Origin of the sequence: Rhodococcus sp. I2R (assembly GCF_020889545.1) — a bacterium.
Taxonomy (GTDB): domain Bacteria; phylum Actinomycetota; class Actinomycetes; order Mycobacteriales; family Mycobacteriaceae; genus Rhodococcoides.
The window spans coordinates 56,499-114,169 of the sequence record NZ_JAHUTG010000001.1 but is presented as its reverse complement, the minus strand read 5'-3'; the positions used below and the strand labels follow the sequence as shown (position 1 = coordinate 114,169).

At 64.8% G+C, this 57,671-nt stretch carries 43 protein-coding genes (2 of these 43 cut by a window edge); 25 read left to right on the top strand and 18 right to left on the bottom strand.

What is annotated here, in order from left to right; translation table 11 throughout:
* Together KVY23_RS00485 and KVY23_RS00480 are read left to right on the top strand one after the other, a co-directional pair.
* Positions 1-25, top strand: partial view of a hypothetical protein gene (locus KVY23_RS00485; RefSeq protein WP_230554842.1) — the final stretch only. Its footprint begins 710 nt before the window's first position; 25 of the gene's 735 nt are visible here — the last part of the coding sequence; the start codon falls outside the window, past its left edge; its stop codon occupies positions 23-25.
* Positions 26-145: 120 nt separating this feature from the next.
* Positions 146-319, top strand: coding sequence for a hypothetical protein (locus KVY23_RS00480; RefSeq protein ID WP_187346792.1), 174 nt, complete (start codon positions 146-148; stop codon positions 317-319).
* A gap of 41 nt (positions 320-360) precedes the next feature.
* Here the strand turns inward: KVY23_RS00480 and KVY23_RS00475 are convergent, their stop codons facing one another.
* Positions 361-1,254 carry a diacylglycerol kinase gene (locus KVY23_RS00475; RefSeq protein ID WP_230554841.1) on the bottom strand — a complete coding sequence of 298 codons (894 nt, stop codon included), beginning with the start codon at positions 1,252-1,254 and terminating at the stop codon, positions 361-363.
* Between the two features lie 19 nt (positions 1,255-1,273).
* Positions 1,274-2,854: an FAD-binding oxidoreductase gene (locus tag KVY23_RS00470; protein ID WP_230555033.1), complete on the bottom strand. Its 1,581-nt coding sequence runs from the start codon at positions 2,852-2,854 to the stop codon at positions 1,274-1,276.
* A 245-nt stretch (positions 2,855-3,099) separates the two neighbouring features.
* Between KVY23_RS00470 and KVY23_RS00465 the strand changes: the two genes are divergently transcribed.
* The 6 genes from KVY23_RS00465 to KVY23_RS00440 all read left to right on the top strand — a co-directional run bounded on the left by KVY23_RS00465 (position 3,100) and on the right by KVY23_RS00440 (position 8,456).
* Positions 3,100-3,645, top strand: a complete 546-nt coding sequence (locus KVY23_RS00465) for a TetR/AcrR family transcriptional regulator (protein ID WP_075840064.1) — start codon at positions 3,100-3,102, stop codon at positions 3,643-3,645.
* A gap of 37 nt (positions 3,646-3,682) precedes the next feature.
* A complete protein-coding gene (locus KVY23_RS00460; protein WP_230554837.1) occupies positions 3,683-5,221 on the top strand; it encodes a glycerol-3-phosphate dehydrogenase/oxidase in 1,539 nt (512 codons plus the stop codon).
* A gap of 59 nt (positions 5,222-5,280) precedes the next feature.
* Complete coding sequence (locus KVY23_RS00455) at positions 5,281-6,453, top strand: glycosyltransferase (protein ID WP_230554836.1); 1,173 nt, start codon at positions 5,281-5,283, stop codon at positions 6,451-6,453.
* Positions 6,444-6,638, top strand: coding sequence for a DUF3046 domain-containing protein (locus KVY23_RS00450; protein ID WP_075840063.1), 195 nt, complete (start codon positions 6,444-6,446; stop codon positions 6,636-6,638). The genes KVY23_RS00455 and KVY23_RS00450 overlap by 10 nt, the downstream gene beginning before the upstream one ends.
* Before the next feature lie 183 nt (positions 6,639-6,821).
* Positions 6,822-7,859, top strand: coding sequence for a recombinase RecA (recA, locus tag KVY23_RS00445; protein WP_206510777.1), 1,038 nt, complete (start codon positions 6,822-6,824; stop codon positions 7,857-7,859).
* Between the two features lie 15 nt (positions 7,860-7,874).
* On the top strand, positions 7,875-8,456 hold the full coding sequence (locus tag KVY23_RS00440; RefSeq protein ID WP_230554834.1) for a regulatory protein RecX: 582 nt from the start codon (positions 7,875-7,877) through the stop codon (positions 8,454-8,456).
* A 93-nt stretch (positions 8,457-8,549) separates the two neighbouring features.
* Here KVY23_RS00440 and KVY23_RS00435 read toward each other — a convergent pair whose 3' ends face one another.
* The 4 genes from KVY23_RS00435 to KVY23_RS00420 form a co-directional block, all read right to left on the bottom strand.
* A complete protein-coding gene (locus KVY23_RS00435; protein WP_206510775.1) occupies positions 8,550-9,407 on the bottom strand; it encodes an amino acid ABC transporter permease in 858 nt (285 codons plus the stop codon).
* Positions 9,407-10,084, bottom strand: coding sequence for an amino acid ABC transporter permease (locus KVY23_RS00430; protein ID WP_075840060.1), 678 nt, complete (start codon positions 10,082-10,084; stop codon positions 9,407-9,409). Before KVY23_RS00430 ends, KVY23_RS00435 begins: the two co-directional genes overlap by 1 nt.
* A gap of 87 nt (positions 10,085-10,171) precedes the next feature.
* Entirely contained in the window at positions 10,172-11,014 is an 843-nt protein-coding gene (locus tag KVY23_RS00425; protein WP_268994587.1) for a glutamate ABC transporter substrate-binding protein, read from the bottom strand.
* Between the two features lie 74 nt (positions 11,015-11,088).
* Positions 11,089-11,817 carry an amino acid ABC transporter ATP-binding protein gene (locus KVY23_RS00420; protein WP_187346801.1) on the bottom strand — a complete coding sequence of 243 codons (729 nt, stop codon included), beginning with the start codon at positions 11,815-11,817 and terminating at the stop codon, positions 11,089-11,091.
* 668 nt (positions 11,818-12,485) lie between these two features.
* Here KVY23_RS00420 and KVY23_RS00415 point away from each other — a divergent pair.
* The 3 genes from KVY23_RS00415 (at position 12,486) to KVY23_RS00405 (ending at position 15,608) form a co-directional block, all read left to right on the top strand.
* Positions 12,486-13,199 (top strand): hypothetical protein, encoded by a 714-nt coding sequence (locus KVY23_RS00415; protein WP_230554832.1) that lies wholly within the window; start codon positions 12,486-12,488, stop codon positions 13,197-13,199.
* A 268-nt stretch (positions 13,200-13,467) separates the two neighbouring features.
* Positions 13,468-14,991, top strand: a complete 1,524-nt coding sequence (miaB, locus tag KVY23_RS00410; RefSeq protein ID WP_230554830.1) for a tRNA (N6-isopentenyl adenosine(37)-C2)-methylthiotransferase MiaB — start codon at positions 13,468-13,470, stop codon at positions 14,989-14,991.
* A complete protein-coding gene (locus KVY23_RS00405; RefSeq protein ID WP_206510770.1) occupies positions 14,979-15,608 on the top strand; it encodes a hypothetical protein in 630 nt (209 codons plus the stop codon). Before miaB ends, KVY23_RS00405 begins: the two co-directional genes overlap by 13 nt.
* Positions 15,609-15,618: 10 nt before the next feature.
* Here KVY23_RS00405 and KVY23_RS00400 read toward each other — a convergent pair whose 3' ends face one another.
* The gene (locus tag KVY23_RS00400; protein ID WP_230554828.1) at positions 15,619-17,052 is read right to left on the bottom strand and encodes a DUF349 domain-containing protein; all 1,434 of its coding nucleotides are present in this window, start codon (positions 17,050-17,052) and stop codon (positions 15,619-15,621) included.
* 224 nt (positions 17,053-17,276) lie between these two features.
* On the opposite strand from KVY23_RS00400, the gene KVY23_RS00395 reads away from it, so the two are divergent.
* The 5 genes from KVY23_RS00395 (at position 17,277) to KVY23_RS00375 (ending at position 22,611) form a co-directional block, all read left to right on the top strand.
* Entirely contained in the window at positions 17,277-17,996 is a 720-nt protein-coding gene (locus tag KVY23_RS00395; protein WP_230554826.1) for a hypothetical protein, read from the top strand.
* Positions 17,997-18,001: 5 nt separating this feature from the next.
* A complete protein-coding gene (gene miaA / locus KVY23_RS00390) occupies positions 18,002-18,904 on the top strand; it encodes a tRNA (adenosine(37)-N6)-dimethylallyltransferase MiaA (protein WP_371829748.1) in 903 nt (300 codons plus the stop codon).
* A 61-nt stretch (positions 18,905-18,965) separates the two neighbouring features.
* Positions 18,966-19,835, top strand: coding sequence for a diaminopimelate epimerase (gene dapF, locus KVY23_RS00385; RefSeq protein ID WP_230554823.1), 870 nt, complete (start codon positions 18,966-18,968; stop codon positions 19,833-19,835).
* 284 nt (positions 19,836-20,119) lie between these two features.
* On the top strand, positions 20,120-21,559 hold the full coding sequence (gene hflX / locus KVY23_RS00380) for a GTPase HflX (protein WP_230555032.1): 1,440 nt from the start codon (positions 20,120-20,122) through the stop codon (positions 21,557-21,559).
* 5 nt (positions 21,560-21,564) lie between these two features.
* Complete coding sequence (locus KVY23_RS00375) at positions 21,565-22,611, top strand: hypothetical protein (protein ID WP_230554821.1); 1,047 nt, start codon at positions 21,565-21,567, stop codon at positions 22,609-22,611.
* Positions 22,612-22,654: 43 nt separating this feature from the next.
* Here the strand turns inward: KVY23_RS00375 and KVY23_RS00370 are convergent, their stop codons facing one another.
* From KVY23_RS00370 to KVY23_RS00355, 4 genes are read right to left on the bottom strand one after another with little or no spacing between them, the layout of a single operon-like run.
* Positions 22,655-22,912: an HPr family phosphocarrier protein gene (locus KVY23_RS00370; protein WP_075840055.1), complete on the bottom strand. Its 258-nt coding sequence runs from the start codon at positions 22,910-22,912 to the stop codon at positions 22,655-22,657.
* Between the two features lie 40 nt (positions 22,913-22,952).
* A complete protein-coding gene (locus KVY23_RS00365; RefSeq protein ID WP_230554820.1) occupies positions 22,953-25,010 on the bottom strand; it encodes a fructose-specific PTS transporter subunit EIIC in 2,058 nt (685 codons plus the stop codon).
* 8 nt (positions 25,011-25,018) lie between these two features.
* Entirely contained in the window at positions 25,019-26,044 is a 1,026-nt protein-coding gene (locus KVY23_RS00360) for a 1-phosphofructokinase family hexose kinase (RefSeq protein WP_230554819.1), read from the bottom strand.
* Positions 26,041-26,808 (bottom strand): DeoR/GlpR family DNA-binding transcription regulator, encoded by a 768-nt coding sequence (locus KVY23_RS00355; protein ID WP_230554817.1) that lies wholly within the window; start codon positions 26,806-26,808, stop codon positions 26,041-26,043. Before KVY23_RS00355 ends, KVY23_RS00360 begins: the two co-directional genes overlap by 4 nt.
* A gap of 153 nt (positions 26,809-26,961) precedes the next feature.
* Here KVY23_RS00355 and ptsP point away from each other — a divergent pair, with 153 nt between their 5' ends.
* The 3 genes from ptsP (at position 26,962) to KVY23_RS00340 (ending at position 31,268) form a co-directional block, all read left to right on the top strand.
* Positions 26,962-28,716, top strand: coding sequence for a phosphoenolpyruvate--protein phosphotransferase (ptsP, locus tag KVY23_RS00350; protein WP_230554815.1), 1,755 nt, complete (start codon positions 26,962-26,964; stop codon positions 28,714-28,716).
* A gap of 23 nt (positions 28,717-28,739) precedes the next feature.
* Positions 28,740-30,002: a uracil-xanthine permease family protein gene (locus tag KVY23_RS00345; protein ID WP_230554813.1), complete on the top strand. Its 1,263-nt coding sequence runs from the start codon at positions 28,740-28,742 to the stop codon at positions 30,000-30,002.
* Between the two features lie 123 nt (positions 30,003-30,125).
* The gene (locus KVY23_RS00340) at positions 30,126-31,268 is read left to right on the top strand and encodes an acyl-CoA dehydrogenase family protein (RefSeq protein WP_075840054.1); all 1,143 of its coding nucleotides are present in this window, start codon (positions 30,126-30,128) and stop codon (positions 31,266-31,268) included.
* 93 nt (positions 31,269-31,361) lie between these two features.
* On the opposite strand, the gene lexA is transcribed toward KVY23_RS00340, so the two are convergent.
* Positions 31,362-32,165 carry a transcriptional repressor LexA gene (lexA, locus tag KVY23_RS00335; protein WP_206510759.1) on the bottom strand — a complete coding sequence of 268 codons (804 nt, stop codon included), beginning with the start codon at positions 32,163-32,165 and terminating at the stop codon, positions 31,362-31,364.
* A gap of 228 nt (positions 32,166-32,393) precedes the next feature.
* Between lexA and KVY23_RS00330 the strand changes: the two genes are divergently transcribed.
* Together KVY23_RS00330 and nrdR are read left to right on the top strand one after the other, a co-directional pair.
* Complete coding sequence (locus KVY23_RS00330) at positions 32,394-32,873, top strand: LysM peptidoglycan-binding domain-containing protein (RefSeq protein WP_230554812.1); 480 nt, start codon at positions 32,394-32,396, stop codon at positions 32,871-32,873.
* Positions 32,874-33,028: 155 nt separating this feature from the next.
* Positions 33,029-33,493, top strand: coding sequence for a transcriptional regulator NrdR (gene nrdR, locus KVY23_RS00325; RefSeq protein WP_230555031.1), 465 nt, complete (start codon positions 33,029-33,031; stop codon positions 33,491-33,493).
* A gap of 107 nt (positions 33,494-33,600) precedes the next feature.
* On the opposite strand, the gene hrpA is transcribed toward nrdR, so the two are convergent.
* Positions 33,601-37,500 carry an ATP-dependent RNA helicase HrpA gene (gene hrpA / locus KVY23_RS00320; protein ID WP_230554811.1) on the bottom strand — a complete coding sequence of 1,300 codons (3,900 nt, stop codon included), beginning with the start codon at positions 37,498-37,500 and terminating at the stop codon, positions 33,601-33,603.
* A gap of 70 nt (positions 37,501-37,570) precedes the next feature.
* Here hrpA and KVY23_RS00315 point away from each other — a divergent pair, with 70 nt between their 5' ends.
* Both KVY23_RS00315 and KVY23_RS00310 read left to right on the top strand, forming a co-directional pair.
* The gene (locus KVY23_RS00315; RefSeq protein WP_230554809.1) at positions 37,571-38,218 is read left to right on the top strand and encodes a Pr6Pr family membrane protein; all 648 of its coding nucleotides are present in this window, start codon (positions 37,571-37,573) and stop codon (positions 38,216-38,218) included.
* Between the two features lie 10 nt (positions 38,219-38,228).
* Positions 38,229-39,503: an aspartate aminotransferase family protein gene (locus KVY23_RS00310; RefSeq protein WP_230554808.1), complete on the top strand. Its 1,275-nt coding sequence runs from the start codon at positions 38,229-38,231 to the stop codon at positions 39,501-39,503.
* Here KVY23_RS00310 and KVY23_RS00305 read toward each other — a convergent pair.
* Positions 39,487-39,720: a hypothetical protein gene (locus KVY23_RS00305; protein ID WP_230554806.1), complete on the bottom strand. Its 234-nt coding sequence runs from the start codon at positions 39,718-39,720 to the stop codon at positions 39,487-39,489. The genes KVY23_RS00310 and KVY23_RS00305 overlap by 17 nt on opposite strands.
* Before the next feature lie 66 nt (positions 39,721-39,786).
* Between KVY23_RS00305 and KVY23_RS00300 the strand changes: the two genes are divergently transcribed.
* Positions 39,787-40,440 carry a hypothetical protein gene (locus KVY23_RS00300; protein ID WP_230554805.1) on the top strand — a complete coding sequence of 218 codons (654 nt, stop codon included), beginning with the start codon at positions 39,787-39,789 and terminating at the stop codon, positions 40,438-40,440.
* A gap of 40 nt (positions 40,441-40,480) precedes the next feature.
* On the opposite strand, the gene KVY23_RS00295 is transcribed toward KVY23_RS00300, so the two are convergent.
* Positions 40,481-41,152, bottom strand: coding sequence for a PhzF family phenazine biosynthesis protein (locus KVY23_RS00295; RefSeq protein ID WP_230554803.1), 672 nt, complete (start codon positions 41,150-41,152; stop codon positions 40,481-40,483).
* A gap of 499 nt (positions 41,153-41,651) precedes the next feature.
* On the opposite strand from KVY23_RS00295, the gene KVY23_RS00290 reads away from it, so the two are divergent.
* On the top strand, positions 41,652-42,614 hold the full coding sequence (locus KVY23_RS00290; protein ID WP_230554801.1) for an ABC transporter substrate-binding protein: 963 nt from the start codon (positions 41,652-41,654) through the stop codon (positions 42,612-42,614).
* 69 nt (positions 42,615-42,683) lie between these two features.
* Here KVY23_RS00290 and KVY23_RS00285 read toward each other — a convergent pair whose 3' ends face one another.
* The 3 genes in view from KVY23_RS00285 to KVY23_RS00275 are tightly spaced (at most 25 nt apart) and all read right to left on the bottom strand, a layout consistent with a single transcriptional unit that may run on beyond the window.
* On the bottom strand, positions 42,684-49,112 hold the full coding sequence (locus KVY23_RS00285) for a non-ribosomal peptide synthetase (RefSeq protein ID WP_230554799.1): 6,429 nt from the start codon (positions 49,110-49,112) through the stop codon (positions 42,684-42,686).
* Positions 49,109-55,951 carry a non-ribosomal peptide synthetase gene (locus KVY23_RS00280; RefSeq protein ID WP_230554797.1) on the bottom strand — a complete coding sequence of 2,281 codons (6,843 nt, stop codon included), beginning with the start codon at positions 55,949-55,951 and terminating at the stop codon, positions 49,109-49,111. The genes KVY23_RS00285 and KVY23_RS00280 overlap by 4 nt, the downstream gene beginning before the upstream one ends.
* 25 nt (positions 55,952-55,976) lie before the next feature.
* Positions 55,977-57,671: the 3' portion of an ABC transporter ATP-binding protein gene (locus KVY23_RS00275; protein WP_230554796.1), read on the bottom strand. Its footprint extends 66 nt past the window's final position; only the last 1,695 of its 1,761 coding nucleotides appear in the window; its start codon lies off the right edge, out of view; its stop codon occupies positions 55,977-55,979.

Genomic DNA, 57,671 nt, shown 5'->3' with positions numbered 1-57,671 from the left:
CGCAATACGGAGTCGGCACCGATGAAACCCCCTCTCTCGGTGCTCTCGGGGTGTTCCCCCATCTTTCCCTGATCTTGTTGTCGGTACCTACGATCCGAGCCTTCGAGCTGTCAGGATCGTAGGTACACAACGAAAGGGAAAGCGCATGTTCTGGAAAGTGCTCGGCATCATCGTCCTCGTCTGGCTCGCGTTCGCAATACTGGGCGCGGTTATCAAGGGACTGTTCTGGGTGGCCATAGCTGCCGCGATAGTGTTCGGCCTCTACTGGTTGATCACCGCCGTCAGCGCAGGAGGACGCCGCGACGCCAACAAATTGTGACGTCGAAAGACTGTAAGACTTGCGATCGAACAGGCAGCGATTCAACCGAGGGGCGAAGTGCGGCCCACCAACACCGTGACGGCTTCGGGCACGGCTTCGATGACTATCGGCAGCGCCGAGAAGCGTTCGCCGTCGGCGTAGGCGACCATTCCCGGCGCAGCGAGTGACACGGTTTCGGCTCGGTAGGTTTCCACCTCGGGCAGGGACACATGCGTTCCCTTGTACACAGTCGGAGACAGTCGGACCAGACGCCGTCGGCTCGATGCGCGGACCACGGTGACATCGAGCAGACCGTCGTCGACACGGGCCGCAGGGCAAATGGCCATCCCGCCGCCGTACGTGGGTCCGTTGCCGACGGTCACCAGTGTCGCCTCGATGTCCAGCGATTCGCCGTCGAGACCCAGGCGATAGGGAATCGGCCGGAGTCGGGCCAGCTCGAGCAGCATTGCCAGGTTGTAGCGCAGACGACCGGTCGGCCAGCGCAGTTTGTTCGCGCGCTCGGTGACGAGACTGTCGAATCCGCTCGACAACACCGTCGAGAACCAACGACCATCGACGCGGCCGAGATCGATCGAAACCGATCGTCCGTCCAGCACGATGTCCGCGGCGGCCGCCGGATCGGTGAGCGGGACACCGAGCAGTCGTGCCAAGTCGTTGCCGGTTCCCGCAGGTACGACCGCCAGGGGCGTGGACGTCCTCGCAACGGCCTGCAAGGCGAGGTTGACCAGACCGTCGCCACCCACCGCGACCAGCGCTTCGGTCCCAGCGCGCACGGCTCGCTTGGCGGATTCGAGGGCATCACCAGGGGTGCGGCCCTCGATGGTGGTGACACTCGCCCCGCGCTCGCGCAGTCGGGTGACGACCTCTCTCGAAATGCGGGTCGCCCGTCCGTTGCCTGCGACGGGATTGGTCAAGACGGAGACCGTGATGCTCATGCGCGCGCCGGCCCCGTGTTCACGGGATCAGTTTGCCAGGGTTCAGCACCCCTGCGGGGTCGACCGCGGATTTCATTGCTCGAAGCATCGCAACGCCGACGGATCCGACCTCCTCTGCCATCCAAGGTCGGTGATCGCGACCGACGGCGTGATGATGTGTGATTGTTGCTCCCGCCGTCGCCATCGCGGTCGTGGCCGCTTCCTTGGCGCGAGTCCACTGTGCCGCCGGGTCGCCTGCCGCTGCACAGACCACCGTGAAGTAGAGCGAGGCACCGGTGGCGTAGACGTGGGAGATGTGGCACATCACGAGCGGCGGAGTACCTGATGCCGTCAGGGAATCGACGAGGGCGGCGACGACTTCGCCGCGCACCCGGTCGAGATCGGCCCAACTCGTCGCCGTTTCCAGTGTTTCCGCCACCGCACCCGCGTCGAGCAGAGCGTCACGCAGATACGGCGAGTCGAACCGGCCGTGCTCCCACCTCCGGGCGTGCTCGGGATCGACGACCGTGCCACCGGCGCGCAGCACCGTTGCATCGGCGGCAGCGGCTCGCGCTGCGGTCTCGGCGGGGACACCGTCGAATGTGGCAACGGCGATGCATCCACCGGTCGGCGCGTCGCCGTTGTCACCGAGCGCCAACGCGGAGTTGACTCCGGTTTCGGCTTCGTCGGACAGCCTCATGACAGTGGGCCTACCCGCATCCACCGCCAACTCACGGAACGCTGCGGAGCCGGCCGCGAAAGTCGGAAACCACCACGACCGGTGTTCGGTCGATGCTGGAATCGGATGCACCTTCACGGTGACGGATGTGATGATGCCGAGTGCGCCCTCGGACCCGAGGAAGACCTCTCGCAGATCGGGGCCCGCTGCCGAGGCCGGGGCGCGACCGCAGTGGGTGATCCCGATCGGCGTTGCGACGGTGACGCTTTCGACCATATCGTCGAATCGTCCGTATCCGGACGAGGCCTGCCCGGAGGATCGCGTCGCGGCGAATCCGCCGATGCTCGCGTATTCGAAGGATTGTGGATAGTGACCGAGGGAAAGCCCGTGCCGGGTCAACATTTCCTCGGCTTGCGGACCGGTGACGCCCGCCTGCAGTGTGGCCGTGCGGGAGACTTCGTCGAGGTCGGTCATGGCGCACAGCCGGCGCATGCTGATCGTCACGACGGTGTCGAACCATTCGCGGAGAGGCTCCACACCACCGACGACACTCGTCCCGCCACCGAACGGCACCACAGCGATCGATTCTTCGCTGCAGTAGCGCAGCAGCGCCTCGACCTCCTCCGCATCGGCGGGGAATGCGACGGCATCGGGCGCATTCTGGATCGATCCGCTGCGCCGGGCCAACAGATCGAGTGTGCTTTTGCCGCCGAGGAACTGAGTGCGTACCTCGTCGTCGGTCGAGAGATGTTCGGTTCCGACAATGGTCTCCAGGCCATGTCTGCGGCGGTCCGTGAGCCGCGACCTGTGCAGGCGAACCGCGTCGTCGCCGGTTGTCGGTTGCTCATGTGTGGGGATACCCAGGACCGCCTCGAGAACCGAACGCGTCCTCTCGCTCAGTGGTGTGCGCTCGCGAGGATCGCCCCAGGCATTCCACGCCATCGGCGGTGCAGGCGTACCGGGAAACTCGATCCGGGACTTTGTTCGCATGATCTATAGTGTTACATGACATGCAGGTTTGTAACTCGGACTCCGTGATGCGCATCAGGCGCGAGTTCGCGTGAACGGGTAGCAGTCGGAAGAGATCGAGCGAGGTGGATGCAGTGATCGAACGGTCCGTTGTCGACACCGGTTCCGCCTCGACTGAGGTTCAGACCGCCGACAGCGACCGCACCGTCGAAGACCAGGTGCTCGACGCTGCACATTCCTGCATTCTCGAATACGGCGTCAGGCGCACTACGCTTGCCGAGATCGCTCGTCGGGCACAGGTTTCTCGGCCCACTGTCTACCGGCGGTGGGCTGACACACGTGCGGTTGTGTCGAGTCTGCTCACCCGCGAGATCGGTGCAGTCATGCCGTCGCTCACCGGCGACGTTCCCATCCGCCAGTTGGTCTCCGAAGGGGCTGCAGTAGTCGGCAACCGGATCCGCACACATCCCCTCTTCGTCAAGATTCTGCAGTCCGACCCGGACATTCTCGGCACCTATATCCTGCACCGGCTCGGTACGAGTCAGTCGCTGATAATCGATGCGTTGATCTCTCTGATCGAACAAGGGCAACGGGACTCGTCCATCCGAGACGGCGACCCCGTCCAGCTCGCCACCGTCGCACTGTTGATGGTGCAGTCTGCCGTGCAGTCGGCCGAAATGGTGTCCTCACGCATATCCGGTGAAGACCTGATGGTCGAGATGTCCCGCGCCCTCGACGCATACCTACGCCCGACACCTCCGTGACGTCGGGCCGTCACTCTTGAGCCGCCTCTCCGCCCCGATGCCCGCTCGCACGCCCTACGGTTCGGCGCTGCGCGCGCTCAGACGCACGCGCGAACTGGAGTCGGTGTGGAATGCCGATGCGGTGGATGTGCTGGTCGTCGGCGGAGGTATCACCGGTGCGGGTATCGCCCTCGATGCAGCGTCGAGAGGATTGAAAGTGGTGCTGGTCGAGAAGTACGACCTGGCGTTCGGCACGAGCAGATGGAGTTCGAAGCTCGTGCACGGCGGCCTGCGATACCTGGCCTCGGGTCAGTTCGCGATCGCCCGCGACAGTGCAGTGGAGCGCGGAACCTTGATCACGCGCACCGCGCCGCACCTCGTTCGGCCTTTGATGCAAATCGTGCCGCTGCTTCCGTCGATGTCGACTGTGGGTGAGACCGTCGTGCGCACCGGTCTCGCGCTCGGTGATGCACTGCGAAGCGTGGCCGGCACATCGCCTGCGGTGCTGCCCCGGGCACGAAGAATCGGCCCCGAGGACGTGGCATCGTCGGCGCCGACCGTCAATCGTGACGGGCTTCGAGGTGGCGTGGCGTCCTGGGACGGACAGGTCGTCGACGACGCCCGACTCGTCGTCGCAGTCGCGCGCACGGCGGCCCTCTACGGTGCGTCGATACTGACGGGTGTCTCGGCCCGAGACGTAGATCGGACCTCGGCGACACTGGTCGAGGAGGACACGGGTTCGGCGACGCAAATCGACGCCCGCATCGTCGTCAATGCCGCCGGAGTGTGGGCGGGCAAAGTGGACCCGTCGATTGCGCTGAGGCCGAGTCGGGGCACCCACCTCGTCTTCGATGCTGCCTTGTTCGGTGGCCTGACGTGCTCGCTGACCATTCAGGTTCCAGGCGAACGCAATCGGTTCGTCTTCGCGCTGCCGGCACCGCTCGGACGCGTGTACGTGGGGTTGACGGACGAGCCCGCGGAGGACATTCCTGACGTGCCTCGCGCCACAGACGCCGAGATCGACTTCCTTCTCGGCGTCCTCGGTACCGCGGTGAGTCCGGCGCCCACGAGATCGGACATCCTGGGCACCTTCGCCGGGCTGCGCCCGCTCTTGGGTTCGGGCAGCGGACCGACCGCCGCGTTGTCGAGGCGTCATGCTGTGTTCGACGACGGTGACGGTCCCATCGGGGCGGTCGGCGGGAAGCTCACCACGTATCGGCTGATGGCGGAAGAGACCGTGGACGCGGCGGTGTCTGCGGCGCGGCTCTCCGCTGGACCCTGCCGGACCGCATCCATTCCACTGGTCGGTGCCGCCACAGTGGCGAGCCTGGCCTCGATCCAGGCTCCCAGGACGCTCGTACGGCGGTACGGCACCGAGGCGCGGTTGGTGCTGGCAATCGCCGAGACGATGGCCGGCGGTCTGGAGCCGATCGCCGACGGTATCGACGTGTGCGCTGCCGAGCTTGCGTTCTCGGTGCGATACGAGGGGGCCCGTTCGGCGGACGATCTGCTGGATCGGCGCACCAGGATCGGGTTGGTGGAGTCGGACCGTTTTCGCGCCCGAACTGCGGGGGAACGCGCCCTGCGCGAAAACTGACATTCAGCCGGACTGACTTGCTGGTTCGAGGATGAGAAAACCTGTGGCACGCTGAGCGCGTGCGTGTAGCCGTCGTAGCCGGTCCCGATCCCGGACATGCCTTCCCCGCCATTGCGCTGTGCCATGCCTTCCGGCGCGCAGGCGACGAACCGATCCTCTTCACCGGGGCCCGCTGGATCGCCCCCGCGGCCGACAGCGGTCTCGATGTGCGTCTGCTGAAAGGCTTGACGCCGCGCCCGGAGGACGACGACATGGACGCGGGTCAGCGTATCCACTCGCGAGCGGCCTTCATCTCGACCGAATTGCTACCCGACCTACGAAGCGCAAATGTGGATCTGGTGGTCTCCGATATCCTCACCGCCGGAGGCGGTTTGGCGGCCGAGCGCCTCGGAATTGCGTGGGTGGAACTGTCACCGCATCCGCTGTACGCCCCGTCGCGGGGACTACCACCCATCGGAAGCGGGCTGACACCGGGCACCGGAATTCGAGGTCGGCTACGGGATAAGATCATGCGCGCTGCGACGGGCCGATCCATCGCGCAGGGGAAAGCGCAGCGCAGCGCTGCACGGGTGGGGGTGGGGCTACCGGCCGAGGACCCCGGTCCCGCGGCGCGGTTGATCGCGACAATTCCGGCTCTGGAAGTTCCGCGACCGGACTGGCCGACCGAAGCGCACGTCGTCGGGCCGCTCCTGTGGGAGCCGACGAGCGAGGTGTTGCCCGTACCGTCGGGCACGGACCCCCTGGTGATGATCGCGCCTTCCACTGCCTTCACGGGCGCCGAAGGCATGCTGGAGATGGCGCTCGACGGCCTCGCGGGCGGTGGCGTACGCGTCGTCGCGTCGATGCTGGACGAGCCACCTACCGACCTGCCGAGTTGGGCTGCGGCCGGACTCGGCCGTCAGGACGATCTGCTTCGCCGCGCGGATGTCGTGGTGTGCGGTAGTGGCCATGGTTTGCTCGCGAAGGCGCTTCTCCATGGTGTGCCGGTTGTAGCGGTTCCCGGTGGCGGTGACCAGTGGGAGTTGGCCAAGCGCGCCGAACGGCAAGGCAGTGCGGTCGTCGTCAGGCCGGCGACTGCAGCATCGATCGGCGATGCTGTCCGCCGTGTGCTTTCGGATCCCGCGTACGCCACCGCTGCGGCCGTCGCGGCAGCGACACTGGCCGAGGTGGAAGATCCCGTCGCCGTGTGTCGCGGAGTGATCGGCTTCGGTACGGTTGAACCGTGCGCTTGACCGAGTTCCGTGAATTGTTGACAGAAGAGTTCGGCCAGATGCGCGGGGATTCGATGCTCGTCGACCACGTGATCATGGGTCTGAACGGCCGCACCGGTGCGGAAGCAATCGAGGCCGGAGTGGACCCCAGGGACGTCTGGCGTGAGCTGTGCCAGGAATTCGACGTCCCCCGCCGTCGCTGGTGACGGAGTCTCTGCTGACGAAGTTCTCGGCGTGTCGGCGAGTCGCGCGGCGCAATCGAACAGGTGTTCCCCTATGCTGGTGTCATTCGGTTCACGCAGCGGTACGGCGTTCTTGTCGGTACCCCGATCTACCGTTACCGACAACACGCTGAACGAAGCTGAACGACACCATACGAGGAGATCACGATGGCTGCATACGACCGCGACAAAGCGCTCGATCTCGCACTTGCGCAGATCGACAAGAACTTCGGCAAGGGATCGGTGATGCGCCTCGGTGACGAGGTTCGTCAGCCGATCGCCGTCATTCCCACCGGTTCCATCGCGCTCGACATCGCACTCGGTATCGGAGGGTTGCCGCGCGGTCGTGTCGTCGAGATCTATGGCCCGGAGTCCTCGGGTAAGACCACCGTGGCGCTGCACGCTGTCGCCAATGCGCAGCGTAACGGCGGTATCGCGGCCTTCATCGACGCGGAGCATGCCCTGGACCCGGATTATGCACAGAAGCTCGGAGTCGACACCGACGCGCTGCTCGTCTCTCAGCCCGATACCGGTGAGCAGGCGCTCGAGATCGCCGACATGCTGATTCGTTCTGGTGCCCTCGACATCCTGGTCATCGACTCCGTGGCAGCCCTCGTGCCGCGCGCCGAGATCGAGGGTGAGATGGGTGACAGTCACGTCGGCTTGCAGGCGCGACTGATGAGCCAGGCGCTGCGCAAGATGACCGGCGCTCTCCACAACTCCGGCACCACCGCGATCTTCATCAACCAGCTGCGCGAGAAGATCGGCGTCATGTTCGGATCGCCGGAAACCACCACCGGTGGTAAGGCTCTGAAGTTCTACTCGTCGGTGCGGCTCGACGTCCGGCGAATCGAGACATTGAAGGACGGCACCGATGCGGTCGGTAACCGCACCCGAGTCAAGGTCGTCAAGAACAAGGTCGCACCGCCCTTCAAGCAGGCGGAGTTCGACATTCTGTACGGCAAGGGCATCAGCCGCGAGGGTTCGCTCATCGACATGGGTGTCGAGCACGGGTTCATCCGTAAGTCGGGATCATGGTTCACCTATGACGGCGATCAGCTGGGCCAGGGCAAGGAGAACGCCCGCAAGTTCATGCTGGAGAATCCGGACATCCGTGACGAGATCGAGAAGAAGATCATGGAGAAGCTTCAGATCGGCGCAGACGTGACCGCCACCGACGACGCGGCCGCGCCTGTCGAGTTCTAGATCGGGTAGGTCTGCATGCAACCTGAGACCGAGCGAGCCAAGTCCGAGCGAACCAAGACCGAGGGTGGCGGCACCGAGGCGCAGGCGAAAGATGTCTGCCTTCGGCTGCTGACCGACAGGGCTCGAAGCCGTCACGAGTTGGAAACGAGTTTGGCCAAGAAGGGCTACACACCCGAGGTGGCAAATTCAGTGCTGTCCCGGTTGGAGGCAGCCAAACTCGTCGACGACGCCGCGTTCGCCGAACAATGGGTGCACTCGCGGCACACCTTCTCCGGCAAGGGCAAGCGAGCTTTGAGTCTCGAACTACGCACCAAAGGCGTGAGCGCCGAACATGCGCAGAGTGCTCTCGACCAGATCGACAGCGAGGACGAGCGCGAACGCGCTACCGAATTGGTGCGCAAGAAGTGTCGCTCGCTGTCGTTTCCGGATGCCGGAGATCCTGACGCACGAGCGGAGCGGGACAAGATCGTCCGCAAGCTCGTCGGCATGCTGGCGCGTCGCGGCTACCAGCAGGGCATGGCATTCGCGGTGGTCAAGGCCGAGCTCGAACAGATCTATGTTGCCACCGAAGACTTCGACGGTGAGAGCTACGGGTGATCGTCCACTCGTAGCGGTCCCGTCGAACACACGAGGCCCGCAACACCATTCGGTGTTGCGGGCCTCGTGCTGGAACTTGGGTGCCGACCTGCGTCAGACGGGCTGGGCGGGAACGACTTCGCCACCGCTGCCCTTCTTGCGCTGTCGCATACGGCGCTCGACCACGGTCGCGAGCTTGGTGAGCATCGAGTTGATGATGATCATGATGATCGCAACGATGATGAGCGATGGCAGGTAGTTGCCGTAGAAGGCACCGACCTGCTGGCCCGCTCGGACGACCTCGATGTAGCCGATGAGATAACCCAGCGCGGAGTCCTTCAACGCCACCACCATCTGCGAGATGATCGCCGGGAGCATTGCGGTCACAGCCTGCGGGAGCAGGATCAGGCTCATGACCTGGCCTTTGCGCATGCCGAGAGCCATTGCGGCTTCGGTCTGACCCTTCGGAAGCGAATTGACGCCGGCTCGAACGATCTCTGCGATGACCGACCCGTTGTACAGGGTCAGGCCCGTCACCACTGCTGCAAGAGCCAGATACTTCACCATGAAGATCTGGTACTCGGCATACACCGCGTACAGGAAGATCATCAGGATCAGTACCGGCACAGCTCGGAACAACTCGACGAACACTCCACTGATGACGCGGACGGAGCGGTGGTCCGAGAGCCGACCGATCCCCAACACAGCGCCGAGGACCAGAGCGAACACGATCGACAGGGCAGCCGCGACCAACGTGCCCTGTATGCCGGGTAGCAAGTAGGTGGTCCACGTGGTGGATTCGAGGAACGGATCCCACTTGTCCGCCGTCAGCTGACCCTTGGAGTCGAGCGCAAGGTAAATCAGGAACGCTATGCCCAGCGAGACCAGCAGGACAACACCGGAGAATACCCGGTGGAGAGCTTTGGCCCTGGGGCCGGGAACGTCGTAGAGAACGGCTACAGCGTCACTCATCACTTCACCGCCAATCGCTTGCTGAGGTAGCCGAACAACAGTCCGGTGGGAAGCGTCAGGCAGACGAAACCTAGGGCAAAAATTCCACCGACGACGAAGATCGCCGCCTCGTTCTCGATCATGGTCTTCATCAAGAACGAGGCTTCGGCGACGCCGATGACGGACGCGATAGTGGTGTTCTTCGTCAGCGCGATCAGCACGCTGCCGAGCGGGCCGATGACGGCACGAAACGCTTGGGGGAGTACCACGATGGTGACGTTCTGGGTGAACGTCATTCCGAGCGAGCGGCCTGCTTCTGCCTGCCCGACGGGGACCGTGTTGATCCCCGATCGCAACGATTCGGCGACGAACGATGCTGTGTAGACACTCAACCCGAGAACGGCCAAACGAAAGTTGTTTTCGTTCAAGAACGTCGGAGAACTCTGTGGTGCCAGAGAAACACCCATGGTCTGGTACAGGCCGAACGAGGTGAACAGGATGATCAGCGTGAGCGGGGTGTTACGGAAGATGGTGACGTATGCAACGGCGATCGCGCGGGCAATGGGAATCGGAGAGACGCGCATCGCTGCGATGAGCGTACCGATCAGGAGTGCGCCGATCGCGGAGAGAACCGTCAGCTTGATCGTCATGATGAACGCGTCGACGAGTTGATCGTCGTACTTGCTCAATATGTTCAATGGAGGAGTGTCCAATCGGCTCGGGAGGGCCGTGAGCGTCGGGCACGTTCACCGTGTAGGCGAACGCGCCCGACGCAGGGCGCAGCGTCAGTAGCGGTCGACGGTCGGCTCGGCCGGCAGCGGGTAGCCGGAGTCACCGACGGTGTCGTTGAACGCCTGTTCCCAGGCTCCGCTGGCCACCATCTCCTCGATGGCGTCGTTGATCTGGTTGCGACCCTCGGTGTCTTCCAGAGCGAGACCGATGCCGTAGTTCTCCGTGGTGAACGGCTCACCCACGACCTTCAGTTCACCGGGATACTGAGCGGCGTAACCGGCCAGAATGATGTCGTCGGTGGTGACCGCGTCGATCGCACCGTTGCGCAAGGACTCGACACACGCGGAGTATGTGTCGAAGGGCTGGAGCTGGACGTTGGGGTACTCGTCCGCGATGTTCTGTGCGGGCGTCGAACCGGTCACCGAGCACAGTCGCTTGCCCTCGAGAGAGTCGGGTCCGGTGATATCGGTGTTGTCGTTGGACACCAGAAGCGACTGTCCGGCAACGAAGTACGGTCCGGCGAAGCTGACCCGCTCCTTGCGAGCATCGGTGATGGAGTACGTCGCGACGACGTAGTCGACCTCACCGTTCTCGATCAGGGTTTCACGCTGGGCGGACGGTGCTTCCCGGAACTCGATGTTGTCCTCGGACACACCGAGCTGCTCGGCTACGTACTTGGCGACCTCGACGTCGAAACCGGTGAACGTGCCGTCTGGGTTGCGCAGACCCAGGCCCGGCTGGTCGTACTTGATGCCGACGATGAGGTTGCCACTTTCGGCGCTCGACGACACGCTGCGCTCCTCGTTTCCGCCACAGGCGGTTGCGACGATGGCCAACGCGGCGAGCCCTGCACCGAGACGTAGCGAACGGTTGAGTTTCACTGGATGTTCCTCCATTTTGTGTCGTGCCGTGAGATGACTGCAGTGCTGTCGGTGGATCTGTGCTTCTGGTGAATCAGTGGCCGCGTGTGTCAGTGACCGAGGATCTTGCCGAGGAAGTCCTTGGCGCGTTCGGATTCGGGTTTGGTGAAGAAGGTATCGGGATCGGTGTCCTCGACGACGGCGCCGTCGGCCATGAAGATCACACGGTCGCCGGCTTTGCGGGCGAAGCCCATCTCGTGGGTGACGACGAGCATTGTCATGCCCTCCTTGGCGAGGGATGTCATGACATCGAGTACCTCGTTGACCATCTCTGGGTCGAGTGCAGAAGTCGGCTCGTCGAACAGCATCACCTTGGGATTCATCGCCAGCGAACGGGCGATCGCGACACGCTGCTGCTGACCGCCGGACAGTTGGGCCGGGTACTTGTCGGCTTGATTCGCGATCCCGACTCGTTCGAGCAGAGCCTGGGCGTTCTTGCGAACCTCGTCCTTCTTGAGCTTGCGCACCTTGGACGGCGCGAGCATCACGTTTTCGAGAATGGTCTTGTGCGCGAACAGGTTGAACGACTGGAAGACCATGCCGACATCCGCTCGAAGTGCCGCCAAGGCTTTGCCCTCGGCCGGTAGCACCGAACCGTCGACTTCGATCGTCCCCGAGTCGATGGGCTCCAAGCGATTGATCGTGCGGCACAGGGTCGATTTGCCCGATCCGGACGGCCCGATCACGATCACGACCTGACCGGCCGGTACCTCGAGGTTGATGTCCTTCAGAACATGCAGATCACCGAAGTGCTTGTCCACCGATCTGAGGGAGATCATGGGGGGCCGATTGGCATGAGCGCCGGAAGCCGGCGCGTCGGTGGCGTGCGTCATAGGGCAGAACCCTATTCGTAGTTTCCTTGTCGGCAGCGGTTTTCAACCGACAATTCGAATTATGTAATGGAAACTTTACTGACGGTCGGTACAGCTGCAGCACCCCACGCAGGTCCCGGGCACGGCTTGTCCGCCTCGGGTCGTACCCCGGAGAAGCGAAGACGAGTGACCTGAACATGCAGAGGAGCTGCGCGGTACGTACGCACGGTTGTTGGACGAAGGTGCACGACTCCGACCGATAACGGTCCTGGTCACAGCGCGTGGCTTCATCCCGATCAAGGGGTGAGGTAAGGGCATCGGGGTCTCACCGACGACTCGGTGAGCCGTGAAGAGGTCGAGTCCATGCGCTACACATTGACAAACGCTGCAACACGCCAAGCGACTGCACGATGGCGGATGGAGGTTTTTCGCAAACGGGGCAAGTCAGACCGTATCCAAGCTTGCTCAGGGAGACTAAAATCGGTCGCAAATCAAGTCAGGGGACGGTCAGCGGCAACTCGAGCTGGCAACTCACATTTGACGGGCAATAGTTACCGCACCCCTCGAACGTACCGAGGTCGATAATGAACAGCAGGCGTCATTTCAGTCTTCGAGGTCGAGTTGTCGGAACAGCCGTGGCGGTCAGCGTCGCGTCGCTGGCCGTGTGCGGCGTCGGGAGCATAGCGGCCGCGTCGCCCCTGGCTGGGCTCGATGCCACACCGATCACCATCACCGGGATCGATACCGCCTCATCCGCACCGCTGACTCACGTTGACTCCCTTCGCATCCCAGTGAACGTACCGAGGCTATTCGGCGACGGAGCGAATGGAGGTCCGTGCGAGGATGGGCAGCCCGGTGGCCTCATCCAAGGCAACGGCGGCAACGGCGGGCACTGTGCCGGCGGCCATGGTGGTCACGGCGGATCGGGCGGCTGGCTCATTGGTCACGGTGGTCACGGTGGTCATGGGGGTAACGGCGGTGCTGGATTCGCAGGTGGTCACGGCGGATCAGCTGGCCTGTTGTTCGGCAACGGCGGCAACGGCGGCAACGGCGGCAACGGCGGCGCCGGTGGAGGCGCCGGTGGGCAAGGCGGCACTGCCGGTCAGTTGATAGGGACTGGTGGAACCGGAGGGGCTGGCGGGGTAGGCGGAGCCGGCCCGGTTGGCGACAACAACGTTGGGATGGCCAACACCGGTTACAACAACAGCGGAGGCACCAACACCGGGTACAACAACAGCGGCGACACCAACACCGCAACAGCCGACCCAGGTGGTCCCGGCGGTTACGGTGGCGACGGCGGCTACCTCGGTACGGGTGGTGCAGGCGGTACCGGTGGCGCAGGCGGCTAGGTCTAGGCCGAATGAGCCAACGTCGTCAGGAAGCTGCAGATTGGCGTCCACGTCCATCGGAGATGCAGGGTGCGTTCATCCATTGCATCGATCACAAGCGATGTGGGTCATCCATCATTCGGACACTGACGCGGTGCTTCTCGCGAGGCCACCGACGAATATGACGTCGAGACCGAGATGTTGTCGGAAAATGCTGGTCACCCGAGGGCCGCAGGATCGCAAGGGTGCTCGAGCCGTTCTCTGATCGCTGTTAGTCTGGTGCGTGTCAATGTTGAACGATGAAGCCGCACGGCCAGAAGCCAGGAGCTACGAGGTACGTACGCACGGTTGTCAGATGAACGTGCACGACTCGGAGCGTCTGTCCGGGCTACTCGAGGAAGCCGGGTACGTACCGGCAGCGACCGGTACCGACGCTGACCTCGTGGTCTTCAACACCTGCGCGGTTCGCGAGAACGCCGACAACAAGCTCTACGGAAATCTTGGCATGCTGCGTCCCGCGAAGACTCGCAACCCGCGGATGCAGATCGCTGTCGGTGGGTGCCTCGCGCAGAAGGACCGCGACACCGTCGTGAAGAAGGCGCCCTGGGTGGACGTCGTGTTCGGTACACACAACATCGGCTCGCTCCCGGTGCTGCTGGAACGCGCGCGCCACAATGACGAGGCGCAGGTGGAGATCCTGGAATCGCTCGAGGCGTTTCCGTCGACCCTGCCGGCCAAACGCGAATCTCCGTACGCGGGCTGGGTGTCGATCTCGGTCGGGTGCAACAACACGTGCACCTTCTGCATCGTCCCGGCACTACGCGGCAAGGAAATCGATCGACGACCGGGTGACATTCTCGCCGAGGTCCAGGCACTCGTCGACCAGGGTGTTCTCGAAGTCACGTTGCTGGGGCAGAACGTGAACGCCTACGGCGCCTCGTTCGCAGACCCCGATCTGCCGCGTGATCGCGGAGCCTTCGCGCAGCTGCTCAAAGCCTGCGGGCAGATCGACGGACTCGAGCGAGTGCGCTTCACTTCACCGCACCCGGCCGAGTTCACCGACGACGTCATCGAGGCCATGGCAACGACCCCGAACGTGTGCCCCACCCTGCACATGCCACTGCAATCGGGCTCGGATCGCATCCTCAAGGCGATGCGGCGGTCTTACCGCCAAAGCAAATTCTTGGGCATCATCGACAAGGTGCGCGCAGTGATGCCGCACGCGGCCGTCACCACCGACATCATCGTCGGCTTCCCAGGGGAAACCGAGGAAGATTTCGAGCAGACACTCGAGGTGATGCGTCGCGCGCGGTTCACCAACGCCTACACCTTCCAGTACTCCAAGCGCCCCGGCACTCCAGCCGCGGACATGGACGATCAGATCCCCAAGGAAGTGGTGCAGGAGCGCTACAACCGGCTGATCGCTCTGCAGGAGCAGATCGTTCTCGAGGCCAATCGTGAGCTGATCGGCACCGAGGTCGAACTCCTCGTTGCCACGGGGGAGGGCCGCAAGAACGCCGCAACTCACCGAAAGAGTGGGCGGGCGCGCGACGGGCGGCTCGTGCACTTCAGCGCCGACCAGTCACTGCTCGATCAGATCCGGCCCGGAGACGTGGTCACCACCACGATCACCGCGGCCGCGCCGTACCACCTCATCGCCGATTCGGGGGTGGCGTCGCACCGCCGCACGGCCGCCGGCGACGCACACGAGCGGGGAACGCTTCCGACAACGGCTCCCATCGGCGTCGGATTGGGGTTGCCGTCCGTCGGCGCTCCGGCCCCGCTGCCCGCAACGACAGGATGCACCGCATGACCGATTCCAGTACGCCTGATTCCAGTACGCCTGATTCCGGCAACCCCGACTACAGTGCCCCCGACTACGAAGCCGCGGAGCGTCGCATCGACTCGGAGATCGATCCCGGCTTCCGGGCGGTGGTGGTAGCCGTGCTCGTGCTGCTGCTGATCTTCAGTTTTGCGTTACCGCATACGGGCAGCGCGAACGGGTTCGACGTGTTGTTCGGCAATATCGATGCTCAGAATGAATCGATCGCACTGCCCTCGCGCATCTTCGTCGGATTCGTGGCGGTATTCGCCGTTGTGATGTCGGTTCTGGCCCTCGTCACCCGAGTCTGGGCCATTGCCTGGACCGCGCTCGCCGGCTGCGGTATCGCGTCCGTATACGGCATGTTCGCAATCTGGACACGGCAAACCCTGCCCGCCGATGCGCCGGGCAGCGGCCCCGGTCTCGGACTCGTCATCGGATGGCTGCTGGTTCTCACGCTGACGTTCTTCTGGCTCAAGTCGGTGTGGAGCAAGACCACCGCCCAGCTCGAAGCTCAGGAACGCCGTCGAGCAGCCTCAGTGGAAGCGGAACAGAACTCGCGGTGGGACGGACCCATTCTGGGGCGACCGACCGACCGCAAGCGCTGACCTCCAGCGACTACCTTTCGCCGACGGCGCCCTCGGCAGCCTCGGCCCATTCGCGCCACTGCTGAGCCTGCTCGAGCGCGCGCGCCGCATCTTTGTTCTTGCCGGCAGCGGTAGCCTTCGCCGCCTGCTCCTCGAACTGCGCGACCCGCTCACGGAACTGCGCCGCCCGCGCGAGTGCCTCCGGATCGGTGCGTCGCCACTGCGAGTCGACGGCTTCGCGGACGGATTTCTCGATCGCACGTAGGCGACCTTCGAGATCCTGCATCTTCTCCCGCGGCACCTTGCCCTGCGCGTCCCATTTCTCCTGCAGGTCACGCAGTGCCGCGCGTGCGCCGTCGAGATCGGACGCTGGATCGATGTTGCTGTACTTGGCAAGAAGCTCTTCTTTCGCGGCCGCATTGGCCTCGAACTCTGCGTCCCGCTCCGAGGCAGCAGAATTGCGAGCCGCGAAGAACACGTCCTGAGCGGCCTTGAAGTGCTTCCACAGTGTGTCGTCGGCATCGCGTGGTGCTCGACCTGCGGCCTTCCACTCCACCAGAAGCTCGCGGAAGGCCGCCGCGGTCGGGCCCCAGTCTGTGGACGAAGACAGCGCCTCGGCCTGCTTCACGAGTTCTTCCTTGCGAGTCTTCGCAGCCCCGCGCTCGCGATCGAGGTCTGCGAAGTGCGCGCCGCGACGGCGGTTGAAATTCTCGCGAGCCTTCGAGTAGCGCTTCCACAGGGCGTCGTCGACCTTGCGATCGACACCGCGGATGGTCTTCCACTCGTCGAGGATCTCGCGGAGTCGGTCTCCGGCATGCTTCCACTGGGTGGATTCCGTGCCGATCTGCTCGGCCTCGGCGGCAAGTTCCTCCTTGCGGGCCGTGTGGGCCGCCCGCTCGAGTTCCTTCTCCTGGCGGGCAAGCGCAGCGGCGGTCTCCGAGTGCTCGATGACCAGTCGCAATCGCTCGGCCAGCGCGTCGATGTCTCCGATCACCGCGGCCGTCTCGAGCCCTTCGGCGAGTGACTGCGCTGCCGCGCGGGTCTTCTTCGCGTCACCGGAACCCGCGGTGAGCCGCGCTTCGAGGAGAGCGATCTCCGTCGACAAGTCGTCGTACCGACGCCCGAAGTGCGCCAGCCCCTCGGCAGCGTCGCCGGCCTGCCACGAACCGATTTGGCGTTCACCCTCGGAAGTGCGGACCCACGCTGTGCCGTCCTCGTCGACCCTGCCGAACTTGCTGGGGTCGCTGGGTGGGGCCACTGCAGGTGTGACAGTGCCGACATGGGACGGGACAGGATGAGGCTTCGCGACCCCGCCGGGCTTTGCTGCACCAGGCTTCGGGGCGCCGCCAGGTCGGGGCCCACCGGGCTTGGGTGCACCGGGCCTGGGCGAATCAGAGCTGGGCTCAGTTGGTGCGGACACGCCGGCTTGTGGGGTGTCGGTGGTGTTGCCGCTGGGATCGGTCATCGTTCCTCATCTCTGCCGCGCGTCACGGCTGCCTGTATCGCGGTGGTGAACAATCACCATTGAAGCCTGAAGACACCATTGAACTCGGTATCGACCGATCCGACCATTGAAACAGGTGACACGCGGATTGGTGTGGCCGTCTGCACAATCGATCGGTGTGTCGCCGCTGGTTCGGTCGCGACCGCGCCCGGGGGTGGTCCGCTCGACCGACTAACGTTGATGCAGTGTTGCGCGCCGTGGCTCTGGTTCCGTCCCCACCCCTGCTGGTTCCCGAGCTGACCGGTGCAGGTGCCGTGGAGGCCGAGGCGGTCCGCAGCGCCGCGTTGGAAGCGGCGAGGATGCTCGGCGCAGTTGCCGACCGTTGGCTGGTGGTGGCCGCAGCCGACCGGCAAGCAATTATCGAGCCGACGACCGGCGGCAGCTTTGCCGGCTTCGGTGTCGACGTGATGGTGGCATTGTCGCCGATCTCGAGCCGGATCGATTCTGAACTACCTCTTGCCGCGTTGGTCGCCGGATGGTTGCGCGGCGAGGCCGCCCCGCAGGCGTCGATCGAGGTTCGGTTCCTCGATGCGTCGGCCTCGACCTCGGACTGCCTTCGGTTCGGCTGTGACATGCGCGCAGAGCTGGACAGCACCCCCGAGCCGTGGGGTCTGCTCGTCGTCGCCGACGGAGCGACCACTCTCACAGCCAAGGCACCCGGATCCTTCGACGACCGCGGGGAGGGCGTTCAGCAACGCATCGACGACGCGCTGTCCGCGGCCGATCCGGTCGCACTCACCGGTCTGGACCGCACCGAGTGCGCCGAACTCGGTGTAGACGCTTTCGTGGTCTGGCTGGCTCTGGCGGGCGTGCTCGGCGAGGACCGCCCCACCGCCCGGACGCTGTACCGCGGCGCGCCTTTCGGCGTGGGGTACTACGTCGGAACATGGGAGCTAGAAGGGTGACGGTCGTGATCAGGCCCGTTGCCGTGGTCGGCCCGACCGCCACAGGAAAGTCCGAACTCGGTTTGGATCTCGCGGAAGCTCTGGGCGGTGAAGTGGTCAACATCGACGCCATGCAGCAGTACCGCGGTATGGACATCGGTACCGCCAAGCTCGCCCCTGCCGAGCGGCGAGGCATCGTGCACCACCGCCTGGACGTGCTCGACGTCACCGACACCGCGACGGTCGCGAGGTATCAGGAGGCCGCTGTCGTCGACGTCGAGGACATCATTGCCCGCGCACGCGTACCGATCATCGTCGGCGGATCGATGATGTATGTGCAGTCTTTGCTGGACCAGTGGGCATTTCCGGCGACCGATCCCGAGGTTCGTGCCCGATGGGAACGCGTACTCGCCGACGGCGGCACCGATGCCGTTCATCGCGCGCTACACGAACATGACCCCGAAGCGGCCGCGTCGATTCTGCCCACCGATGGGCGCAGGATCGTGCGCGCTCTGGAGGTGGTCGAGATCACCGGAAGGCCGTTCGCGGCCTCGGCGCCGACCATCGGCGAACCCCGATGGGGAACGCGAATTCTGGGAGTGGATCGCGACACCACGGTGTTGGACGAACGCATCGCCCGCCGCACCGACCTGATGTTCACCGGTGGACTCGTCGAGGAAGTGCGCTCCCTGGTCGAGATCGGACTGCGAGACGGGGTGACGGCCTCCCGGGCTATCGGATACGCACAGGTGCTGGACTTCCTGGACGGACGCCTCGAACTCGATGCCGCTCGCGAGCGCACCTTCATCGGCACCCGTCGGTACGTCCGCAGGCAGCGCTCGTGGTTCAGACGTGATCCGCGCATTCAGTGGCTGGACGGCGCGGACACGCACATGTTCGAGCGGGCTGTGCAAGCTCTGGGCGAGTAGGGCCTGTCCGGCGCAACACGTACGTTTCGAGCGCAGGCCATTTCGCCAGTAGGATCCGGGAATGCACTTCGCCAAGGGCCATGGAACGCAGAACGACTTCGTCGTCCTGCACGATCCCGACGTGGCGACCGAGCTGCTCCGCCCCCGCGTCGCCGCGTTGTGCGATCGCCGCCGGGGCATCGGCGCCGACGGCCTCCTTCGCATTGCCCGCGCTGGCCGGCTCCGGGACGCAGGTGTCTTGGACCGTCTACCCGCCGGGGTCGAAGCCGATCACTGGTTCATGGACTACCGAAACGGCGACGGCAGCACCGCGGAGATGTGCGGAAACGGAGTGCGCGTCTTCGCTCACTACCTGCGTGCCACCGGACTGGAAACCGCCGACCACTTCGTCGTCGGCTCCCGCGCCGGCGCCCGTCCAGTGACCGTGCACACTTTCGATTCTGTTTCCGCTGATGTGACGGTCGAGATGGGCGACGTTCATCTGATGGGCTCGAGCACCACCACGGTCGCTGGCAGAACGTTCGACGGGATCGGTATCGATGTCGGCAACCCGCATCTGGCCTGTGTCGATCCGGCAGCGGATATCACCGCCCTGCGTGCGCTCGATCTGTCGGCGGCTCCAGCGCTCGACACCGAATTCTTCACCGCGGGCGCCAATGTCGAAATACTCACTCGGCTGCAGTTCGGCCGCGTCGACATGCGGGTTTTCGAGCGTGGAGTCGGCGAGACGCGGTCCTGCGGCACCGGCACCGTCGCCGCGGCAGCAGCAGCGCTGTCCTTCGAGGGAATGGACAGCGGACAGGTCGTCGTCGGTGTCCCCGGTGGCGAGGTGACCGTGTCCATCGACGACTCCGGTGCCACCCTGCGGGGCCCCTCGGTCTTGGTCGCCAACGGCGAGATCAACGACGAGTGGTGGCGCGAATTGGCGTGAGCGGCCGCCTCGCCGTCCGCCGAGCGCGAAACCCGCGTGCATGCGCTGGGGTTTTCGTGGATCATTGAGGTGTCGGGTAAACATCGAAGCGTTTCCTCGCCGTACTCGAACAGGTACGGGGTCGCTTCCCAGAACTAAGGATTGACGAGATAACGGATACAGAACGCCAGGATGCTGTGAACCAAGGCGCGAGCAATGGCGCCGGTGAGAGTGGCGCGTGGACGCGAGAAGAGTCCGAAGCATGGTCCAAACGCATCGCGCGCTCGGCACTGCCCACCGACACCCTGCCCACCGACACCCTGCCTTCGACATCACCGACGTCCACTTCTTCGCCGTCGTCCGGCGATATGCAGCTCGAGGAACGAACAGCGCTTCGACGCGTGGCCGGGCTGTCCACCGAACTCGCGGACGTCACCGAGGTCGAATACCGCCAGCTCCGACTCGAACGGGTCGTGCTGGTGGGGGTGTGGACCACCGGAAGTTCTGCGCAGGCAGAAAGCAGCATGGCCGAGTTGGCCGCCCTCGCCGAGACGGCGGGGTCCGAGGTCCTCGACGCTCTCGTGCAGCGACGCGACAAGCCCGACTCCGCGACCTACATCGGCTCCGGTAAGGCCCACGAGCTGCGCGATGTCGTGCTCGCGACCGGCGCCGACACCGTCGTCTGCGACGGTGAACTCACTCCTGCGCAGCTCAACGCTCTGGAGAAAGTGGTCAAGGTCAAGGTCATCGACCGAACCGCTCTCATTCTCGACATCTTCGCCCAGCACGCGACCTCCCGCGAAGGCAAGGCGCAGGTCGCGTTCGCGCAGATGGAGTACATGCTCCCGCGGCTTCGCGGCTGGGGTGAGTCGATGTCACGGCAGGCAGGTGGTCGTGCAGGTAGCAATGGCGGCGTGGGTCTGCGTGGGCCCGGTGAAACCAAGATCGAGACCGATCGTCGTCGTATCCGCGAGCGCATGGCAAAGCTGCGTCGCGAGATCAAAGGTATGAAACAGGCCCGCGATACCAAACGAGAACGTCGCCTCGAGAGCACTGTGCCGTCGATCGCGATCGTCGGATACACCAACGCCGGCAAGTCCAGTCTCCTCAACGCGCTCACCGGTTCCGGCGTGCTCGTGCAGAACGCACTGTTCGCCACGTTGGATCCCACCTCGCGCAAGTCGACGCTCGAGGACGGTCGCGCCGTGGTGCTCACCGACACCGTCGGGTTCGTGCGTCATCTCCCGACGCAGCTGGTCGAGGCCTTCCGGTCCACTCTCGAAGAAGTCACCGACGCTGACTTGCTGTTGCATGTCGTCGACGGTTCCGATCCGCTTCCTGTAGACCAGATCAAGGCCGTTCGCGAGGTCATCGTGGACGTGGTCAAGGAACGTGACGCGAAAATGCCGCCCGAGTTGATCGTGGTGAACAAGATCGATGCCGCCGATCCCGTGCAGCTGACCCAGTTGCGTGGGCTGTTGCCGGGGGCGCGTTTCGTGTCCGCGCGGACGGGTGAGGGCATCGACGAACTGCGTGATCACCTGGCTGAGATTTTGGCGTGGCCGGAGTCCGAGGTCGACGTGCTCGTGCCGTACACGCGGGGCGATCTGGTCGCGCGGATCCACACCGAGGGGCGGATTTCGAAGTCGACGCACGAGGCGGACGGCACGCGGGTCGAAGCGCGGGTGCCGACGGCTCTCGCATCCGCCCTCACCGAGTTCGCATACGAATCCGCGACTGCCTGACCCTGGTGCGTTCACCGGCTCTCGTCGTACCCGCAGTGCTCGTTGCGGCCGTGCTCGCTGCTGGACCGGCTACGGCTGAGCCCGGAACGGTACGGTTCGAAACGCTCTGCACGCCGTCGGATCCGGGTCTGGAAGAGCTGTCCGGGCTGACGGTGATCGATGGGGTGACCTACGCGATCGGTGACGGCGGCACCGACCACCGCCTCGCCGTTCTCGACGGGCAATGCGCCGTCTCGAGGTGGCTCGACGTTCCCGTCGATCCGTTCGACGTGGAGGATCTGGGGTCGTACGGCGGGGATTTGTGGTTGTCCGATACCGGAGACAACCAGCGTCGCCGTCCCACCGTTGCGCTCACGCGGATGACACCGTCCGACGGCCAGGGCGAGCTGTATCGGCTCGTCTACCCGGACGGTCCACACGATGCGGAGACGCTCCTGATCGAGCCCGGTGGGCGACCGGTGATCATCACCAAGGATGCAACGGGTATGAGCGGCATCTACGTTCCAGAGGGCGACCGCAGCGTCTCCGAACTGGCCTCGCCCGGCCCCACACCGTTGGAGAAGGTCGGTGAGCTCGCGTTCACGCCGACGACGACGCCGGGAGGACCACCAATCATCGTCGGCTCGATTCTGGCGACCGGCGGTGCGGTCAGCATCGACGGTTCGGTCGCGGCGGTGCGCACCTACAACGACGTCTACCTCTTTCCGATCGAGGACGGCGATGTCGTGGAGGCCCTGACCGGAGAGCCGGTTGTCGTAGCAGTTCCTGATCAGCGGCAGGGGGAGGCGCTCGCATTCGATGCCGACGGCAATCTTCTTCTCGCGTCCGAGGCTGCCGGCGGACCGATGCCGCCGATCCTCGTCCTCGAGGACGCGACATCGTTGGTTCGGTCCGACAGTGCCGCTGTAGGAGAGCCGAATACGAGCGAGGCGACGACAGAGCTCGAGGGTCCATCGGATTCCCGATGGACCCTCGGTGCTCTGGCCGTCGCCGCTGTTCTGATACTCGGTTCGATCGCCTACGCCGTCAGATCAGCACTGCGCCGCCGCTGATTTTCGATACTGCTGAATTTCGATACCCGCTCGAGATTGCAGCTCAGGCGTCCAGATCGGACGCGACGAGTCCGGCGATCTTGTCGAGTGCCGCCTGGTCCTCGCTCTCGACGGTGACCTCGGTGCCCTTGGTGGCGCCGAGAGTCATGATCATCAGCGCCGAGCCGGCGTCGACCGGCTCCTGATCTTCCACCGCGAGTGTGACGTCCACGCCGGAATCGGCGACCGCCTCCGCGATCAGCGCTGCTGGGCGTGCATGCAGACCGATGGCGGATCCGACGGTGACTGTGGTGCTGGGCATGGTGAACTCCTGTTCGTTGGTATGTGGTGGTCGATAGGCGTCAGGCGGAAACGAGATCGGGGTCGAGCACGTCGTCGGTGGGGCTGTTCTTCCCCTTGAGGAACTGCTTGGCGAACACGACGAGGAAAGCAGACAGGAGGGTTCCCGCGATGAGAGCCAAGACGAACCACAGGAACTTCCCGATCGCGAAGAACACGATGAGGCCGCCGTGCGGTGCGCTCAGGGTCACATCGGTGGCCATGATGAGTGCGCCGGTGAGTGCGCCGCCGGCCATCATGGACGGGATGACGCGCAGCGGGTCAGCTGCGGCGAAAGGAATGGCACCCTCGGTGATGAATGCTGCACCGAGGAACCAGGCAGCTTTGCCGTTTTCGCGTTCGGCCTCGGTGAACAGCTTGGGCCGGACAACCGAGGCCAGTGCCATCGCGAGGGGTGGAACCATACCGGCGGCCATCACGGCGGCCATGATGCGCAGCGACGCGACGTCGGTGATGACGAGCCCTGCCGTGGCGAATGCGTAGGCAGCTTTGTTGACCGGTCCACCGAGGTCGAAGCACATCATCAGGCCGAGGATGATGCCCAGGATGATGATCGATGCACCAGTGAGTCCGTTGAGCCAGTCGGTGAGTCCACTCGTGATGGCGGCCAGCGGCTTGCCGAGGACGAGGAACATCAGTCCGCCGACGATCAAGGTGGCGAACAGCGGGATGATGACCACCGGCATGAGTCCACGCAGCAGGGCCGGAATCTTCCACTTGCTGATCCAGAGTGCCACGAAGCCTGCGATCAGGCCACCGACGAGGCCGCCGATGAAGCCGGCTCCGACGAACACTGCCACCGCGCCTGCCGTGAAGCCCGGTGCGAGACCGGGTCTGTCGGCGATGGCGTAGGAAATGTAGCCGGCGAGAGCGGGAACGAGGAAGCTGAACGACAGCGCGCCGATCTGGAACAGAACGGCTCCGAGGTACGCCCTCATGCCGCCGTCGGGAAGCTCCGCCAACGAGTTGTCGATGACGATGTCACTGGCATTGTCGGAAATTTCGTATCCGCCGAGGAGGAAGCCGAGCGCGATGAGCAGACCACCGGCAGCAACGAACGGGATCATGTAGCTGACACCGGTCAGCAGGATCTGCCGAATTCGGGTGCCCCAGCCCAATTCTCCTGCGCTACTGGCGCTCGTCGCTGCCGAGGCGTCGCCGGCGACTGTGGCTGCATTCGGGTCCTCGGAGGCGCGGAGCGCTTCGGCCACCATCACATCCGGTTCGTTGATGGCACGTTTGACGCCCGAGGAGACGACGGGTTTGCCGCCGAACCTCTCCTTGCCTTTGACGCCGACGTCGGTGGCGAAGATGACGGCTGCAGCGCTCGCGATGAGCGCGGGATCGAGGGGCGTGCTGCCGCTCGAACCCTGCGTCTCCACGTGAACGGTGACTCCTGCCCTGTCCCCGGCGGCGACGAGGGAGTCGGCTGCCATGTAGGTGTGGGCGATGCCCGTCGGGCACGCGGTTACGGCGACGATGTGCCGGGCTGCCTCGGTGGGCGCGTCGACGACCGTCGCGGACGAGACTCCCGCTGCTGGCGATCCGGCAGGGGCCTTCGCCTCGGAGGTGCTGGCGACCTTCTTGGCCGGGGGATTGATCACCGCGTCCACGAGCGCGACCACGGCGGCTGCCGTCGGGGCCTCTCGCAGCGATGCCACGAACTCCGGTTTGACGAGTGCGCGCGCCAGACTCGACAGCAGCTTCATGTGTGCCGAACCGGCTCCCTCTGGTGCGGCGATGAGGAAGACCAGATCGGCGGGGCCGTCGGGGGCCCCGAAGTCGACCTTCGGGTTGAGACGTGCGAAACCGAGCGATGCCGTGGTGACGGCCTCGGACCGGCAGTGCGGAATGGCGATGCCGCCGGGAAGGCCGGTGGCGGACTGGGCTTCGCGGGCGAGGGCGGCGTCGCGCAGAGGGGCTGCATCGGTGGCGCGGCCTGCCCCTGCCAGCACTTCGGAGAGCCGTTCGATGACGGACTCTGTGGACTCGCCGAGATCCGCATCGAGGAGGATCAGCTCCTCCGCGATGATCGCGGGATCGTGTGAGGGTGTGGACATGACGGCTCCTAAGAGAGTGTCGACGAACTTGGTTGGCTTGCTTCGGACGAAGTACTTTCGGGTGCCGTAGCGGGTGAATCGAGTGCTCGCACCGTTACGGCTTCCGGGTGCGTCTGATCGGGGTTGGGAAGTGATGTGCCGGGAAGCGCCGTTGCTGCGGTTCCGTAGGCGACCGCTCGGCGGAGGCGGTCGGCAGGTGAGGATCGTTCGATGTCCGCAAGGATGTACCCGGCAAGGGAGGAATCTCCGGCACCGACCGTGCTGATCGCGTCGATCGCCGGCGGTGTGGCAAACCAGGCTCCTTCCGGTGTCACGAGGACCGCTCCGGCGGCGCCCAGGGTCGCCAATACTGCGCCCACTCCTCGGGAGAGCAGGATTCGCCCGGCGTCGACCGCGGCTGTGGGGTCTCCCGACTCGGCGGCCCGTTCGAGGTGCTGACCGTCGACCCCGGTGAGCTGTGCCAGCTCCTCGGAATTCGGCTTGATCAGATCGGGGGCAGCGCCCGGGAACGCCTCGGCGAGTGCGAGCAGGGGAGCATCGGAGGTGTCGACGGCCACCTTGCAAGATGTGTTGCGCAGGGCTTGGACGAGTTCGGCGTACCAGCCGACCGAGATCCCGGGCGGAAGCGAGCCGGACAACACCACCCAGGTGGCGTCCCTGCCGAGATCGAGCACGACGTCGAACAGTTCGCGTCGGGTCGACGGGGTGATGGTCGCACCGGGCTCGTTGATCTTGGTGGTTGTACCGCCGGGCTCGCTGACCGTGATGTTCGTCCGCGCGGTGCCGCTGGTCGGGATGGCGCAGTAGCGCACGCCCGTCGCGGTCAGCGCTTCCAGAATGGGGTCCCCCTCGGCGGCGGGCAGAACTGCCATGGCCTGAACCCCGGACGCAGTCAGGACCCGTGCGACGTTCACTCCCTTGCCGCCGGGTTCGCTCACCGTCGACAGTGCGCGATGGACGCCACCTCGGGTCAGTTGGGATTCGAGTGCGACGGTGCGGTCGATGCTCGGATTGGCGGTCAGTGTGACGATCATGCGATCACCACCTCGATTCCTTGGTCGGTCAGACTCTTGTGATCGTTGTCGTCGATGCCGTCGTCGGTGATGAGCACGTCGATGTCGTCGAGACGGGCGAAACTCACCAGGTGCTCGCGTCCGATTTTCGACGAATCCGCCAGCACGACCACGTGGTTTGCGCTCCGAACCATCGCGCGCTTGACGGCAGCCTCGTCACTGTCCGGAGTGGACAGGCCATGTCCGAGGCTCAGTGCATTGGTGCCGATGAACGCGACGTCCGTTCTCAGCCAGGCAAGGGCGGCGAGGGCCTCCTCGCCGACAGCGGCCTGGGTGGTGCCTCGGACCCGGCCACCGAGCATGCGCAGCTTGATTCCAGGGAGTGAGGCGACCCGAGCGCCGATGGGCACCGAGTTCGTGATGAGGATGAGTTCACGTTCGCTCGACAGCAGAGCGGCAAGACGGCCCGTGGTGGTGCCGGCGTCGAGCACCGTGCTTCCTCCAGGCGGGGGGAGGAAGTCCAGAGCAGCCGCGGCGATGGCGTCCTTCTGCTCGGCACGCGTGTACTCACGTTCCCCGACGCCGGGCTCGGTCGCCGTCAGAGCCGACGCGGGTACTGCACCGCCGTGGACTCGGCGAACTACTCCCAGACGATCCAGTACGGCGAGGTCACGTCGGACCGTCTCGGTGGTTACCCCATAGGTCGAGGAAAGGTCGGCGACGGAGATGCGGCCGCGAGTGCTGATCAACTCTGCGATGGCCTGTTGCCGTTCTTCTGGGTACACCTGCGCCTCCCTCCACGTTGTTGTTGGTTTATGTTGTTTTACGCCCGTATATGTTGACATGTCAAGAGCAACGAGTAATCTTGATCACAACAGGTCGATAAAATTGCGTCGGCCACAGCAGCAAGGCCAGAACTATCAGTCCGAGGAGGACGCATGACCGGATCGCTTCGGGCGAACGCTGACGGAACCGACACCGCGGCAGGGGAGAATCGCACAGCAACCCAAGGCACGCAGGGCATCCCGCTCTCGGGATCGAAAGTGCTGCGCGGCACTCCGGTCGTTCCCGGTGTGGGATACGGACCCGTGATTCGGCCGGGCAGTCGCCCTGACGTCCCTACGGACACTTCGGTGATCGAGGAGGACGCACGCGAGGCCGAACTCGAGCGTTTCCGCACGGCAGCTGCGGTCGTCGCCGGAAGGCTGCGCGGACGAGCAGAGCTCGCGACCGGCGCTGCATCGGAGGTGCTCTCCGCGAACGCGGCGATGGCGCAGGATCGCGGCTGGTTACGCGCCGCCGAGAAACTGATCGGAACCGGCACGTCTGCGACATCGGCGACCGATGCAGCGACCGAGCAGTTCGCGGCGATGTTCATCAAGCTCGGGGGGCTGATGGCTGAACGCGTCACCGATCTACGCGATATCCGCGACCGAGTGATCGCAGAGATTCTGGGAGTGTCCGAGCCGGGCGTGCCCACACCGAGCGTGCCCTCGGTACTTGTGGCCGATGACCTGGCGCCCGCCGACACTGCCGGCCTCGACCCCGAGCTGATCGTTGGGCTCGCTACCTCGCTGGGTGGCCCCACCAGTCACACCGCGATCATCGCCCGCCAACTCGGAATCCCGTGCGTGGTCGCCGTCGCCGAACTCGACGACGTGCCCGAGGGAACGCCCGCGGTTGTCGACGGGATCACCGGAGACATCGTCCTCGAGCCGAACCGGGACCGTGCCGAGTCTGCAGTGGCAGCTGCCCGAGCCGAGCTGGAGCGGGTGTCGGGGTGGTCCGGACCGGGTGCCACATCCGATGGACACGCAGTGGACATCCTCGCCAATGTTCAGGATGGCGCGGGGGCCCGCGCAGCGCGCAAGTCGGCAGCGGAGGGTATCGGTCTCTTCCGCACCGAGCTGTGTTTCCTCGATCGCGACAGTGAGCCGACCGTCGACGAGCAAGCCGAGATCTACGGCGAGGTGCTGACGGCGTTCGCGGGCTGCAAGGTTGTCGTCCGAACCCTCGACGCTGGTTCGGACAAGCCCCTGCGCTTCGCCAATCATGCCGACGAAGCAAACCCGGCCCTGGGGATTCGCGGAATTCGCATAGCGGAGAACAACAGGGGGATACTCCACCGCCAGCTCGACGGCATCGCCGCAGCCGCAGCAGCCACCGGTTCCGCCCCGTGGGTGATGGCGCCGATGATCGCCACCTCAGCGGAAGCGGCAGCGTTCGCCGCCGACGCACGCGAGCGTGGATTGAAGCCGGGCGTCATGATCGAGATCCCCGCTGCTGCGCTGCTGGCAGAGCACATTCTCGAACATGTGGACTTCTTGTCGATCGGGACCAACGATCTCGCCCAGTACACGATGGCCGCCGACCGAATGTCCTCCCAACTCGCCTCGTTGACCGACCCGTGGCAGCCGGCTGTCATCACCCTGGTTGCGCACACCGCGAAGGCAGGGGCGGCGGTAGGCAAGCCCGTGGGAGTCTGTGGTGAAGCCGCCGCCGATCCGCTACTGGCGTGCGTGCTCGTGGGGCTGGGCGTCACCTCGCTGTCCGCCGCCTCCGCGGCAGTGGCGCACGTCGGTGCGAAACTGTCCTCGGTGACGTTCGCGCAGTGCAAGCAAGCGGCGGCCGCAGCGCTCTCCACCGACAGCGCTGCGGCAGCGCGAGCTGCGGCCGGTGCCGTCCTCGACTGACATCGGCTCTAGTATTCGGTTCCGTGAGCAACTTCGGGTGGACCCTGCACGGCAACGGAAAGAGCGTCGCAGCAGGGGCAGTGGTGGAACCGGATCAGCGCTTGACGTGGCCGCGCACCATCGGAATCGGTATGCAGCACGTCATTGCCATGTTCGGTGCCACCCTCCTGGTCCCCACAGTGACGGGATTTCCGGTCACCACCACGCTGCTCTTCTCCGGCATCGGAACCGCGCTCTTCCTGATCATCACCCGCGGGCGGGTTCCCAGCTATCTCGGATCGTCGTTCGCGTTCATCGCGCCCCTGACCGCCACTCAGGCATCCGGGGCGGCAGCGCAACTCGGCGCTGTCATGTCGGTCGGAATAGTGCTGGCCGGTGTCGGATTCGTGGTCCGATTCGCGGGCAGCCGGGTCATCGAGGCGGTCATGCCACCGGTGGTGACCGGTGCAGTAGTCGTGCTCATCGGACTGAACCTCGCGCCGGCGGCCACGTCGTCGTTCGAGGCGCAGCCGCTGGTCGCTGCGGTGACATTGTTCGCCATTCTTCTCGTGACCGTCGCCGGGCCAGGGATGCTCGGACGGCTGGGGATCTTGGTCGGGGTCGTGCTCGGTTGGGTCTTCGCCGCCATCACCGGGCAGATCGACGACACCAGACTCGGTGCCATGCGCGACGCGGCCTGGATCGGTATTCCCGAGTTCCGCGGGCCGACGTTCGAGCTGTCCGTCGTGCTCATCGCTCTACCGGTGGTGATCGTGCTCGTCGCGGAGAACGTGGGTCACGTCAAGGCAGTGGCCGCGATGACCGGCAAGTCACTCGACGATGTGGCCGGTGACGCCCTCATCGCCGACGGTCTCGCCACCACCCTCGCGGGCGCTGGCGGAGGCTCGGGTACTACGACGTACGCCGAGAACATCGGCGTCATGGCAGCCACTCGCGTCTGCTCCACCGCCGCCTACTGGGTGGCCGCCGCGACTGCCGTCGTGCTGGCATTTTCCCCGAAATTCGGTGCTCTCGTCTTCACCGTTCCGGACGGAGTCATCGGCGGAGCCACCCTCGTGCTCTACGGTCTGATCGGTCTCCTCGGGGTACGGATCTGGACCGACAGTGAGGTCGATTTCACCGATCCCGTCAACCTCACGGTCGTCGCCGCTGCGCTCGTCGCCGGAATCGGCGATCTGACACTGACGATAGGTTCGATCGAACTAGGCGGGATCGCCTGGGGATCGGTCGGAATACTCGTCGGGTATCCGGTGATGCGGGCGCTCAGCAGAGGTGTGACTCGCTAAACGGGTCACCGATCACGCACGGCTCGGTCATCGACCGAGCCGTGCTCACAGTCGTAGTGTCGAGGTATATCACCGGCGGCGGTGTTGTTGCCGACCGGGAAAGCCCCTCGAAGGAGAGATGTAGTGGACCGCACACTGTTCGAGCCCGAGCACGACCTCTTTCGTGAGTCGTACCGCAAATTTCTGGCCCAGCACGTAGCGCCCAACCACGCGAAGTGGGAAGAGCAGAACATCGTCGACCGCGGCGTCTGGGTCGAAGCCGGCAAGCAAGGGTTCCTGGGCACCGCTGTTCCCGAGGAATTCGGTGGCGGGGGAGTCAAGGACTTCCGCTACAACACCATCCTCACCGAGGAAACCACACGTGGTGGGTACAGCGGCATCGGCTTCACGCTGCACAATGACGTCGTTGCGCCGTACCTCATCGACCTGTGCAATGAGGAACAGAAGCAGCGGTGGCTGCCCGGATTCTGCTCGGGCGAGCTGATCACCGCAATTGCGATGACCGAGCCGGGAACCGGTAGCGACCTGCAAGGCATCAAGACCCGCGCAGTCCGCGATGGCGACGAATGGGTCCTCAACGGCTCGAAGACCTTCATCACCAACGGAATCAACGCCGACCTGGTGATCGTCGTTGCGTGCACCGATCCGGACAAGGGCGCCCAGGGATTCAGCCTGCTCGTGGTCGAGCGCGACATGCCCGGTTTCGAGCGAGGCCGCAACCTCGACAAGATCGGTATGAAGGCTCAGGACACCGCCGAACTCAGCTTCACCGACGTCCGTGTTCCGGCGGCCAATCTTCTCGGCGACGAGGGCATGGGCTTCATCTACCTCATGCAGAACCTGCCTCAGGAGCGTCTGTCCATCGCCGTGGTGGCAGCGGCCGCAATGGAATCCGCGCTGGAGATGACCATCCAGTACTGCCGCGACCGCAAGGCCTTCGGCAAGTCGATCGGCAAGTTCCAGAACACACGTTTCGTGCTGGCCGAACTTGCCACCGAAACCACCGCGACACGCATCATGGTTGACAAGTTCGTCGAACTCCTCAACGCCGGCACGCTGACGGTGCAGGAAGCCGCGATGGCGAAGTGGTGGACCACCGAGAATCAGGTCCGGCTCATCGATCGATGCCTGCAGTTGCACGGCGGCTACGGCTACATGAAGGAATACCCCATAGCCAAGGCCTACATGGATTCGCGTGTGCAGACCATCTACGGCGGCACCACGGAAATCATGAAGGAAATCATCGGCCGAGGACTCGATCTCTGAGTTTTCGAAAGACGCAAACCTGAACGACGAGCAGGGGCTCGGCAACCACATTGCTGCCGAGCCCCTGCTCGTTTCAGGCCGACCTGTGTTTGGTCAGAGTTTGCGCATGACGGTGACGACCTTGCCGAGGATCGCCGCATCGTTGCCCGGTATGGGATCGAACAACGGGTTGTGCGGCATCAGCCACACTTCGCCTTTGCTGCGCTTGAACGTCTTTACCGTCGCCTCACCCTCGATCATCGCCGCCACGATGTCACCGTTGTCGGCCACGCTCTGCTGACGAACCACCACCCAGTCACCGTCGCAGATCGCGGCGTCGATCATCGACTCACCGACGACCTTGAGCAGGAACAGTGAGCCCTGGCCCACGAGTTCGCGCGGCAACGGGAACACATCCTCCACAGCTTGCTCGGCCAGAATCGGCCCGCCCGCGGCGATACGCCCCAGAACCGGAACGAACGTGGGTGTGGGGAGCTGTTCCTCGGCGGGCGCCGAACCGTCGGCAACCGCCGCGGCGTGGTCTGCCTGGACCTCGTCGAGTCCGCGCACATCCACTGCGCGTGGGCGATTGGGATCGCGCCGCAGGAATCCCTTGCGCTCGAGAGTGCGCAACTGATGAGCCACCGAGGACGTGGACGTCAGACCCACGGCGTCACCGATCTCACGAATGCTCGGCGGGTATCCGCGTTCGGTGACCGACGCCCTGATGACCTCGAGTACCTTGCGCTGACGCTCCGTCAGTCCGGCGCTGACATCGGTGCCTTCACCCTCGAACGCTTTCGCAGTGGGGACGGCAGCAGGCTTTCCCGCGGGCTTGCCTGCCGACTTGGTCGATTTCGGTGTCGACTTCGGTGAGACGGTCGATTTCGGTGACCCTGACGAGGTCTCGTCTTTCATTCCTGCGTCCTCCTGCGTCGTGGCTGTAGCTGAAGCTCGAGTGCGACCTGAGCTGGCCGGGTGGTGTGGATGTGGCGTGTGGCTTCTGACACGAACTTAGCCCGTCGACGCTGTTCGATCAAACATCTGTTCGATCCGTGTCGCGTTTTCTACTGACTTTGTCGGAGCTGCGTGATAGAACTTCGAACAAGCGTTCATCGAACGCCTGATCGAATACACCCTTCGATCATGTCCACTCCAGTGGAGGTTCTCATGAGCATCACGACCGAGCGGCGTGTCAGTGCGCACCGTGGCAGTACACATAGGGGGAGTGCTGTTCGTCGGCGTCCCACCCCGCAGCGCCGGCGCTACCTGCACACGAGCGCGCCGCAGGGAGTGGTGCGCGGGCACCGCGAGGCGTGTGTGGAGGACAGGAGCCCGCAGACGCTGTCGTGGACTGCAACCGTCCTCGGTGTTCTCGCCACCGCCGTGGTGCTGTTGGCGTTCGTCGCTGTCGCGAATCTGCGCGCAGGCTCGATCGAGTCCGCACCGCAGGTAGGTGTCGCCGTCGTTCAGCAGGGCGAGACGCTCAGCGACGTCGCTCAGCGCATCGCACCGGGAGTGCCAGTGCAGGATGTGGTCGACAGCATGCTCGAACTGAACGGCCTCGCCGGCGCGTCGGTGTCCCAGGGCCAGCAACTGGTGATTCCAGCCACATCCGGCCGGTAGCGCCGATCATGACCGTGCGCGTCCCAGATCCGGTGTGCCGAGAGCTCCGCGTCTCGGGTGATCGAGGTGCGTACGTGAGGCTCCGAGTATCCTCGATGCCCGTACCCCTCGAGAGTGATCCCAGGGAGTGCATCGGCTACGACGGAGGCTCCTTCATGCATTGCCCGTTCTGCAGGCACCCCGACTCTCGCGTGGTCGACTCACGCGAGGCGGACGAGGGGCAAGCAATCCGCCGCCGACGCTCGTGCCCGGAATGTGGTCGTCGGTTCACCACAGTCGAGACCGCCGTGCTGGCCGTCGTCAAGCGCAGCGGGGTTACCGAGCCTTTCTCGCGTGAAAAGGTCGTCAAGGGTGTTCGACGCGCCTGCCAGGGGCGAGACGTGGACAACGACGCGTTGAACCTGCTGTCGCAGAAGGTGGAGGACGCTGTACGCGCCTCCGGTTCGGCCGAAATCCCCAGCCACGAGGTCGGGTTGGCCATTCTCGGTCCACTACGTGATCTGGACGAGGTGGCGTACCTGCGGTTCGCCTCCGTGTATCGGTCCTTCAGCTCGGCCGAGGACTTCGAGAAGGAGATCCAGGACCTACGCGCGCACCGCGAGTCGTCCGCGGTCGAATGACCCGCGTAGTCGCGAGGTGTCATCGGCGAAGTCACGCGCACATTCGCCGATATCAATCCGGCTGACTGCGGCCTGAGGGGTGTGCGGATCGACCGGTGCCGCAAGCCTCAGCTGCGCCCAGCTGCGTCGATAGCTTTCTGCACGCGCTTCTCCGACACTGGATACGCCGTACGAACGCTCTGCGCGAAGAGCCCGACTCTGAGCTCCTCGATCATCCAGAACACATCCTGGACGGCGGCGCCCTGCCGGCGGGCCTCGGGTAGCGACTTCACCAGTCGGTCATAGGATTCGTAGACGCGATCCAGCACGTCCATACCGGCGTCGTCTCTGGCGGCGCTGCTGGGCAACGCATTCAATCGAACCGTCGCAGCCTTGAGGTACCGAGGGATCTCCGCCAGACGTGTGGACCCGAACTCGAAGACGAAGCCGTCGAACACCAGAGAAGCGAGTTGCTCGCGAACGTCGTCCGCGGCATCACCCTGCGCCCGTTCCAGAACCGCACGCAAAGCCAGTGATTCGGTCAGAATCTGCCGCACCAGTACAAGGATGCTCGAGGTGCGCGCAGTCACATCGACGTTGACCGCCTTCGACAGCGCGGCGAAAGCGTCGGGGGACCGAACCGGACCACCGTGGGCATCCATCGATTCGTCGACAGCTGTTCTACGGCAATCCTCGAGCAGAGCGTCGATGCTCCCGTACGGGTTCTGCCCCAGAGCCAGCCGCTCACGCGTTGGTATCCCGGCAATCAAGGCCTTGGTGCCGCGCGGTGCATGTTCCAATAGCAAGGCGCGGGTCCCATCACGCATGGCTTGCCGCTGCTGTGCGGGCGTACTGAGGATCCGGACTGCCACGCCGCCGCCTTCCGGTACCAGCGCCGGGTAGCCGGTAACGGTCTGGCCGCCGACCGACCGGGTGACGGCCTGATCGAGAGTCCCGAGGCTCGACGAGGTCCATGCCAGCGTCGGAGCCCGTTCGGCCGCACCGACTGCTGTGGCCACCTCCTGGGTGATTCGAGGCGCCAACGTTCGCCGCAGCCGGTCCAGGTCTTTGTCCGAACCCAGCTCGGTGCCATCGGTATCGACAGCCGCGAACGTCATGCTCAAGTGCCCCGGCATGGACGCCACATCGAAATCGGTGGGATCGATTCGGCACGAACCGAGCCGGGACAGTTCACGAGCGAGCGCGGTCACTACCGGTTCGGCACGCGGTGTCATGGCGGCGAGTGCGGCGGCGGCGAAGTCCGGCGCGGGCACCACGTTTCGGCGCTGCGCCTTGGGGAGGAGTTTGATGAGCGTGGACACCAACTCCGCGCGCATGCCCGGTACCAGCCAGTCGAATCCGACGGGTTGCACCTGGGCGAGCAGAGCGATCGGGATGCGGGCGGTGACACCGTCCGCGGCGGCACCCGGTTCGAACTGGTACGTGAGCGGAAACTGAATGTCTCCCTGGCGCCACGCGTCGGGGTAGTCACCGCCCAGCACAGATCCCGCGTCGGCATTGACAACCGTCTCAGGGGTGAAGTTCAACAGATTGGGTTGGGTGCGTCTGGCTTTCTTCCACCACGTGTCGAAATGGCGCGCCGAGACCGCTTCCGCGCCGATACGAGTGTCGTAGAAATCGAACAGTGTGTCGTCGTCGACGACGATATCTCGGCGTCGAGCTCGGTTCTCGAGCTCACCGACATCGTCGAGCAACTCCCGGTTCTCGTGAAAGAACGGATGCTGGGTCTTCCACTCTCCCTGCACCAGGGCGTGCCTGATGAACAGCTCGCGTGAGATTTCCGCATCGATCGAGTGATAGTTCACCGGTCGCCCGGTGACCAGCGGTATCCCGTAGAGGGTGACGCGCTCGTAGGCCATCGCCGATTGCCGCTTGGTGGACCAGTGCGGTTCGGAGTAGGTCCGTTTGACCAGGTGCGGTGCGAGTCGTTCGGCCCATTCGGGCTCGATCCGCGCCGCCATACGGCCCCAGAGTCGGCCCGTCTCCACCAGTTCCGCCGCCATCACCCAGCGCGGCGGCTTCTTGAACAACCCCGATCCGGGGAATACCGCGAAGTGGGTTCCTCGCGCTCCGAGGAATTCTCGCTTGTCGCCCTCGCGCAGTCCGATGTGTGAGAGCAGACCGGACAGAAGCGACTGATGCAGCGCAGCCGGAGAACTGGGGGCGTCCGGAACGGTCCATCCCAGCCCGCGTGTGATCTGGCGCAGTTGGCCGTGCAGATCCTGCCATTCCCTGATTCTCAGGTAGTGCAGGAATTCGTTGCGGCACATACGCCGAAACTGGTTGGAGCTCAGGTCGTCTCGCTGCGCACCCAGGTACTTCCAGAGTTCGAGGTACGCGAGGAAGTCGGAGTTCTCGACGGCGAACCGGGCGTGCTTCTCGTCCGCTGCCTGCTGGTGTTCGACAGGGCGCTCCCGTACATCCTGAATGGACAGGGCGGAAACCACGACCAGCGCATCGGCGAGCGCGCCGCTGGAATTGGCCTCGACCAGCATCCGTGCCATGCGTGGGTCCACGGGTAGCTGCGCCAGTTCGCGCCCGATCGGGGTCAGCTCGGCCCGACCGGACTCGTTCGACGGCTTCAGCGCGCCCAGTTCTTCCAACAGTCCGATGCCGTCGCGGATGCTGCGCGGGTCAGGTGGTTCGACGAAGGGGAAGTCCTCGATCCTGCCGAGACCGAGCGAGGTCATCTGCAGGATCACCGAGGCCAGATTGGTGCGAAGGATTTCCGGTTCGGTGAACGGCGGCCGGGACTCGAAGTCTTCCTCGGAGTACAGGCGGATGCAGATACCGTCCGCCACACGACCACATCGACCTGCCCGCTGGCGTGCCGACGCCTGCGAGATCGGTTCGATGGGCAGTCGCTGAACCTTGGTGCGGAGCGAGTAGCGGGAAATGCGGGCGGTGCCGGGATCGACGACGTATCTGATGCCGGGAACCGTCAGCGAGGTCTCTGCGACGTTGGTGGACAGTACGACTCGTCGGCCGCTGTGCGCACTGAACACTCGGTGTTGTTCGGCGGCGGACAGGCGGGCGTACAGCGGCACCACCTCGGTGTTGCGAAAGGCCCGGTCAGCCAATGCGTCTGCCGTATCTCGGATTTCGCGCTCGCCGGACAGGAAGACCAGGATGTCTCCGTCACCCTCGCCGATCAGTTCCTGGACGGCGTCGCAGGTGGCGTCGACCGGATCGAGATCTACGGTGGTGTCGCCGACATCGACGGTGAGGGGCCGATACCGCATCTCCACAGGGAACGTGCGGCCGGAGACCTCGATGATCGGGGCGGCCACACCGTCCTTCGCGAAATGTTGCGCGAACCGTTCCGGATCGATCGTGGCCGAGGTGACGATGACCTTGAGGTCGGGACGCCGGGGGAGCAGCTGCGCCAGATAGCCCAGGATGAAGTCGATGTTGAGGCTGCGCTCGTGCGCTTCGTCGATGATGAGGGTGTCGTATTGCCGCAGCATTCGGTCGCGCTGGATCTCGGCGAGCAGAATGCCGTCCGTCATCAGCTTGACGAGCGTCGCATTCGAAGACTGATCGGTGAATCGCACCTTGTATCCCACCGACTCGCCGATCTGTTCGCCCACTTCCTCGGCGATGCGCTCGGCGACGGTCCTGGCTGCCAGACGACGGGGCTGTGTGTGGCCGATCGAGCCTCGAACGCCGCGGCCCAGTTCGAGGCAGATCTTGGGGATCTGGGTCGTCTTTCCCGAACCGGTCTCGCCGGCGACGATGACGACCTGATGCGCATCGATGGCGGCGGCGATGTCGTCGCGTCGCATGCTGACAGGCAGGTTCTGCGGGTACTCGATGCGAGGCACTGCGGCACGCCGATTGGTGACGACGGTCTCGGCTCGCCCTATCTCGGCTTCGACTCGTTCCAACGCGTCCTCGGTTCGAGCTTGGTCGAGGCGCCGACGAAGTCGATTTTCGTCGCGAAGGGTGACGCCGAACATACGCGAAAGGAGCGAACGACGACGCTCGGAGACAGGTGAAGTAGGCATGGAAGTTCCAAGGGTAATCGCGTATGGCTGCGCGGGAGAATTTCGGGCAGCGTCTGTGCAAGGATCGGGTATGGCTGTGGAATCCGACCCGCACTCCGTCGCCCCGCCCGCCTTGCGCACCGCCATACCGATCAGGGTTGTGCGCGTGGCGTTCGCAGCACTGACCGTCGCAGCGTTGGCGACCATTCTGGCTTCCGGATTGGAATCTCCGACGTTCTCGGTCGTCAACTTCTTCAGCTACTTCACCGTTCTGAGCAACGTGCTCGCCATTGTTGTGCTGGCAGTGGGCGGTCTGGTGGATCCGCAGGGTCGGCGATGGCAACTCCTTCGGGGCGCGGTCACGCTGTACATGGTCATCACTGGCATTGTTTATGCGGTCCTGTTGTCGAACATCGACGTCGGCGTCGCAGACGGTTGGACGAACGACGTAGTGCACCGGATCATGCCGATCGTGATGTTGATCGATTGGATCGCGGTGCCGACCCGACACCGAATTTCCGAAGCGCAAACGATGCTGTGGTTGGCGTTTCCACTGGTCTACGGCGTCTACACACTTGTCCGCGGACCCATCGTCGACTGGTATCCGTACCCGTTTCTCGATCCGCGGTCACAGGGGTACGTAGCGCTCACGATCGGGTTGATCGTGTTGACGGTAGCGTTCGGCCTGATGGCTCTGGCGGTGAACGCCGTGGGTCGGCTCGTGCGGCGGCCCGACTAAGCTTCGAGCCATGTCTTCTCCAGAACCGGGTGCATCACAAGAGCCGACGTACGAATCCACTCACTCCGCCCTGTGGCACGGGTTCGCGGATATGGGGGCCGTCACCGCTAGTGGACCGTTCGTCGTCTCCCGCGGCGAGGGCGCGCACATCTTCGATCGCGAGGGCAACAAGTACCTCGACGCTACCGCAGGGCTGTGGTTCACCAACGTCGGTCACGGACGGACCGAGATCGCCGACGCAGTCGCAGCTCAGCTCGGTTCCCTGGCTCACTACTCCAACTTCGGTGACTTCGTGCCGGAGACCACATTGGCTTTGGCCGAGCGTCTGGGCGAGATCGCACCGGTCGCCGGAAGCAAGGTCTTCTTCACCTCGGGTGGGTCCGATTCGATCGACACGGCCGCCAAGCTCGCCCGGCGCTACTGGCATGAGGTCGGCAAACCTGGCAAGACGATGATTGTCGGCCGGCAGAAGGCTTATCACGGCATGCACGTGGCGGGGACGTCGCTGGCCGGCATCGCTGTCAACCACGAGAACTACGGCGTCCTGATGCCCGATGCCAGAACCGTCGCCTGGGACGACGCGAAAAGCCTGCTGTCGCTGATCGAGGAGGTGGGCGCGGACAAGATCGCAGCGTTCTTCTGCGAGCCGATCATCGGGGCCGGCGGTGTCTACCTCCCACCGGCCGGCTATCTGCAGGAAGTGCGTCAGATCTGCCGCGACAACGACGTGCTCTTCGTCGCCGACGAAGTGGTGACGGGCTTCGGCCGCATCGGTGGATCCTGGTTCGCTTCCACACGATTCGACCTGCAACCCGATCTGATTGCCACAGCCAAAGGCCTCACCTCCGGCTATGTGCCGATGGGCGCTGTCTTCGTTGCGCCGCACATCGCCGATCCGTTCTTCTCCGGTGGTGTTTGGTGGCGTCACGGGTACACCTACGGCGGCCACGCCGGTGCTGCGGCTGCCGCGATGGCGAACCTCGACATCATCGAACGGGAGAACCTGCTCGACGACTCGGCACGGCTCGAGGCGACATTGCACGCTCACCTCGCTCCACTCGCGCAGCACCCTCGCGTGCAGGAGGTGCGCAGCGGATTGGGTGCTGTCGCGGCAGTGCAGCTGACCGATCCGGCCGAGGCGTTGCCGTTGGTCAAGACGTTGCGCAAGCACGGTGTATCCGGGCGAGCCGCAGGTCAGGGTGCGATGCAGATTTCACCGTCGTTCGTGATGACCGATGCCGAGGTCGAAGAGTTGGCGAGCCGATTCCTCACTGCTCTCGGCTGAATCGACGTTTCAGGCGCCGCAGACGGGTCGTCGGTTCGGTAATGGCAAAGCCAGTGGAGGCGGTCGCGGCGGCTGCTTGAGCATGACGTGCGTGCAGTCGGGCACGGACCTCGTCCGGTTCGTAGGCGCGCCGCGCCCGTTCGTTGCGCACCACGAGGGCTCCCGTCGCCGCAACGCCCACGACCCCGGCGAGACCGAGGATCTTCCACATCTTCATCGCTCAACCGTACTGTGGCCCGACGCCGGCCGGGGCGATCCGGGCTCCCGCTCTAGGCTGTCGATCATGACTGCGTCGCGAATCGACCTGAACTCTGCGCTCGATGCGACTCGAACCGGCGATATCTGGATCTTTCGTGGCCATTCGCGGGCAGACCGGGCGATCCAGACATTGACCAACAGTCCCGTGAACCATGTTGGCATGGCCGTCGTCGTCGACGATCTCCCGCCTCTCATGTGGCACGCGGAGCTGGGAAAGTCTCTGCAGGACATGTGGACCGGCAACTACCAGCGCGGGGTGCAGCTGCACGATCTACGTGAAGCGGTGATGCAGTGGTCGAACAAGTACGAGCAGCGTTGTTGGCTCCGCCAACTGAGCCCCGCCGTCACGCGCGAGCAGGAGGATGCGTTGATGCGCACCATTGCGCGCATGGACGGCACCGCGTTCCCGACAACCGCGAAACTCACCGGCCGCTGGTTTCTGGGACGCCTACCCAGGTTGCGCGACTTGTCGGATTCGGGCGGCGGCCCGGGCTCTGCCGCCGCGCTCGAAACCGCGTACTGCGCCGAGGTGGTTGCGCTGACCTACGATGACATGGGACTGCTGTCCGGCAACAAGAAAGCCAATTGGTTCGACCCCGGAAAATTCTGGAGCGGCGACCGTCTGCCGTTGGCGCCAGGTGTGAGCTTGGGGGACGAGATCGCCGTCGAAGTCCAATGAATCCGAAGTCTCATGAATCCGAAGTCTCGTGAATCCGACGTCAGACGGTGAACGTTTTCTCGGCGACTGTACGGCCGCCGAGTTCGATCCACCCGTCAGAAAGTGTTGTCACGAGCTGTGATCCACGTCCCTGTGTGATGGTGAGTCCGCGTCCGAGCGCGTCGGTGATCCGTACCGCGGCGGCTCCGGTTGCCTCGTCCTCGGCGACGCCCATGCTGGGTGCGAACATCCGAGATCGAATTTGTCCCGCTTCTTCATCGATCCATGCCCACACATAGTGGTGACCCTCGGTGAACGCCGTTGGATCCGTTGCCTCGACCTCGTCGACGGACGGAACGTGATGGAGCTCGAACTCCGGTGCCCAGGCTGCTCGAGACCTGACCCAGGTCATGTCTCCGTCGTAGCGGACGCGCACGTTTCCTGCCGGGACGGAGAGAGTGTGGACCGGGGTGCCTTGCCCACGCAGCCACCATGACAACCCGACCGTCGGATGGCCGGCGAACGGTAGTTCGACGGCAGGAGTGAAGATGGTCGCCGAAGCGATCTGCGATCCGTCGGAATCGACGAAAACGGTTTCGCTGAAAGCGAGCTGGGCGGCCAATTCTTGGCGCTGGGGTTCGGCTACGGCGGCGGCGTCGACGATGCCGAGCGCATTTCCCTGTTGGCCCGCATCGTCGGTGAACACTCGAACCACAGAAACATCGATCTCCATGAGTTGAGAATGTACAGCCCGAGGACGTGCAACGTATTCGACTTGCAGCCGAGTGCGGCAATGGCCCGGACGCGTAGTGCGCACAGGCCATTGCCTATAGAGCAAACGAGGCGACTAGTGCGCGTCTCCTAATTGGGGTCGTTTTCGTTTTCGTCGCGGGGCGGTGGTTATGCCGTTGATGAAGGCGCGAACTTTGGAGGTCAGGTCGGTGACAGAGGTGAAGAACCCGGCCTCCCGTTTTTCGCGCCGGTACCTCCAGCCGTGCCGCTAGCCCAAACAGCCACAAGAAACACTGTCGATGCGAAGCGACGCGTGATGCGCACCCCGGGTATGGCGAACCAACTGCACCGAACTCAGGTCGGGTTGGTTAGTCTTCCAACATAGGTAAAGTTTGCCTAACTTGAACGATGGGGAAAGTATGCGGATCTTCACGATTTCACCGACTCGAGCTCCCGCCTCTCGGCGCACAGTAAGCACTGCATTCGCAGTGCTTACTGTGGTGGGTGCCACCGTATTGAGTGGATGTTCCTCCTCCGACAACGGACCGGCTGAGTCGAACGAAGCCACCTCGGAGTCGGGCTTCAGCTACGTGGACGGCCGCGGGGAAACAGTCGAGCTCGACGCGGTTCCGTCGCGTATCGTGGCCAGTGAACAGGCCGCAGCAGCATTGATCCCGTTGGGAATCAAGCCGATCGGAATCTGGGGAGGGAGCTCCTTCGAGTCGTCGATCCCACTTCGCGGCCTCGATCTCGACGGGATCGACAGCGTGGGGCAGGCGTACGGTGACATCGATGTCGAGAAAGTCGCAGCGCTCGACCCCGATGTGATCATCACCGGTTGGTACGCCGGCGACGCCTACGGTGGCCTCGGTCTGGAAACGTCCGACCTCGCCAGGAAGCTCGAACAGGTTGCACCGTTCCTCGCGGTCTCCGCTCAGAAGCCCTCGTCCGAGACGCTGAAGGACTACGAGGCCCTCGCCACAGAACTCGGTGCCGAAATCGATACCGAATCGATCAAGACAGATCGTGACGCCTATGACTCCGCGGTCGCCGGCCTGAAGGAAGCAATTGCAGCGAAGCCGGGTCTGACTGCGATGGCCATTTCCCCTTCGGATCAGTACTACGTCGCGATCAACGACGAGTTCCCCGAACTACGCGACTACAAGAACTGGGGCCTGACGCTTCTCGAGTCCGACGTTCCACGCGCCGCCGACTCGGGATCCTTCACTCCGGTGAGCTGGGAGAACGTCGGTCAATACCAGCCGAATCTCATTCTGCTGGATACTCGCTCGTATTCGACCCCGTTGGCCGAGCTCGAGGCAGACCGCCCGACCTGGGCTTTGGTGAATGCGGCGGAGGCGGGCAACATCGCCGATTGGACTACCGACGCGACCAACAACTATGCGAGCTACACCGCGCAGATCGTCGACCTGACAGCAGCAATCGACAAGACGACCGTGTAGGTCCACAGAGTCGGACCGCGGGATCGGACCCGGGCACCCCCACCTCGGCACCTTCGAGGTGGGGGTGTCTCATCGGATGCGGGCCCAGATGTAGTCGGCCACTCGTTGCCCGAATACGGACCAGTTGTGCGCCTGACCGAGCTGCGCATGTTCGAGGTCGACAGAGTACGCATCCAAGGTTCCGGTAATTCGGTCCTGCCACTGACGGTCCCGCCGTTGCTGCATCTCGAGTGGGGTTTCACGAGAGGCTCCGATGAGCAAGGCATCGCCGACGTGGCGGACGAGCGTCGGCGGTATCGACAGTGAGAGGTGACGGCCGAGGGTGCGTACCAATCGGTCCTGCACCTCGGGGACAAAGCTCGACAGCAGCGGATCCGTCTGCATCTGGCGGTGGAAATTGCTTTGGGCCTCTGCGATTCCGTTCTGCGACAACTCTTCACGTTCAAGTGTGTCCGCCTCTGCGACGTTGGCGTAGGAATCGAGCAGCACCAGCGACGCCACTACTTCGCCCTGCTCGTGCAGATGCGCGGCGATCGCATGTGCGAGCTGCCCTCCGAAAGACCAGCCGAGCAGGTGATACGGCCCGTGCGGTCTCACGGCTCGGATCCGCATGACATGGTCCTCGACCAGTGCTTCGATCGACGTCAACTCGATCGCGTCCTCGCCGCTCTGCAAGGCCGGGTCCTGAATGGCGTACACCGATATCGATGGATCCAGATATCGAAGTGCTCCGATGTAGGACCAACTCAGACCGCCGGCCGGCTGCAGGCAGAACACTGCGGGATCGCCGGCCTGGCGCAACACCACCAACGGTGCGAGCATGCTGTCTCCGCCGCCGTCGATCACTGCCCGTGCCAGACCCGCCACTGTCGGGTGGGCGTAGATCTCGCGCACACCGAGATCGAGATCCACTGTGCGCAATCGAGACGTCAACCGTACGGCGGCCAGGGAATGCCCACCCAAGGCAAAGAAGTCGTCGTCCCTGCCGATCTCGCTGACGCCCAGTACATCCTCGACCGCGGCTGCGATCAGCGCCTCGACATCGCCGCGTGGACGGTCGACCGACTCGGTGTTCTCCGACGGCGGCGGCAGCGCCCCGACGTCGAGTTTCCCGTTGACCGTCAGCGGGAGACTGTCGACCACCTGCACCGATGCCGGGACCATGTAGGTCGGTATCAGTTCCCGCAGGCCGTCTTTGACCGCTGATGCGTCGATGTCCGACGGCACTGTGTCGTCGACGAGCACGTATGCGGCCAGTTCCGTGCTGCCGGCCCGCTCGAACACGGTCACTGCGGCGCGCAGGATTCCGGGTAGCCGCAGCAGGGTGTCCTGTATCTCCCCGGTTTCGACGCGGTGCCCTCTGATCTTCACCTGGCTGTCGGCGCGGCCGTGATAGGAGATCAACCCGTCCGGGTCGCGCGATACCAGGTCACCGGTTCGGTACATCCTGGAACCGTCGTCGGCGAATGGGTTCGCGACGAACCGTTCTGCGGTCAGCGCAGCTCGTCCGTCGTATCCGCGGGCGAGGCCGGCACCCGACAGATACAGCTCGCCGATGACGCCGGGTGCCGATTGCCGCAGCGCGGTTTCGAGTACGTGTGCGGTCGTGTTCAGAATGGGCCGCCCCAGCGTCGGCGTCGACCGGTCCTGTACGTCCGCACCGAGTGCGTTGATGGTGTACTCGGTGGGCCCGTAGAGGTTGTAGCCCCCGGTCCCGGGTGCCTCGCGTAGGTTCGACCACAGGCGGTCTCCCACCGCTTCGCCGCCGAGCGAGACGAAGACCAGGCCCGCGGCGTTGTCGTCCTCCGGGGTCGTTGCTCGGCACCGTGGACGGTCCAGTAGACCGGCGTCGACGAGAAGCTCACCGTAGGTCGGTGTGACGTCGAAGGCATCGATCTTCTCCTCATCGAAGTAGTCGAGGAGAATCACCGGATCGCGGCGCGTCTGCTCGTCGATGACGTGCACGGTGTGCCCCTCCAACAGCCAGAACAACTGCTCCCACGATGCGTCGAACGAAAAGGACGTGGTGTGCGCGATCGCCAGCTGCCGATGCCCGGCCCGGGCGACGACGGGCTCGAAGATCTCCGTGCGGTGGTTGACGAACATGTTCGTCAACCCCCCGTAGGGAACTGCAACGCCTTTGGGGCGACCCGTCGATCCCGACGTGTAGATGATGTAGGCAAGCTGGTCGAGACGACGCGTGAACGTGCCGGTCGGCGTCGACTCGTTCTCGCCGGACACCAGCAATTGCTGACGGACACCGTCGGTATCGAGTTCGATCACGGCAGCGCACTCTGCTGCCGTGATGCTCCGCAGAGTTGCCGCCAGCGTGCTCGTCGTGAGAACGACGTGTGGGCGCGATTCGCGCACGATGTACTCGATGCGGTCCGGTGGCATGCCCGTATCGACCGGAACGTAGGCAGCTCCTGCGGCAAAGACACCGAACAGTGCCTCGACCATGAGCTCGGTACGGGGGAGGAAGAGCATGACCCGCGATTCCCCGACCACGCCGTGCGATCGCAAAAACGCACCGAGGTTCACCGCGCGCACATGCAGATCGGCGAAACTCCACCGGACATCTCCGGCCACCAACGCCAGGTCGGTCGGTCGGTCTGCTGCGCGTGCGGCGAACAGATCCCACACCGTTTGCTCGGGTACATCCGAGCCGCGTGCACCCGAGTGTCGCTGCGTCCACGCGAGCTCGTGCGGGGTGAGCAGAGCGATGCGTGCCGCTGCCTTGTCCGGCCCTGCCGTCAGCGCAGCCAGCGCCGCCCGATAGGTGTCGGCGACCGCTGCAGCCTGGGCAGCGTCGAGCGCGTCCTGCTGATGCATCATCCTCACACGCGCACCGGATTCCATCGGTGCGACCACCACCGTCATCGCGTAATGCGTTGCATCGCTCAGTTTCTGGTCGACAACCCGAAGTTCGCCATCTGGGCCCAAGCGCTCGTCGGGAGGGACGACCGGAATGTTCTGAAAGACGAACAACGTATCGAACAATCCACGGTGCCCAGCGCACTCCTCGAGATCGGACAGCGCGAGGTATGGATGAGTCAGCAGTGGTCGCCGCTCGTCCTGGATACGGGCCAGGTGGTCGCGAGCTGTGAGACTGGGGATGAGCCGCACCCGCAGTGGCACGGTATTGAACAGCAAACCAAGGAGCTCGTCGATACCGGGGATCTCGGCCGGGCGCCCGGACACCACGGTGCCGAACACGACGTCGTCCTGGCCGGTGAACTTCTGCAGCGTCAGCGCCCACGCCAGTTCGTAGACGATGCTCATCGTCACGCCGGTCTGAGCGGCGAGTTCTTTCACGTCGCGGGTCAGTGAGCGGTCGAGGTAAAAGACAGAGTCCGCCGAACGGGCCGGATCGACCGAGGCTGCGGTGTGCCGGGGAGCAAGCCGCGTCGGTCCCGGCGTGTCGGCGAGCTGGCGCTGCCACATCTGCAGGCCCGCATCACGATCGCGAGTTCGCAGCCACATCATGTAGTCGTCGTACGATGCTCGGTAGGTCGTCTCGACGTGCCCGGGCCGGGTGTACTCGTCGAGAATGGCCCGCAGGAATCTCCAGATCGACCACCCGTCGAGAACGAGATGCTCGATGGTGAACACCATCGCGCTCTCGCCTTCGGGGAGCAGCACCACGCCCAGTCGTACCAGCGGCGGCTGTAGAGGGTCGAAGCCCGCTGCAGCTTCGCGCTGCTCGAAGCGGGCCAGCTCCGCTCGAGCCGAGTCGACGTCGAGATGCCGCAGATCCTTTGTCGACCAGGGAATCTTGACCGTCCTTGGCACGGCGGCAACGGTGCGCTCACCGAGTTGGACATATCCCGCACCGACTTGCGGGTGTGCCGCGAGTACAGCGTCGGCGGCGCTCCGCAGTAGATCGGTATCGAGCGAACCGGACAGCTGCATCACGGTCTGCGAAACGTAGACGCCCTCGCTCTGTCCGCCGAGCTGCTGATGGAAGAGTAGGCCGTCCTGCAGCGAGGTCGTCGGGTAGATCGCTCGGAGCGGGCCGAGGATCGACACCAGATATCGACGCTCCCGCGCGTCGAGTCCGGCCATGTCGGTACTGCGATCGATACCGTCTGCAAAGACGTTGTCCGTCAACGGATTCGTCCCGGAGCCCGCCGTGTTCATCCTGGTCGCGATCGCCGTCGCCAGATGCGCAGCACACGACGCGGCGTCGGAGTCGGTGAGTCCGGACACCGAACACACGCACGACCACGAACCGCTGTGGGCTCGAAGGAACCGGACGTCGATTCCGGGCTCCGAGGCACTCTGCACCGGCTGGTACCCCTCGGCACTCGAGATATGGATGCGGACGTGCAGATCGGCATCGGGTAGGTCGTCGAACACCCCTGGGGTGTGTTCACTGAGGTGTGCGGCCACCTGGAAGGACGCGGCGTGCTCGGGGTCGGCGTCCGCGCCGAGCACGCTGCCGGCGTCGATTACGACGGGTAGTCCGCGGCGCAGGGAACCCACTGTCCTGGAGCCGTGTTCGGTGCCTCGGTCTCGGTCGGATTCGTCGACCCACACCACCATCGACTCGAGTCCGAGGACGTCCGTCATCACCTCGCGCACCGACTCGAGGACTGCCGTCCGGGTTACGGCAGTGCTTGGAAGTCCGGTCGTGGTCAGTGCCGCGGAGCTCTCGGCACCCTGGCTCGCGGGTGGTGCCTGCACCGGCGCACCGCCGCGACGCCCCACCCGCCGGTCGAGTACGGCCACTGCCGCGTCCACGATGTCGAGCCACGACTCGGCGTGGTCGACGATCGAGAGGTCCTGCGCCAGCTTCTGATCGAGGCGTGCCCACTGTTCGGAGGGAGCCACCGACACACTGACCACGGGTCGATCACCGGTCAACGCGTCGAGGAGGGAGGGCCACGATTCTTCGTCGACCACCGTTCGAGTCATGTCGACTCGCAGAACACTCTCGTCGATCCAGGTGGCTCGAAGACCCGCCTCACCGATATCTCCGAATACCGTTCCTTCTCTGGCGATTCGAGATCGTTCGAGGATCTCCGTTGCCGCCAGCGAGGTAGGCACGAGCATGTCGCCGTGGGTGTGGAGTTCGGTGGCGAGCGCATCGTGCCGAAGGTGGAGGCCGATGAGCGCCGCTTGGGCGCGGCGGGCCTGGCGCTCGGACAGGGTGAGCGTGCGCGACCACCTGCCGGGGCTCGATCGACCGCGTCTCGGGATGTGGTCCGAGGTCGGCGGAGTCTGTCGGGGGAGCAGTTCGGAGATACGGCGAGTCGGATCTGCGACCGCCTGTGCCGCGATCAGCGTCATGTCGTCGAGAATCGTCTGAACAGTCCTGTGGTCGAACAGTTCACGGCGGTAGACGATATCGAGGCCAAGCCGCCCCGATCGACCTCGTGGACCGATTGCGACGATCAGATCGAACTTTGCCGACGCGTCGTCCGGTGGGCGGAGGACTCCGTCGACGGGCCCCAGCGACACCGGCTTCGGCCTCGTGTCCACCTCGGCGATCATCACCTGAAACAGCGGATGCACACCCGGGGTTCGCTCGGGTCGAAGCCAGTCGACGACATCGTGGAAGGGGGTAGCGCGATTGTCGACACAGTCGAGGGTCGAGCTTCTCGTCCGCGCGGTCAGCGCGGCAACGGTGGGGTCGCCGGTGAGGTCGGTGGGGAGCACTACGGTGTTGACGTAGAGCCCCACCGCGTCCGCCACAGCGTCCGGTGGCCGGGTATCGACGGCCGTACCCATCGGGATCCGGTTGCCGCCGCCGTGGGCACGCAGCGCGAGTGCAGCGATGATCTGGAGAAAGACCAGTCGGCTGATGCGATGCGTCGTGCAGAATTGCTCGATGTCATCGGCGAGGAACGCGGGCAGGACAGTCTCGATGATCTGCCCCGACGTCGACGGTACGTCGCTACGAGCATGATCGAGCGGAAGATCGACGGGCTCGACATACGGTGCGAGTGTCCTCGTCCAGAACGGCTGAGAAGCAGCAACATCGGTGGCATCTTCATCGGCCGCATAGTCCGCGTAGTCCACCGCCTGCGCGGCCCATACGGGCGTCTCGCCCCGCACGCGCGCGGCGTACGCGATCTCGAGATCGTTCAGCAGGATCGGCACCGAACCACCGTCGGCGGCGATGTGGTGCACCGTCAAGACCAATCGCGAGCGGTCGTACAGGTCGGCGGCGAACGGGATCTCGGTACTGAGGTCGAACGTGCGCGGTCGGTAGGGCTCACCTCGACAGTCCGCTACCTCGACCGCGGGGTCAGGTCTCAGGTGGCGTAGTACCGTGCCGGCGTCGTTCGAGTACACACTGCGCAGTGAGGAATGTCGTGTCGCCACATCAGCGAGGGCACCGGCGAGGACGCCCAGATCCGGATCCGACGTCAGGTCGAGGTGGATCGGCATGGTGTACGCATGGCGGTCCGTTTCCATTTGGTCGAGAAACAGCATCCGCTCCTGTGCACTCGACGCTGGACCGGTGCGTGCGGACGCGTGGGTGTGCGTCATAGGTGTACTCCTGATGCAAGGGTGCCGAGAAAGTGCTCCGCCACTGTCGACGCGGTGAGGTCCTCGGAGAGTGCGAGGTGATGGACGGACAGCTGTGCGGACCACCCGGCGGCGTCGTTTTTGTCGACGAGGATGTGCAGCAACGGACCGGTGTCGATATCGATCGCGTTCGTGTCATCGGCCTGCTCTTGCTGCCCTGACCTGTCCCCATCGGCGATGTGCACGACAGTTCCCAGTTTTACTGCGCCGAGATGTACCTCGAAGGCCTTCCACAATCGGCGGCGTGTGCGGTCGATGCGGGTGCGCAGGGCAGGGAACGTCTCCATCAGCGCCGTCGCCGCCTGGCGGACTTCTGCATCGAGGTCGCTCGCGGTCACATCGACGCGGGCGGGGATCTCGACCTGCACCGTCTCGATGCGGTCGTCGATGTCCAGACCCGACTTCACGGCAACTTTCGCCAGGTCCGGGAGAGGAACAGCAATGTCTGCACGGGCGCGGCTGTCGTGCACGGAGGTGTTCGTCGCCTCCGCCATCGTGTCTTCGAGGGCGGCCTCGGCGAGCGCTGCGACGGTGCGGAGGTCGAATATGTGCATTTCGGTGATACGCCAGCCGTGTCTGCGTGCGAGGGTGACTGTGCGTATAGCGCTGATGCTGTCGCCGCCGATTCGGAAGAAGTCGTCGTCGATTCCGATGGCGGCAGCCTCGATTCCCAGTGCTTCGGCGATGGCAGCACGAATGGCGATCTCGCGGCAGTTTGTCGGTGCTCGATCACAAGGCGCGCAGTCGTCACGGAAATCGATGGGGGGAAGCGCGTTGCGGTCGAGTTTCCCGCTCGAGGTCAGGGGGATCTCGTCCAGTGTCGCGATACGGGCCGGAATCCATGATGGGGGGAGGATACGTGTGATCGTTGCGCGTATATCACTCTCGTGCAGTGTGTTTCCGGTTTCGGGGACGACGTATCCGACCAGTCGTGGCCCGGCCGGTGTGTTCTGCTGGGCCGCGGCGCTCGACCGGACGCCGGGATGGGCGAGGAGCGCGGCCTCGACCTCGGCCAGTTCGATGCGTTGCCCGGCCAGCTTGATCTGGCCGTCGGTGCGACCGAGGTACTCGATGCTGCCGTCGCGTCGTTGTCGCGCACGGTCGCCGGAGTGATAGAGACGGGCCCCGGGCGCGTCGGCCCGAGGGTCGGCCACGAATCTGCTCGCGGTCAGTGCGGTGTTGTGGTGGTAGCCGCGGGCCAGTTGCGCTCCGCCGAGGTAGAGGTCTCCTTCGGTGCCGGGGAGCACCTCGTCGAGGTTGTGATCGAGTATGCGGCAGTGGGTGTTCCACACTGGGGTGCCGATCGCGACGGTGCGGTCTGCAGCCGGATCGCGGCCCGAGACATTCTCGGCCGTGACGTCGATAGCGGCTTCGGTGGGGCCGTACAAGTTCAGCAGGGTCGCCCGCGGGAAGGCTGCCGCTACCGACTGTGCGTGCTGCGGTGTCAACGGTTCTCCGCTGCATACGATCAGTCGCAGTGCCCTGGCGTCGAGGACTTTGCTCGCGGGTTCGGACGTTGCTGAGGTCAGGAATTCGCTGAGCATCGAGGGAACGAAGTGGACGATGCTCACCTCGTGCGCCGCGATGAGCTCTGCCAGGTGTCGGGGATCTCGGTGGCCACCGTCTTCGACCACGACGATCGACGTTCCGGTGACGAACGGGAGAAAGATCTCCCACCCCGAGACGTCGAACGACGCGGGGGTCTTCTGCAGGAACACGTCGGTAGCGGTGATTGCGTGATGCTCTGCGGCCCAGAGCAAGCGGTTGACGATGGCCGAATGGGATACAGCGACGCCCTTCGGTCTTCCGGTCGACCCGGACGTGTAGAGGACGTACGCCGGATGGTCGCCCCGCAGCGGGCGTCGGCGCTCGGAGTCGACGACCGGGTGCGTCGGTAGCGCGGCCAGCCGAGTCACTACCGAGGGGTCGGCGAGGTCGATCAGCGGCACGTCCGAGGAGGGAAGGCGCGCTGCGATATCGGCGGTGGTGACGATCGTGGCGGCCCCGGAGTTGTCGAGGAGGTATCGAATCCGTGCTTCGGGGAGTCCTGGATCTAGGGGCACGTAGGCGGCTCCGGAGTAGGTCACGGCGAGGAGCGTGACGATCAGCTCGGGTGAGCGATCGAGTGCGACCGCCACGACGTCCTCGGGTCCATGACCGGAGTCGATGATCAGTCGTGCCAGTGCGGCTGCCTCGCCCAGGACGGATCCGAGATCTCGGCGACGACCGTCGAAGATCAGCGCCGCACCGTCCACCGGGGCTGTGCGCGTGATGATCCTGTCGAGCGTCAGATCCGGTTCGATGTCCCGTTGCGCGCCGTCGAGTCGGGACAGGGTGGCGCGGTCCTGGGCGTCGAGCAGATCCAGTGCTCCGACCGGCAGGTCCAGCGATGCCGGCATCCGCTTGAGCACCGTCTCGATTCGCCGCATCAGTGTCTCGGCGGCGTCGGTGTCGACGACGTCGGTTGCGTACTCGATGGTGAGCCCGAGTGCCGAATCGTATTCTTGCAGGGTGACACTGATGTCGTACTTTGCCGTTCCGGTGTCGACGGGCAGCCGGTCGGTGTCCAAGTCGCCGAGGGACAGAGCGCCGCCGCCGTCCCGGTGCGGTTGGTGGATCACCATCACGCGCACCGGTGGCTGCTCTCGCAGCGCCGGCACCGCCGCAACGATGTCCTCGTACGGTGCCGTCGAATGCGCGAGCGCGTGCAGGGTCTGGTCGCGTGCACGCATGAACAGCTCTCGCAGGGTGGGGTTTCCGCGTAGATCCGCACGGAGCAGCACGGTGTTCAGGAAGAAACCTACTTCGTCGTCCAGATTGCTGTCGGTGTCGTCGTGGCCCGTGTGCTCGGATCGGATCGACATCGGCGACGCCGTGAGGAACTGCTCACCCGATCCGCACGCCCGCAGTGCGATCGCGGTGGCCACCTGAGTGGCCATGTACATGCTCGCCCCGCAGGTGCGCGCCGTAGCCCGTACGGCCGTCGCGACATCGTCGGCGACGACGCGTCGTATCGTCCGACCCGGACGTGCGCCGACGTGGCGTGCAGGCCGCCAACCCGGTACCTCGAGTACCGGCGGTAGCGGGGTCAGATGTACTCGCCACGAAGCGATCTCGGCATCGTGGTCTTCCTCCACCAGCGCTTGATGGGGCGGCGGTGTACCCAGGTCTACCGGTGTCCGGCCGGCGCTGCGTGCGGCGTAGGCACGGGAGAGGGTCCGCAGCAGTGCCGGCTCGGACCATTCGTCGGTGGCGATGTGGTGGACGGCGAGAACAACTGTCGCGCAGTCTTTCTCGTCTTCATGAGTGAATATGCTGGCGCGCAGCGGAATGGACTCCGACGGATCGAATCGTTCCCGCAGGTACTGCTCGATCGCGTACGGGACGTGCGTCGACGACACGACGTGATGCCGCAAGGGAGGGGACGAGCGTTCGTCGCTCGGGTCGAGGATCTGCACTGTCAATGCTCCGTCGTTCTCGACGTACAACGACCGCAGTGACCGATGACGTGCGGTGACGTCGGCCAGCGCCTGTTCGAGGGCAGGCGGGTCGAGGGGGCCGGTGACCCGGAACGCCAGCGGCACCGTGTAGGTCCCTCCGTGTCCACTCAGCCTGTCCGCCAGCCACATTCGTCGTTCTCCGGCGTTCATCGGCCGGGTGCGCGTTTCGATCTCCACCGTGCCGTTGCTGCTGGGTCTGTCAACGGTGGTGGGCGCGTCGGCGACGTCGATGTATGCCGACAGAGCTGCGATCGTCGGGTGATCGAACACAGCCCGCACCGATATCTGTACGTTCAGATCCCGGTTGACCCGGGTGGCCAGACGCATCGCGGCCAGCGAATCTCCGCCCAGGGCGAAGAAGTCGCTGTCCGGACCCATGGAGTCCAGTAGCGCTCGGGGTCCGGAGTCCCGGGCGAGCAGGGTCGCGACGTGGCCGGCCAACCGCAGCTGCACGTCGGTCAGCGAACCCGGCGGTGAACCTGCGACGTCGGGGACGGGCAGGGCTCGGCGGTCGACCTTGCCGTTGACGGTCGTGGGAAAGGCGTCGAGCACCATCAGGTGTGTAGGGACCATGTGCTGAGGTAGCAGCGTTGTCAGATGCGCGAGAACACTGCGAGAGAGGTTGTCTGAGTTCGGTTCCGCGTCGTCGGTCGGGACCACGTATCCGCAGAGCATCGGTGATTGAGCTGCGTGCACGAGTACGACGGCGGCGCGAACCTGGGGATGCGTGGCTGCGGCGGCTTCGATTTCTTCCAATTCCACGCGCATGCCGCGGATCTTGACCTGGTTGTCGGCTCGGCCGAGAAAGTCGAGTGTTCCGCCGTCCGTCCAGCGAGCGCGGTCACCCGTTCTGTAGGCACGTCCGCCGACCTCGACGGCAAAGGGATCGGCGACGAATCTCGCGGCAGTCATGTCCGATGCGCCGACATAGCCGCGGCCGAGCAGGTCCCCCGCCGCGTAGAGCTCGCCGCCCATGCCCAGGGGGAGCGGCCGAAGACGGTCGTCGAGCACGTACAACCGGCACCCCGGATTGGGCTGCCCGATCGAGGTCGATATTCGGTCGGATCCGGTCCTGTCGTACACCACGTGGGAGACCCCGATGGTCGCCTCGGCGGGCCCGTACCCGTGATAGAGGGTCCCGCTCATGCGAGAGCGGAACCGAGCGAACAGTTCCGGGGTGAGAACTTCACCGCCGCACCACACGTGCCGAACCCCTGCCATCGCATCGGTTCCGGCGCTGGTTTCGAGGAGCACATCGAGCATGGAGGCGACGAGATACACGAAGGTCACTCGTTCACGAGATATCAACTCCAACAATCGCTGCGGGTCTCGATCCTCGCCGGGCCCCGCCACGACCACGGTTCCTCCCGAGCACAGCGGGAGCAGCAGCTCGTTGATCGAAATATCGAACGCCAGCGGCGCTTTGAACAGACTGGCATCACCTGGCCCGACCTTCAGAATGTGCTCGATCTGCCATCTCATCCGGCTCGCGATGGCCTCGTGTCGGATCATGGCCCCTTTCGGTCGACCCGTCGAACCCGAGGTGAAGATGACGTATGCCAGGCCGGCCCCGTGACGCAGCACTCCCGATGGCGCACTGCCGGGCCGATTCTCGTGCTCCCACCGGTCGAGGGCCACCGCTATGGACAGCGCCTCGGTGTCCTCATCGCACCCGGAGCTTCCCGGTCCTCGTAGCGCCACGCTGATGTTCGCGTCGTGGACCACCGCACTCCTGCGGGCCTGCGGCCACTGCGGGTCGAACGGGACGAATGCTGCTCCTGCGGCGAGGACGGCCATGACGGAGACGACCATCTCGGCCGACCGAGTCATGTCGATGGCTACCCGTGCTTCGGGGACGACTCCTGCTGCCACCAGTGAATGCGCGAGTTGGTTCGAACGGAGCCTCAGCTCCGAGTAGGTCAGTCGGGTCCGGCCTGCGACGACGGCAGTCGCGTCGCCCGTCCGCGCCGCCCAGGACTCGAACATCTGCACGACGTCCTGGTCGGCGAGACAGTGGCCGGTCTCGTTGACGTCGGTGACGAGCATCTGCAGGTGTTGCGACGAGGCCAGAGGCAAGGAGTCGATCGGAGCATTCGGTGCGGCGGTCGCGGCGTCCAGAAAAACTGCCAACGCGTGCGCGTGGGCTCGGATCTCCGTGCCGGCGCTCGCGCCTCGTACCTCCATTGCCAACCACGAGCATTGGGGGTTCGCACGGTCGATGGTGCCCTCCACCACGAATTCGAGGTCTGTCACGGGACCGAGCCAACACTGACGCAGTCGCGCTCGCTCGCCGCCGAACATCGGGTCATTCTCGGCCACCAGGACATTGACTCCCGGTGCCACAAGCGCGGAGTCCCCTCGGTGTCGCCGCAGAAGCTCGGTCACCACCTCGGGTGCGACCGCGGTGTGAGCGCGCATCCCCGTCAGGGTGGAATCGACTTCGGCAAGCACGTCGACGACAGTCCTGCTGCGTGCGTGCTCGAGCACGAACGGTACGACGCTGGACGTCATGGCGATCGGTGATCCCGCCGGTGCGTGACCGGCGATTGCCAACCGAATGGATTGCTGCCCTGCTGGTCTGGTCGTTGCGGCGTACGCGCTGAGGAGACCGACGACAGCGCGGCGCGGCGATGTGTGCGATCGTTCGGCCAATGCGAGTACTCGCTCGGCGATGTTCTCCGGTAGGTCGATCGCTGCGTGGGAGACGGACAGTCCCGTGTGTTCGAGCAGGCCGTGATCGTCGGGCAGGCTCGCGACCACCGCATCCCAGTAGTCCCGGTCCTCGCGCGGCGACGCGGTGTCGGTTCGCGAATGGGTCGATCGGTTGGTCCGAACATCGTTATAGAGGTCAGCGACGCGTTCGGTGAGTGCGGCGACCGACAGACCGTCGATCACCACGTGATGGTAGGCCTGAATCCACCACAGCCGCCCGTCGTCGGCGGCGGCGACGATGTGGTGGTGCATCGGACCGATGTCCGGCGACCCGATCCGCGACCGAGCGTCGGCGACCAGCGCATCGATATCGGTGTCCGACCCGGTCGTCGAGTGAGTCTCCAGGCGTCCGGGCACCGCGTCGACGATGTCGAGATCGCCGTCCGCTGACGGTGTGAACGCGCGATCGAGCTGCGGGAGTGCGGCGAGCGTGCCTCGGAGCGCACTGTGGAAGCGTGCGAGGTCGGTCGCCCTGGGCAGCTCGAGTCGCCAAGCCAGCGAATAGGTGCCCTCCCCGCCGTCGATCTGGGCGGCGGTCCAGACTGCTCTCTGCGCGGGGGTGAGTCGGGGTGCGTCGAGCATGGTCATCGGGGTCTCCTTGTCGTGGGTGTGCCTACTCGACATCCGTTGCACCTGTCCATGCCGACCACAGACGCGCGTACCGGCCGTCTGCTGTCACGAGATCGGAGTGGGTGCCCGACTCCACGACTCGACCGTGCTCGAGTACCACGATCGTGTCGGCGGACGCGGCCTGCGTCAGCCTGTGCGCCACGATCACCGTGGTCCGGCCTTCGGTCGCTGCTGCTGCGGCTTCTTCGAGCATGCGGGCTCCGCTGCTGCCGGCCTCCGCGGTTGCTTCGTCGAGAATGGCGACTGGGGGATCGGACAACACCAGCCTGGCCAGTGCGAGCTGCTGGCCTTGCGAGGCACTGAGCGGATGGCCGTTCTCCCCGATGCGTGTGTCGAGGCCGTCCGGCAGAGCCCGGACCCAGTCGGCGGCGCGGACCCGAGTAAGGGCATCCCACAGATCGGCGTCGTCGGCATCTGGGTCCGCCAGCCGCAGATCGTCGGCGAGAGGTCCGGCACTGACGTGCACGTCCTGCGACAGGATTGCTATGTGTCGTCGGAGTCGATCGGTGCCCAGGTCTGTCAACGGTATTCCGCCCAACGTGACCGAACCACTGTCCGGTTCGAGGGAACCGGCAGCGAGGAGCGCGGCAGTCGTCTTTCCGGCACCGGTCGAACCGACCATTGCCACTGTCTGTGCCGCAGGAACGGTGATCGTGACTGCGTGCAGAACCTCGCCGCCGGTGGGGTATCCGAATGTCACGTCGGACAACTCCAGCGTTGCATCCCCAGGCTCGGCATCGGTGCCGGTCGATCGCGTCGGCTTCATGCCCGCCACGCCGATCAGACGGTTGAGGCTGGCACCGGCCGACTGGATGTCGTCGAACAGGAACAGCACCGTGCCGAGCGGGTTGAACAGGCGATGGAACATCAACGTTGCTGCGGTGACCGCGCCCAACGATACGAGATCGCTTCGCATCAAGACGAATCCGGTGCACAAGATGATGGTCAGGCCCACCAGTTCCGCGCGGTTTTCCTTGCCGACGAATCGGGTCAGCAGTGTGAACGTCGCGATCGAGATGTCTCTTGCTCGTTCGGACTCCATCTCCACCGTTGCGATCGCGGAGTCTTCGCGGCGGTACGCACGCACCGTTCGTGCGCCTTGGATGTTGCTGATCAGTGCCTGGGAACGATCGCCCATCGCGGCGCGTTCGGCTGCGTATAGAGGGCCGCTGCGCGGTAGATACCACCGAAGTGCGGTGACGTACAACGGCAATGCCAGGCAGCCTGCCAGCCCGAGACGCCAGTCGATGCCGTACATCGTGACCACCGATACCGCGATCAACAGTGTCGCGTTCAGCACGGCGGGAAGCACCCCAGCGACGGCGCGGGTCACCTGGGACACATCGTCGCTGATGCGCGAGAGCACATCTCCACGGCCTGCTCGTTCCACTGTGCGGGTGGGAAGGGTGAGAACCCGTCCGACCACTTGTTCGCGAAGATGCGCAACCACGCCTTCACCCAGTTTCGCAACAAGGAAGGCCATCAATCCCGAGAACAGCCCGTTCACGATGGCAGCGATCAAGACCAGAACCACCACGAGCACGATCCGACTGGCCGGTGCGCCGGCGACGACCTCGTCGACGAGGCGCCCGAGAATCAGTATCGGTGCCAGAGCCGAGACAGCGGAGACGATTCCGACCAGGGGAGTGACTGCGACGAGACCGGGTCGGGCCGTGAG

Coding starts and splice junctions, on each gene's coding strand:
- KVY23_RS00470 (WP_230555033.1), bottom strand. CDS start 2,854: ATGGCGTGGAATGCCTGGGGCGATCCTCGCGAGCGCACACCACTGAGC.
- KVY23_RS00305 (WP_230554806.1), bottom strand. CDS start 39,720: ATGAAGATGTGGAAGATCCTCGGTCTCGCCGGGGTCGTGGGCGTTGCG.
- KVY23_RS00310 (WP_230554808.1), top strand. CDS start 38,229: ATGTCTTCTCCAGAACCGGGTGCATCACAAGAGCCGACGTACGAATCC.
- KVY23_RS00330 (WP_230554812.1), top strand. CDS start 32,394: ATGTCCACTCCAGTGGAGGTTCTCATGAGCATCACGACCGAGCGGCGT.
- miaB (WP_230554830.1), top strand. CDS start 13,468: ATGTTGAACGATGAAGCCGCACGGCCAGAAGCCAGGAGCTACGAGGTA.
- KVY23_RS00295 (WP_230554803.1), bottom strand. CDS start 41,152: ATGGAGATCGATGTTTCTGTGGTTCGAGTGTTCACCGACGATGCGGGC.
- KVY23_RS00420 (WP_187346801.1), bottom strand. CDS start 11,817: ATGATCTCCCTCAGATCGGTGGACAAGCACTTCGGTGATCTGCATGTT.
- KVY23_RS00315 (WP_230554809.1), top strand. CDS start 37,571: ATGGCTGTGGAATCCGACCCGCACTCCGTCGCCCCGCCCGCCTTGCGC.
- KVY23_RS00300 (WP_230554805.1), top strand. CDS start 39,787: ATGACTGCGTCGCGAATCGACCTGAACTCTGCGCTCGATGCGACTCGA.
- nrdR (WP_230555031.1), top strand. CDS start 33,029: ATGCATTGCCCGTTCTGCAGGCACCCCGACTCTCGCGTGGTCGACTCA.
- KVY23_RS00370 (WP_075840055.1), bottom strand. CDS start 22,912: ATGCCCAGCACCACAGTCACCGTCGGATCCGCCATCGGTCTGCATGCA.
- KVY23_RS00480 (WP_187346792.1), top strand. CDS start 146: ATGTTCTGGAAAGTGCTCGGCATCATCGTCCTCGTCTGGCTCGCGTTC.
- KVY23_RS00435 (WP_206510775.1), bottom strand. CDS start 9,407: ATGAGTGACGCTGTAGCCGTTCTCTACGACGTTCCCGGCCCCAGGGCC.
- hrpA (WP_230554811.1), bottom strand. CDS start 37,500: ATGCCTACTTCACCTGTCTCCGAGCGTCGTCGTTCGCTCCTTTCGCGT.
- KVY23_RS00460 (WP_230554837.1), top strand. CDS start 3,683: ATGCCCGCTCGCACGCCCTACGGTTCGGCGCTGCGCGCGCTCAGACGC.
- recA (WP_206510777.1), top strand. CDS start 6,822: ATGGCTGCATACGACCGCGACAAAGCGCTCGATCTCGCACTTGCGCAG.
- KVY23_RS00475 (WP_230554841.1), bottom strand. CDS start 1,254: ATGAGCATCACGGTCTCCGTCTTGACCAATCCCGTCGCAGGCAACGGA.
- KVY23_RS00365 (WP_230554820.1), bottom strand. CDS start 25,010: ATGTCCACACCCTCACACGATCCCGCGATCATCGCGGAGGAGCTGATC.
- KVY23_RS00280 (WP_230554797.1), bottom strand. CDS start 55,951: ATGACCATGCTCGACGCACCCCGACTCACCCCCGCGCAGAGAGCAGTC.
- KVY23_RS00425 (WP_268994587.1), bottom strand. CDS start 11,014: ATGGAGGAACATCCAGTGAAACTCAACCGTTCGCTACGTCTCGGTGCA.
- KVY23_RS00405 (WP_206510770.1), top strand. CDS start 14,979: ATGCACCGCATGACCGATTCCAGTACGCCTGATTCCAGTACGCCTGAT.
- KVY23_RS00400 (WP_230554828.1), bottom strand. CDS start 17,052: ATGACCGATCCCAGCGGCAACACCACCGACACCCCACAAGCCGGCGTG.
- dapF (WP_230554823.1), top strand. CDS start 18,966: ATGCACTTCGCCAAGGGCCATGGAACGCAGAACGACTTCGTCGTCCTG.
- ptsP (WP_230554815.1), top strand. CDS start 26,962: ATGACCGGATCGCTTCGGGCGAACGCTGACGGAACCGACACCGCGGCA.
- KVY23_RS00360 (WP_230554819.1), bottom strand. CDS start 26,044: ATGATCGTCACACTGACCGCCAATCCGAGCATCGACCGCACCGTCGCA.
- KVY23_RS00285 (WP_230554799.1), bottom strand. CDS start 49,112: ATGACGCACACCCACGCGTCCGCACGCACCGGTCCAGCGTCGAGTGCA.
- KVY23_RS00440 (WP_230554834.1), top strand. CDS start 7,875: ATGCAACCTGAGACCGAGCGAGCCAAGTCCGAGCGAACCAAGACCGAG.
- lexA (WP_206510759.1), bottom strand. CDS start 32,165: ATGAAAGACGAGACCTCGTCAGGGTCACCGAAATCGACCGTCTCACCG.